Source organism: Metabacillus sp. KH_069, from assembly GCF_057838075.1.
Genome location: NZ_CM174460.1, coordinates 2,401,175 through 2,458,845, shown reverse-complemented (window position 1 = coordinate 2,458,845; position 57,671 = coordinate 2,401,175). Strand labels below are relative to the sequence as shown.

Here is a 57,671-nt window from a genome sequence, read left to right as displayed (position 1 = left end):
GTATGGGATTTGGATCAACAAACGGAACAATACCATATTCAAGTATCATGTAATGGGATACGATCCTGGGGTGAGCTTCCATTCAGCGGTATATCCTGAGTCCGGGATTAAACTTGCAATCCCTTCAAACAGAAGTACAGGACCATTTAAAATTATGAAAGCGATAGAGGAATATTTTGAGGTTTAACTCCCTTGGTGGTATTCCATCTCGCATGGGAACAACAGTGTCCATGATGGCAATTGGTTCACTTGACTCCAACTGTTTTCGGAATTATGTAAGCCTGGTGTTATAGGTTTTGAGGGATACTGAAGGCAGCGATTAATGAAGATATTCTTTGGCTTGAGTTCGCTGGATTATCCGAATGTATTTTTTGTAAAAACTATTAAGCTTTGTTCTTATATTTTTGTTTCAGTTAGCATAAGATGGATCGCTCTATCTTTATTATAGACTTGGGCAGTTAAATGGAATAATGATGTTTGTTCACATATTGGTAAGAATACCTTACCTAATTAAATGTTGTTTTTTAGAATTTCGCATTTACATATAATGTTAATCCGAGTATGATAGATTTAATAATAAATGCGATGAAGAGAAGAGTAGATAAGATCCATTCTTTCTAGAGAGCTCCGTTTGGTGGAAAGGAGCAAGAATGCTTTGTTGAAACAAGCCTCTGAGTGTCATATCGGAACCTCATGGGGATGGTATGACGGGAGCTCCCGTTATAGAGCTAAGGTATAGAATGATTGTACTTGATAAGATTAATATGGCGACATATTAATAAACTGGGGTGGCACCACGATTATAAAATCTCGTCCCCAAGACTTAGGTCTTGGGGGTGGGATTTTTTTGTTTTGTACATAGTTATTTTTTTCTACAAATTGAGTTTTTACGTGATTTAGAGAGGAGATAATAAAGAATGGTTTTGATTAAGAATTTTGCTTCTTGGAAATATCCATTCATTCTATTAATTGGAATCGGAGTTTCAAATGTTGGGGAATGGATTTATTTTATAGCACTTAATTTAATCGTGTTGGATATGACCGGTTCACCCCTTGCCGTATCAGTCCTTTATATTATTAAACCGTTGGCTTCTCTAGTAACGAATTTTTGGGCGGGGAGTATGATTGATCGAATAAACAAACGAAAACTTATGGTTTTTCTTGATTTATTCCGTGCTGTATTTATAGCTTTTTTACCTTTTATGTCATCCATATCCCTAATTTATTTAGTTGTATTTATCATAAATATGGCGAGTTCTATGTTTGGTCCAACTTCAATGATTTATATAACAAAATTAATTCCTCAAGAAAAAAGAAAACAATTTAATTCCCTGCATAGTCTAGTTACATCAGGTGCATTTTTAATTGGACCAGCAATTGCAGGGTTATTATTTTTTATTGGTACGCCGATATTTGCCATTTATATAAACGCAATAGCATTATTTATTTCAGGAATTATTACACTATTCATGCCTAATATAGAAAAACAAACAGTTGCTTCATCATCAAATAATAGGATATCGATAGCAGTAATAAAAAATGATTGGATTTCTGTCGTTGAATTTAGCCTGAGATATCTCGTTACATCATGCTGATTTATTTTTTGTTCAGTTGTGTAATGGTAGTAATGGCGAGTGCCGTAGATTCCCTTGAAGCAGCTTTTGCCAAAGAGGTCCTATTTTTGTCAGACAGTGAGTATGGCTTTTTGGTTACAATTGCAGGAGCTGGCATTATAGTTGGATCTATCATTAATTCCTTAATAGTTAAAAAACTGGAAACATCCATATTAATTGGTTTCGGGACTGTTTTAGTTTCAACTGGGTATATTATCTATGCTTTTTCAAATTCTTTTATCGTTGCTGCAATAGGTTTTTTTATTCTAGCCTTTTTTATTGCTTATGCTAATACCGGCTTTCTTACATTTTATCAAAACAATATACCAGTTGATATTATGGGTCGTATCGGGAGTGTCTATAGCTTAATACAAGCGGTTTTAGTCATAACAATCACTGGCATTATGGGAGTGGCAGCTCAGATTACTTCAATTGAGACAGTTGTCATTTTAGGTGTATTAATCATGATGATATTATCCATAATCTTATGTGCTTTTACTTTAATACCTGCAAATAAACAATTCTATGAAGCTGAAGCTGCTGAAGCTAGGGGTCTTTAATCCGAGACTAATGGGCTTCTCAATGATCTTCAATTAACCGATCTAATAGAAGCTGCTGGTTATTCCATTAGGAGGCTATCTAAAATAAGATGGTCCTCCTTTTTTTGTAAAAATAGTCATTGTGCAACTGAAGATTATTTGAAATAATTGGTATTAAAAATGAGGTTCAATCAAGGGGAAGATTCTAGGATTTTACATACTAATGTTGTAGGTAAAGTTCTGGTGAAAGGTTTGAAAGAGTTTAAACTTCGGCAATTTGGGGAGATTGCAAAATTGAGAAACTCTTTTTATATGGTTAGGGGCTTCTGAACTAAGGGGGATTTTATGGAGAAATTATTGAAGATAATCACAAGCATTTTTCTACTGTATTTATTAACAGGATGTATAGCGGAAGAATATGATTTTACTCCTCCTGCTGTTACACTTTCAACTTCTGATAGTATCCAATCAGAAGAGCTAAAAGAAGCGAATGTTCGTTGGACAGGTGAAAATAGCAAGCTTCTAGAGAGAAAAACAGAGGATTTTCTCTCATTTGCCAGAGAACAAAAGCAGTTGTCCTTTACTGCAGGACAACGAATAGACCTTCTATTTGACAGCGAAGATTTTGTGGTGGAAGAGTTAGCCGTTTCAGTTTGGAAAAATGATGAAAAGATTGAATTAGAATTAAATGAACAGCGTTCCTTCTACTTTCCAAAAGAAAAAGGGAAATATGCAATTGTAGTGGAACTAGAGACTGATAGAGGATCCGCACAATATGTAGGAAATATTGATATTAATTAATATCAAAAAATAGGGAAACTGCCAAGAAGGAGGAAATTTTTATGCTGTTTATGATGATTGTCAAAGCCTCGAAGAATTCGGAAGCTGGAAATCTCCCGAGCTCTGAGCTCATTGAAGCCATGACGAAGTACAATGAGGAATTAGTTAAGGCAGGCGTGCGGGTTGCGGCTAAAGGACTTCATCCAAGTTCAAATGGGATTCGCCTTTCGTATCCGAAACCAGGGGAAAAGCCGGTGGTTACGGATGGCCCATTTACGGAATCGAAAGAATTGATTGCCGGGTTCATTCTGATTGATGTGAAGTCGAGGCAAGAAGCTATCGAGTGGGCCATGAAGATGCCGGACCCGCAAGGACATGGGGAAGGTCAGATTGAATTGCGTCAAGTATTTGAATAAATGAGTCTCTGGAGCTGACCAAGAATCCGGAAATGTTGGCCAAGGAACCGGAATGACGCGAGAAATCTGAGAAGGGAAGGCGATCGTGATCCCCTCTAGAACCAAGCGTACCATTGAAGGAATTTGGACGGTCGAATCGGCTAAATTCATTGCAAGTGTTGCTAGTATCGTTCAAGATGACAGTCTTGCGGAGGATTTGGCTCAAGATGCAATGGTAAACGCGCTTGAACATGGCCGGAGTCAGGTATTCCGGAGAACCTGGGAGTCTGGCTCACGACTGTTGCCAAACGTCGGGCCATTGATTTTCTGCGTCTAAACAATTTACGTGATCAAAAATATGAGGAAATTGATCGCAACATGGAATTCAAAAAAAAACGGATTATGATCCAATTGACGAGGAGATCAATGACAATCTCCTGCGTCTCATCGGTGGCGTTTATCCAAGAAGGGATTGACGCTCTTTTTATTGAATTCTATTTACAACTTCTAATTATGGTTATAAATAACAGCAGAAATTTGTTGAGGTGATATAAGTTGAGGTGATATAAGTGGTAAAGTTACGAAAAAATACCTCCTGCAGAAAGTGAAATTGAAGGAGAAGTTAGTAAGTATGACAATCACATTTAAAGAAACTGCCAAACTAGAAGTTCAAGCAGTCAAAGCATTGTATGATAATGTAAAATGGTCAGCCTACACTAGTGATATGCCTAGGTTGATGGAAGGAATTAAAAGTTCTCTGATGGTTATCACTGCCTGGGATCATGGAAAGTTAGTAGGGTTAATTAGAGTGGTGGGAGATGGAAAGACAATCATATATATACAAGATATATTGGTGTTAAAGGCATATCATAATAAAGGGATTGGCTCTCAACTTCTTAAATTAATGTTATCAAAGTATACTGACGTTAGACAAAAAGTATTATTGACTAATGATGCAGCAGATGTAAGAGCTTTTTATGAAAAACACGGATTTTCCTCCTGTGATAAAGGAGATTTAGTATCATTTTCAAAAATTGATTAAATTACGCTTATTCCACCATCGGGGGCGTTTGTTTGCAATAAAGTGTGAGCATTCTTAACATATTAAGGACTTGGGCAGGATTGCGGAAAAAAGGAGGTGCATATATGCCTAATCGTACAAATGAGGAATTGTTAGCTGGAGGCAACGTCACAAAAGTATATAGGTCAGGTAATACAGTTAGACGGGAAGTAAAGTCAAATAGCAAACAAATTCATGCACTGTTAAACCATCTTGAAAACAAAAGGTACGATTATGCTCCTAGACACCTTGGTATCGATAAAAATGGAAGAGAGATACTATTATTTATTGAAGGAGAAGCTGGTAATTATCCTTTAAAAGAATACATGTGGTCCGATGATGTCTTAATAGAAATAGCGAAAATGCTCCGTTTCTATCATGATTCTGTAAGCGACTTTCCATTTGATGATAGTTGGCAATCATTAGATAATACCCCGCAACATGCAGAGGTATTATGCCATAACGACTTTGCAGTATACAACATTATTTTTCGTAATGAAAGACCAATAGGTATTATTGATTTTGATGTAGCTGACCTGGTCCACGAATTTGGGACATAGCTTATAGTCTTTACACTTGTGTTCCATTAAGTAGATTTTATCTTTCTGAAAAAGGCGGGAAAGTTTATTATGATTCATTTCAAGATGCCAACCGTATTAAAAACAGAGTTAAATTGTTTTTTGATTCTTACGGTGAAGGTTTTGCAGATAATTATATAGAAATGGTACTGCTGCGTTTAGAAGGATTATGTAAAACAATTACAAGAAGAGCGGGTGAAGGTGACCTTGCTTTTCAAAAGATGATAGATGAAGGTCATCTTAAACATTATCAAAATGATATTAAATTCATTTCTGAGCATAGGAATGACTGGACTTAAATCTTTCTTTCGTTAAAGGTTGCTATTATTGAAGAACTGAGGGAACTCCAAATCAAGCTGGAGTTCCTTTTTTTACTTTGTTGTAATACCAGTGCCTCAATTAGCGGGAATTGTTGACCAGCAAAGTCTTGTTAATTCCTATTCTATAAGATAGGTTATTTACCGTGCTATTTATCAGTTTTCACCTTTCAGCCGAACCCGCTGCCAGTTAAGGTGCAGTCTTCGATTTGCCCAATACCTTCATTCGGCTTGGAGCGGAAAAAAAGCTGTGCAGCAGCATGCCAAGCATAATGAGGAAAATACCGATCAGTGTTATTCCATCCGGAAGCGGAGCCGAGAGAAGAAGCACTTCACCAAAAAGGACAAACAGCACTTGAGTGGATTGTGTGGCTTCAACTGAAGCTAATTTTCCTTCATCATTTCTTACCCGATCTGTCGCAATGAAAAATAGTGTAGTGGCAATCACACCCGAGGATACGGCGACGATAAACGACTGTGTAATTTGTTCAGCAGATGGCGGACCAACTTTTATTAATCCATAGACTGCAAGAAGCAACCAGAAGGGAAGACTAGCAAGCGTCATCCCAAGCACACGCTGAAAGGTATCGAGTCTGCCTCCGCACACTTCCATCATTTTTCGGTTTCCTAAAGGATAGGCAAAAGCTGCAATAACGACTGGAAGAACCCCTGCTAGCAGCTGATTAACGCTAATATCCGTCCCATTTTTTACTTGAATCAGGACAACACCTGCTAAAATAATCATTGAAAAGCAGAGAGCCTGCACTGGAATCCGTCTTCTCGTTTTAATCGAATGACTCTTTTCATAGAAAAAGGGAGTCAGCAGGATTCCGGCAACAATCGTCAGCTGCCATGTACCGGCGACAAGCCATCCTGGACCATAGGCGGCAGCGTATGTAATTGGCCCGTAAAACAGGACGAATCCTGAAAAGCTCCAAATAAGCCATTGAAGCGGATGGGTACGCATTTCTGCAAGCAGCAGTTTGATGTTTTTGCGGTAAATGACGATCACCAGTAAAAAGGGGACCATAAAAAAGAATCGGAGAGATGAGCTCCATAACCAGCTCCCCCCTGAAAGTTCCATTGACCGGTTTAAAATAAAGGTGACGGCAAAAAACATGGAAGCAATAATTCCAATTGCGATTTCTCTCATAAAAAACCTCTCCTTACGCAGCAGACGTGCAATATGTTATACATGCGGTACTGTTTATTATACGTAATTTTTGAAAAATTGAAATAAATAATTGGAAACATTTATTCAATATGGTAAGATGGCATAAATTTTTCAAAAGGAGAATCCGTATGATCAATTACCATAACCGCCGCTTTGTCTCAGTAGAAAATACTTCAAATGGGGAGGTCTCCTCAAAAACTGTTTTCACGTATGAACAAAATGGACAAATTCTTTCAGCTGCCTATGGCGGCGGAGAAATCGTTAAAGGAACTTTAATTGGACTTGTAAATGATGATGGAACTTTAGAATTTAAGTATAATCATGTCAATGTAAACAATGAAATCAGGGGAGGGCATTGCTTTTCGAAACCAGAGGTGTTGCCTGACGGCAGAATCAGACTGCATGAAAAATGGCAGTGGTTTGACCGGGACCAGACAGAGGGTGAGTCCATTATAGAGGAAATCGATTAGCAGGTTCCGTCTCTCTTTGTACACACAATTTTTCAAAATACCAGTCTGCCTTTCTACTTTTTTTCTTGTTATGATCATTAAAGAATTGAACAAGAAAGGCTGATGAAAATGTTTATTACATTTACAAAAGAAGAAAAAATGATGATGATTGAAGATATTCAGCGCTATTACTACCGGGAAAATGGCGATGAAATTGGCGAGCTTGCGGCTGAAAATCTATTAGAGTTTATTAAAGAATCCATCGGACCACACTTTTATAATCAGGCGATCAAAGATGCAAAAAGTTTAGTAGAACAAAGAATGCAGACGATGGAAGAAGATCTTTATGCTCTTGAAAGATCGATCAAAAGATAATTTATTCTTAAGCTTACAGCTGCTGTAAGCTTTTTTTGAACAAAAAAATTGCGAATTCCCTGCTGTAATGCTATCTTTTATAAGATTATAGAAAAAAGGTGGATTCGTATGACAAAATTATTTCCTTCAAACAAGCTGAGTGCCATGCTGATGATGATGGCATTTGCATTAGTTATGGCCGGATGCAGCAGTTCTTCTGAGAAAAAAGAAGAAAAAACGGCATGGGATACAATAAAAGAAGAAGGCAAGCTGACGGTTGCGACTTCTGGCACACTTTATCCAACGTCTTACCACGATTCAGAAACAAATGATTTGACTGGATATGAGGTAGAGGTCGTCCGTGAAATGGCGAAACGCATGGATCTGGAAGTGGAATTTTCAGAGATGGCATTTGACGGCATGCTGACGTCTATTCAAAGCGGAAAAGTGGATATCGCCGCAAACGATATTATGATTAATGATGAACGAAAAGAAAAATTCGATTTTGCAGATCCTTATAAATTCTCATACGGAACTGCGATGGTCCGAAAAGATGATCTTTCAGGCATCAAATCATTGGAAGATTTAAAAGGGAAGAAAGCAGCTGGAGAAGCAACGACTACATACATGGCGGTTGCACGTAAGTACGGAGCAGAAGAAGTCATTTATGACAATGCTACAAATGATCAGTACTTAAGAGATGTTTCAACCGGAAGAACAGATGTTATTTTAAATGACTACTACCTTCAGCGCCTTGCAGTTGCAGCGTTTCCTGACCTGAACATTACGATTCATCCTGACATCAAGTTCAACCCAAACAGTCAGGGCATCATTATGAAAAAAGGGAATACCGAGCTGAAAAAGAATATTGATGCTACAATTAAAGAAATGCTTGAAGATGGAACAATTTCCGAGATTTCAAAGAAATTCTTTGATGGAGCGGATGTATCTAAAAAACCGGATGTTGAGTTTGAGTAACTGGTAACTGAAGAAGGTGAGTGCGATGGGAGATATTCAGTGGGAATACGTTTTTAATTATGAACTTGCTGTGGAATCTTTTCCATATGTGATCCAGGGTATCTGGAACACACTGCTTATTTCCTTAGTCAGCATGGCAATCGGTTTAGTGCTCGGTTTTTTTCTTGCACTCGGCCGAACTTCTAGATACTCTTTCCTCAGGTGGCCTGCGAGAATTTATATTTCGTTTATGCGGGGTGTTCCAATTCTTGTTATTCTTTTCATTCTGTATTTCGGGTTTCCGATCATCGGCATTGAATTTACAGCCATCACAGCTGCTTTAATTGGCTTCAGCCTAAACAGTGCAGCTTACATGGCAGAAATTAACCGTTCCGCCTTGGCATCTGTCGACCGGGGACAATGGGAGGCGTCCAAATCACTTGGACTTTCCTACTGGCAGACAATGAGAGGGATTATTTTGCCGCAGGCATTCAGAATTGCGCTGCCTCCGCTCTCAAACGTGCTGCTTGATCTGACGAAAGCATCCTCACTCGCTGCCATGATCACGGTGCCTGAACTTTTTCAGCAGGCTAAAATTGTCGGCGGCAGGGAGCTTGACTACATGACAATGTATATTCTCGTAGCCCTCATTTATTGGGGAATATGTTCTCTTTTGACCGTTGTCCAAAATTACCTTGAAAATAGGTATAAATACCTTTTATAAAAATAATGACATGTTTGAAGAGGCTGGGACAAATGGTTTTCAGCCAAAGAAAAATCCGAACTATTATGTGAAATTCCAACTTGAATTTCGTTTTAGTTCGGATTTTTTTCTTTGGCTCTTGTCATAAATATTGTTGCTACAGGACTAAATGTTAGAAACCTTAAGTGGATTGCAGCGGAAGGAACTTGACTCCTGCCGGAAATAGAGCAAAATGGGAGACCCCGCAGGCAAAGTGCACTGCCCCCTATAAATTGGACACTTTATTTACTAAGCAGCTTGCTCAAAACTAGTTCGATAAGACACTGGACTTTTACGTTGTAATCGTGATTTGATTCTCAAATGATTGTAGTAGTGTATATACTCTTCGAGTTCTTTCTTGAAGTGGTCTATACTCTCGAATTGTTGTAAGTACAGAAATTCTGATTTCAATATCCCGAAAAAGTTTTCTATAACGGCGTTGTCGTAACAGTTTCCTTTTCGAGACATGCTTTGAGTAATGTGATTTTCTTTTAATATGTGCTGGTATCGAGGCATTTGATAATGCCAGCCCTGGTCAGAATGAAGTAAGAGTTCGTCGTTTTCGTTCACGCGCTGTAGGCCTTCTATCAACATCGTCTCTACTAAATCAAACGTAGGCCTTGTATTGAGCGTATACGTGATAATCTCGCCATTAAACAGGTCCAGAATAGGGGACAGGTATAATTTCTGTCCAAACAATTTAAATTCCGTGATGTCTGTCACCCACTTCTGATTTGGTTTTTCGGCCTTGAATTTACGATTTAAGATGTTTGGAGCTGTTTTTCCGACCCCGCCCTTATAGGATTTGTACTTCTTCATTCGTACGATGCATTGAAGCCCTATCTCTTTCATAATACGAAGGACTTTCTTCTTGTTAATCATATACCCTTTGGCTTGAAGGACATCTGTGATACGGCGATGGCCAAGGCGTCCTTTGTGCTTACGGTAAATGAAGCGAATTCTCCTTTTCCACTTGCGGTCAGGATCCGGCTGTTTCCATAATTGAACGCGGTGATAGTAGGTGCTTTTCGGCAAATCAGCAATCTTCACCAGTTGGTTAACAGGGAATTCGTGCCTTAGTTCATAGATTACTTGCGTTTTGAGTGTTTTACTGATTCTTTCTGAACTAAGGCTCGCAGCTTTTTTAAATACGCATTCTCCATACGAAGAAGTTCGTTTTCTTTTTTCAGTTCTTCTATAGATGGGTCAGAGGAATTTTCTTTCTTATTCTTTTTCTTTTGATTATGAGATGACATGGCAGATGGCCCCTTTTCCTTTATTTTAAGGGCATCTTCACCACCAATCTCCCACTTTTTCTTCCACCTACGGAGCATACAAGGATCTGGTAGGTGGAAAATGGCCGATGCCTCTCGAATCGAGTAATTCGTTTCATTTGTAAATTGAATTACCCTCAGTTTAAAGGCTGGCGAATAGTTTGTATAGGGAAAGGAGAATGCTTGGTCACCATGATGTTTGAACAGCATCACCCAGTTTCGGAGAACGGAGTGATCGACTCCAACCTCTTTAGCTAATTCTCGATAACTTACTAAACCATTCAAATAACGTTGTACGGCTTGAATTTTTTCTTCTAATGTAAAATTACGCAATTGAAGTACACCTCCTGTTGTTAGATGTGTGTCCAACAATAGGGGTGCACTTCAAAGCCGAGGAGGCTCCCATGCTCCCCGCGGAAAGCAAGTTCCTGGAGCTGCAAGGAACGGACATTATTTATCATGGAAAACAACAATTCATGTGAAAATAGCCCTTTCTTTTAATGGTTTTCGCACTATTCAATGTTCGGCTTTCATTCAGGAGATGATCGTTACGTCCCAGTCTCTTTTTTTTATGCATGCATTTCTTTTTTTCTAAAGTTGAATTTCATACGAGATTACCTAATTATAGGCAGGACATAAAACATATGGAACTTTATAACTGGGAAATTGGATATTCCGTACATAGCACCTTAACAAATGATATAATTTGAACATGCTATTTTAATATATGGCTTTCTATTTTTAGGAGGAATAATGTGAATAATGAGTATACAAATAAGATTCCTGCCTTTTATTCTCTGAGGTCAGTGTCCTTAAAACTTTTTGGCTTAATAAGCGACCGGCTAAATGTGAGCACTGCTTACGTAACAAGAAGAGGGGAAACGGCCATGACGGTTCTCAGCTCCTATAATAGAGAAGAAGAAATCATCCCTGAAGGATACAGTGTTGAATACGGCGGAACGTATTGCCGTCTGATTATTATGAAAGACGAAGGCATGATGCATACTGCAGATTTAACTAAGGATCTAATCACAAGAGAATTAGAAGTGACAAGCCAGTTAAATGTGAAAGGTTTCTTAGGTGTAACTTTAAAAGATCTGGAAGGGAATGTGTTCGGGACTCTCTGTGTAATGGACAGAGAAGAAAAACAGTTTTCGGAAGATGATATAAACTATTTAAAGTCCATGGCAGACCTTTTGTCTCACATTATTGACCTTGATAAAACAAAGTATTATATGGGTTTTTTAAGTGTACCGATTATTCCAATTACAAGCGGGGTTTCTATTCTGTCTCTGCAGGGCATTGTCGACGAAAACCGTTCAGAACAAATTATGGGAGACGTCCTTCAAACTGCTGCTGATCAGGACATACGATATTTTATCGTTGATTTGTCAAAGCTGATTGTTCAAGATGATGTTTTTCCCAATGTACTCATCAATATGATTCAGGCTCTTCAGCTTATGGGGGTTGATGCAATCATCACGGGCGTCACGCCGGCTTTTGCTATGAGTCAATTCATTCATATTAATCATGAAAACAGCAGGACGAAATTTGTGACGAATATTAAAATGGCCCTTGATTATATTGGGTATTCTTTAGTTGAAAAATAATAACTTAATTAAGAGTATAAGTTAGAGGTATTGCTTTATGCTGAAAAAAAGAAACATCATTTCAATTATAGTAGTTATTTCATTTATTATTTTTATATTCTCTTCATATCATTTAATGAATTCGAGAACCTTTCAATTATTTGGAGGGTTAACCAGCAATGTTGAAACTCCTCAAAAGGCAGTGGCTCTGACCTTCGATGACGGACCAGCCGGCAATACGGACGAAATATTGTCCATTCTGGAGAAATATCGTGCAAAGGCAACCTTCTTTTTGATCGGGAATGAACTTAATAAGCATCCGGAAGAAGGGCAGATGATAGCTGAAGCAGGACATCAGATCGGAAACCATACATATTCTCACAGCAGAATGATTTTTAAGTCTCCCTCCGTTATAAAGGAGGAAATCGAAAAGACTAACAAACTAATCCGGCTTACAGGCTATAATGGTGAAATTGATTTTCGGCCTCCAAATGGAAAAAAACTAGTCTTGCTGCCCTATTATTTGAGCAACCGGCAGATGGATACAATCACTTGGAATATTGAACCAGACACATTTTACACATCCGTATCTGATAAAGTCAGATATGTGAACGAAAACATTGAACCGGGTTCCATCATATTGCTGCATCCAATGTACGATAAGTCGGGAAAAGAACTAAAAGCATTGGAAGAAATCATAAAATCATTAACTGAAGATGGTTATGAATTCGTCACGGTGAATGAATTGCAGAAATATTAGAACTAGTATGGGCAGTCACCCTGTCATGTAATAATTGAATTAAAAAGCAGCACGATAAATAAATCGGGCTGCTTTTTTGATGAAACGACCATGCAATTAGTTTTCTTCTATGATATCTAAAATCCACATTTTTAAATCAACAATCCTTAAATGATCGATGTGATGATCCGTTCCTGTCACGATTAAAGGAGCATATGAATCGACTTTGTGCATAGATCCGTGAGCACCTCCGCCAGTATGTTCAGGAGAGCTTTCTCCTATAAATTCATAGCCGGGTTCAGCATCAGCTATGAGAAAATCTCCTTTTTGTGAATGAATGGCTCCATATAATCTTGCTAGACCATCAGGGTAATTCCCATAGATAAGCTGTTTGCGTCTATCAGCTTTCACATCTAAAATATCCAAGTTCCCTTTTAAGGTCCAATTTTGATGATAACGATCTTTATAAGAACCTCCAGATTTAAATTGGAGAATTCCTTTGCGGCCTTCTGAAATTACGTTCACCATGTCGTTTTCTTTCCAGGCAATCCAGGCAATTCGAGGATCTGTCTGCAATTTATCGGCTATATTTTTTATAGAAATACCCTTATTTAATTTATAAATATATGCCATTCGTTCATTTGCAGTAATAGCAATTTCATTGTTTTTTTGAACAGAATCACCAAGCTTTACCTGCTTGTATTCTGATAGGGCATCTCTTAAATCAATCAAAGTCTTCTTTTTGTCCTTTTTTACATCAGATTGATTACCGTCTCCCATAATAAGCCAGACTGTATTTTCAAGAGCATCATCCCACTCCGGATAAGTATTTAATATTTCCTGAAGGTGTTTATCCAGCTTTTCAATCCCATCAATTGTTTTAGTTCCTTTCGTATGAACAGCATGATCATTTTCAGGCAAATACAAAATTGTAAATTCAGGAAGCAGGTTGTTTTTTAAAAGATAAGTTAATTCTTGAGCAGCAAAAGCATCATTTAGCCCTAATCGATTGATCACATGTTTATTTTTCGGATCCTGATTAATGAAATCCCCTAAAGTTAATATCTTTGGTCCTTTTGTTTTGTATTTATCAGGCAGAGAAGTCGTTTTTGCTAAAATTTTTGGAACGATCAGGGTATGCTGATCATTTCCCCTGTAAATCACAGCATTAATAGATGCAGTTTGTTTACCTCTATCATCCAGCTCTTCATGAATGGTTTTCACATCTTTACTTAAGTGCTTGTTATTAAATTGATAGAGGCTGTTGTCTGCTACATCCGTTACTCCATATTTTAAGGTTTCTAAGAACCCATTCCCATAGCTGATCACCCGCTGTTCATCTTCCTTATACCAAACCAGGCCAGGAATTTTATGTTTATCAGGGTATGTACCTGTAAGTAAAGTGCTGTCGATGGTAACGGACATAGTCGGATAGGCGCTTACCATCTCTTTACTGTACTGGCCATTTTTCAGAAAAAATTCGAGGGCAGGGGCTTTATGCTGCTTAATGGCTTTTTTTAATGGTTTGTCCATTAATGAATCCACGACAAGAAGAATCACTTTGGGCGAAGAGGCGGTTTTTGTCTGCAGTATATTTGGCGAGCTTTTCTCATGATTCGTTGTGCAGCCGGTAATAAGGATGATTGAGAGGGTTAATAGAGCTAGTGCTCGATTCTTCATACAGACTTCACCTTCTATGTACAAGTTTTCTTTATTATTTACATAATCTTTGCTTTCATGTTGGAAAATGAAATGTTTAATATAAAACTGAATAAAGATTTTTTTATAAGGGGAAGGTAAGGATGCTAAAAGGAAAGTAGACGTTTAGGATCATATGGAGTGAAAAACAATTATGCCCTCAATTAAGATAGGTAGCTGCCCTTCTTTACACTACGAAGATAATGGTCAAGGAGTGCCGATCATATTTATTCATCCTCCTGGAATGGGAAGAAAAGTGTTTTTTTATCAGCATGCTTTGTCAAAGCATATGAGAGTTATTTTCCCGGACTTAAGCGGACACGGGGAAAGTGAGACCGCTTCACAAGAGATTTCGATTCCGTATTACGCGAGTGAGATTCTACATTTGATGGATGCTTTAAACCTCAAAAAGGCTGTCTTATGCGGTTATTCAGCCGGATGTTTAATTGCGCAGCATCTTGCCATCTATCACTCTGAAAGAATTGAATTGCTTATTTTATCTGGGGCCTATCCAAGCGTTGAAGATGCATCAGGACAATTATTGCATCATTCAGGAATATACTTGGCAGAAAATCATTTGAATTTGTTAATAAATATTATTTCCAAGACTCATACAAAAGATAAAAAGCTGAGAAAGCTGCTTAGTGATCATATGAAAAGAGCAGATATAGAAGTTTGGAAGCAGTATTATATCCAGTCTTTGCAATACAGCTGTCTCGACAAACTTCATCTCATCAAGATTCCTATGCTGTTTATGTATGGAGAAGCAGGGGACTGGACGAATCATTATTTAAACCTTTACAGAAATAAATGCAAACACGCAGAGTTTTTCCTGTTTACGAATCAAAACCATCAGCTTCCAACGAGAAAGTGGAATATATTTAATGAAATTGTTACAGGATTTGTGCTGAATAGAGTAAACCTCCGGCAAGAGGAGAATAAATTTGGTTTAGGAATACGTCTCTTTTAGTAGGGGCGTATTTTTACTGTTTTTTGCAGGAATATCAAAGGGGAAGAAGAAATACAAAGAATATTGATAAAGAAGGAGAGGAAATCATGACACAGCCGTTATTAAAGGGCATAGAAGGAGTATTTATCCCTGTCAGTGATGTTAAGCGGTCTGTACAATGGTATGAGAGTAAGCTTGTTTTAAACCAATATATATTGAGAAAGAAGCTGCTGTAATGAGGATTTCCGATGAGACTGTTATTTGCCTGGTTTATACACCAAATCATCAGCCTATGATTTTCCCGGAAAATCACTTTGGTGTAGGTAAATACTTTAACTTTATTCCATCAAATATTGAAAAGACCCACAGGGAATTAATTGATAGAGGAGTTGAAGTAAATCCTATGGATGGAGAAGGACAGACAAATTTCTTCACTTTTTTCGATCCTGATGGGAATCCTTTAGGGGTATGTCAATAAGGAGATTCCATTAACGGATAGAGATTTTAATACATAAATTTGCTATGCTTTAGTAAAGTTTTTTTAGGAGATGGTGCAAATGGACAAGGTAATCCAAACCTATTTTGAGCAGCTGGAATCAAAAGACAGAGACGTTCAATATGAAGCTTATCAAAACATACTCTCAGCAGCAGAGGGAAAAGTGGACTGGGCTTATGAAGTGTGGGACGAATTGCTTGAAGGGTTAAGCTCCAAAGATAATCACCAAAGATCACGTTCAGCTCAATTCCTGTCGAGCCTTGCAATCAGCGATCCAGATCAGCGGATGCTGAATGATTTTTCAGCTGTCTGGGAAGTGACGAAGGATCCTAAATTCGTTACCGCCCGGCACAGTCTGCAGTCCATTTGGAAGATCGGGCTCGCTGGTCCTGAGCAAAAAAAGCTAGTTTTGGATCATCTGATCAATCGTTTTCAAACCTGTTTCAATGAGAAAAATTACACTCTTATTCGATTTGATATTATTCAGGATTTAAAAAACTTATATGATCATTTAAATGAGGAAGAAATTAAAGAGAAAGCATTGGAATTAATTGAAATGGAGGAAGAAAACAAATATCGAAAGAAATACATTGCTGTATGGAAAAATTAATATCTTACATATAAAGAAATGAAAGGCGTAATTGAAAAAAATAAATATGCTTAAAGAGGAGAAAATGATGATATTAGAAGCTGTATTGCTCCAGGTCAAACAAGGGATGGAGAAAGAATACGAAGATGCTTTTCGCAGCGCTTCCCAAATCATTTCATCTATGAAAGGCTATATTTCTCATGACTTACAGCGGTGTTTAGAGGTTAAAGGGAAGTATTTGCTTCTGGTCAAATGGGAGAGCTTAGAAGATCATACAATTGGATTTAGACAATCACCTGAGTATCAAGAATGGAAAGAGCTGCTTCACCATTTTTATGATCCGTTTCCAACAGTTGAGCATTTTGAAAGCGCAGACCTACTATAAAGAAAATAACTAATTTCAAATTCTTTTAAATTATGGAGCTGTTAATACAGCTCTTTTATTTTGTAAAAGACACTGCAATCTTCATCCGCTTTTTATGGATAATGATACATATATTCAACTACGATACCGCAATCAGCTCACTGTACCATTTTGCAGATTTTTTGAGATCTTTTACATGAATAAAGACAGTATTCACCATGCTGTTAATGGGAGAAACTGCAGAACGCATTTTATAAACGCCTATCATTTTTCTGTATCATTACTTCATCATGGACAAAAGGAAATCCTCTTTAATAAATTGTAAGAACGGCATTAAAAAGTAAGAAATTAGCCGGTAAAGCCAAAGGGAATATTCCCTTTAATATAGATCATTGTGCATGATGAAAAAACATGTTACTATTATGTCACACATTATATGTGACTACTTAGTCACTTATGATCAGGAACGAAAGGGCTGTTGAAATGGAAGACAAGCTTTCCACGTTGTTTAAAGCGCTGGGTCACCCGATCAGGAGACGGATTCTGGATATTCTTAAAGATTCTGCTAAAACAACCGGTGAATTAAATGATCTATTTCCGGAAGTATCCAGATATGCAATCATGAAACATCTGACCGCACTAGAGGAAGGAAACTTGGTTGTTGTAAGGCGGGAAGGAAAATACAGACTTAATTACTTAAACGCTGTTCCTCTGCAGGAAATGCATAACCGGTGGGTGGGAAAATACATGCAGACAGCGGGTAGTTCTTTACTTAATTTAAGAGCTGCAGCTGAACAAAAAGGAGAAGAAGAAATGAAATCAGCACAACAATCAAAAGTATTTCGAATCGAACAAGAGGTTTTCATAGATGCACCAAGAGAAAAAGTATTTAAGGCATTAACGGAAAAGGCTGAAGATTGGTGGGAGTTTCGGTTAGCTCCAAAGGGAGTATCATCGAAGTTTACGTTTGATCCTGTGCCGGGCGGTCAGTTTATTGAAAGATGGGGTGAAACAGAAGGCGCAGTGTGGGGGAATGTTTATTATGTCAATGCTCCAGAAGAAATTCGTCTTCATGGGCACTTGGGAATGCAGGGAGCAGTCAATAGTTCCTATACGTACCGTCTAGTTAAAAAAGAAAATGCAACCATTCTCCAGCTTTCCCATACAGCTTCAGGGCTGATTGAAGGAAACTGGGAGAAGGATCATACAGAAGGCTGGAATCATCTGCTTGGAACATTATTAAAAGAATATGCAGAACAAAATAATGAATAATTCCCTGTTGGAGGTATGAAGAGAATGGTCGACGTAATCACAGAAATAGAAATTCAGTGCACAGCAGACAGGGTTTCGCAGTATGCTTCAGACCCTGAAAATGCACCTGAATGGTATGTAAATATTCATTCAGCAGAATGGCTGAACGAAAAATCATTAAAAATTGGCTCTCGAATTGCATTTAAAGCAAAATTCCTTGGCCGGGAGCTCTCGTATGTTTACGAAATTGCAGAATTCATTCCAGGTGCAAGAATGGTCATGAGAACGGCTGACGGACCTTTTCCAATGGAAACCATTTATACATGGCAGGCGTCGGATCTGCATACTACCAGAATGACACTGCAAAATAAAGGGAATCCGGCAGGCTTTTCAAAGGGGATCGCACCTTTTATGTCTATCATGATGAAAAGAGCAAATAACAAAGATTTAAAAAAACTGAAGAGTATTCTTGAAAAAAGATAAGTGCTGAATCTTTTAGATGATCAAAGCTATAAAATCTTACTCTTCCTCCAGATTATTTAATAGAGTTAAACCATGTATAATAACTGGAGGAAACCCCTGTCAGATGTTTATAAATAACTTAATACAGCACAAATGACAAATCATAGAGCGAGGGTAAACCGTGGATTTAAATACATATGCAAAATACGATGGCACTGGACTTGCCGAATTAGTGAAAAAGAAAGAAGTAACACCGAAAGAACTGGCTGATGCAGCTTTTAAGCAGATCGAACATGTGAATCCGCTTTTAAATGGGGTGGTTCGCACGCGTCAGGAAAAAGTTTTAAAAGAGCTAACCCAGCTGGATCTTCAAAAGCAGCCGTTTGCGGGAGTTCCCATTCTGCTGAAGGATATTTCACAGGCGATAGAAGGTGAGCCTTTAACAGCAGGCTCAAAGCTTCTTAAAAATAACATTGCAGGAAGAGACTCAAATTTTGTTGCACGTTTAAGACAGGCGGGATTTTCATTTTTAGGTCATACGAACACCCCTGAATTTGGTTTGAAAAATATTACAGAGCCTGAGGTTCATGGTCAGACCAAGAATCCATGGAATACAAAGTACTCAGCCGGCGGATCAAGCGGAGGATCAGCTGCAAGCGTGGCATCAGGGATTGTACCGATTGCCGGTGCAAGTGACGGGGGAGGCTCAATCCGAATTCCAGCTTCTTTTACTAGTCTGTTCGGATTAAAGCCTACTAGAGGCAGAACGCCTGTTGGTCCAAGTGTCGGCAGGCAATGGCAGGGGGCTTCAATTGATTTTGTTTTGACAAAAACAGTCCGTGACAGTGCAGCTATGCTTGATCTTCTGCAAATCATTCAGCCGGAAGCAGCTTTTCATACACCATTGTTTGAAGGCAACTATACAGATGTTCTCAGAAAAGGGATAAAACGGCCTTTAAGGATCGCTTTTCAAACTCAGTCTCCTGTAGGAACTCCTGTCAGTGAAGAAGCGATGGATGCCGTTCATCGCATGGTGAAGTGGCTTGAAGAACAGGGGCATGAAGTTGAGGAGCGGGGAAACGGCATCGACGGTGTCAGGCTGATGGAAAATTACTATATTATGAACAATGGTGAAATGGCCGCAACGATTCTTAACCTTGAAAAAATGCTCGGCAGACCAATTGCAGCAAATGATGTAGAAATAGTGACTTGGGTGTTAAGTGTGGCAGGACATTCCGTAACCGCTGCCGAATTTACTCAGAGTCTGGCTGAATGGGATATGGCAGCTGCTAAAATGGCTGCTTTTCATGAAACCTTCGACTTGTATTTAACCCCGGCAACCGCTTTTCCGGCTCCTAAAGCCGGAGAACTCACTCAGACTGAAGAAGAAATTCAGTCGCTTCTGAAGGTCAGTGAGCTGAAGAAAGAGGAACATTTATCATTCGTTTATGACATGTTCTTAAAAAGCTTAACCGTTACACCTTTTACGCAGCTTGCAAATCTGACAGGACAGCCTGCAATGAGTGTGCCTACTCATATCACGGCTGAAGGATTGCCGCTTGGGGTTCAGTTTGTGGCACCTAAAGGGAAAGAAGACATGCTGCTTGCCCTTGCAGGACAGCTTGAGCAATCTGACCTGTGGATTGGCATGGAAGGAAATCCATTTTTCTAAGTCATAAAACGCTTTATTCATGAAATGCAGGGTCCGTGTTAAAGTTTTTGAAAATTGGCCGATATAGAAGGAAAGTATTTATTCAGGCTGGAGGATGACTGATGGAAGAAGAAGTAAAGAATTGCCCTAAATGCAGAATGCTTCAAGTGCATACAGACAGCAAGTGCCAGGTGTGCGGACATACAGTCATGGATTCCATATTGGCTTTGTATCCTTCAAGGACCCCCGGGAAACGCTTAGTTAAAAAGAAGTAACGAACACGGACTCATGGTCAGAAAATGAAGAGGCTGGGACAAAAATGTTTTCAGCCAAAGTATAATCCGAACTATTATGTGAAATTCCAACTCGAATTTCGTTTTAGTTCGGATTTTTTTCTTTGGCTCTTTTCATAAATATTGTTGCTACAGGACTAAATGTTAGAAACCTTAAGTGGATTGCAGCGGAAGGAGCTTGACTCCTGCGGGAAATAGAGCAAATTGGGAGACCCCACAGGCAACGCCGAGGAGGCTCCCATGCTCCCCGCGGAAAGCAAGTTCCTCTCGCTGCAAGGAACGGACATTATTTATCATGAAAAACAACAATCTATGCGAAAATAGCCCTTTCTTTTAATGGTTTTCGCACTATTCAATGTTCGGCTTTCATTCAGGAGATGATCGTTACGTTCCATCCTTTTCATTTTTAGGTAATAAAACACCCATTAAACAGGAAAACTATAAAAAGCGGATTCCTTTTCAAAGGTTATTATTTGATTTATATATATCTTACTTGTAAGATATATATATAATATTTCATTATCTTAGGCTGGTTTCGTAAACTTTGCTGCTTTTAGACTAGATGTTAAAACCTTAAGTGGAGCGGAAAGAAACGGACAACATTTATACTCGAAAACAACAATCTATGTGAAAACAGTCTTATCTTAAATTCACGAACCATTGAATAGTAAATCATTCATTAAAGGAGAGGAATTCATAAATGGCCATTACTATGTTTACGTCTTGCAGCTGCACATCTTGCAGAAAGTCTAAAATGTGGATGGAAGAGCATGATATTTCCTATACAGAAAGAAACATTCTTACTCAGCCTTTAACAATGAAAGAACTAAAACAGATTCTTCGCATGACAGAAGAGGGGACAGATGAAATTCTATCGACCCGGTCAAAGCAATTTCAGGAACTGGATCTGAATGTCGATGCTCTGCATCTGCAGGAATTACTGGCGATCATTCAAGAGAAGCCGGGCATCATGCGCTGTCCGATCATATTGGATGAAAAACGATTTTTAGTTGGATTTAACGAAGATGAGATCCGAAAATTTCTTCCGCGCAACATTCGGGCCTATCTATTAAAGCTTCTTGAAGCGAAAACAATGCTGCCTAATTAACGGCTGTACGGATAAAGGAGTAGTAGAAGTGGAAGAATTGCCGATACCCAACATGAATTATGACCAGCTTAAGAAAATAAAAAAAGAATTAACGCGGTTTATGATGTCTTATAAATTTGCGTTAGAAGAAATGAACACGAAAATTAATATCCTTGAACAGGAATTTCAATATATTCATGAGTATAATCCGATTGAACATGTCAGTTCGCGGCTGAAGTCTCCTGAGAGCATCGTAAACAAAATTTACAGGAAGAACTACGACCTTTCACTGAGCGATATTAAAAAGAATATTAAAGACATAGCAGGTATTCGCATCACCTGTTCTTTTTTGTCGGACATTTATCAAATCAGCGAGATGATTCAAAATCAAAAGGATATTAACGTCGTTGAATGCAAGGATTATATAAAAAATCCAAAACCGAACGGCTATCAAAGTCTGCATTTAATCGTGAGTATTCCTGTGTTTATGTCAGACCGTCAGGAAGACATCCTTGTTGAGATTCAAATTAGAACAATTGCGATGGATTTTTGGGCAAGCCTTGAACACAAGATTTATTATAAATATAATAAAGAAATTCCTGAGCGGCTCACAAAGGAACTTAAAGAAGCCGCAGTCTCTGCTGCGGAACTGGACCTCAAAATGGAAAAGCTCCATAATGAAATGACAGACTTAAAAGAAGCAGAAGAACCTGCCGGAGAGCTGTCTCAGCTTCTGCTCAACAAGGAACAATTTAAGCTTCCCATTGATTTATTAAACTCATTAAAATAAGGAACAGTTTGTGGAGATGAATGCGGATGAATAAAAAAAGAAGTGAAAATATCGTCTCCTTATTTGAGATTTTTGTTTCACTTGAACGTAAATGGATGAATGACTGGAATCATCTGAATGAGGTCGGCCTTTCGAAAACGCATATTTTGATCCTGCAAATTCTTGAAACAGAAGGGCTGAAGCGTCCGTCCATCCTTGCAGAGCAATTGCAGATTACAACCGGCGGTGTGACTGTTCTTACAAGCAAGCTGATCAAAGACGGGTTCGTCCAGAAATGTCAAAATGAGCGTGACAGGAGAGCATACAACCTTGAAATCACGGATTCTGGAAAAAATCTTCTTCATTCTGCCAGAAGCCAAATCAATCAGCAGATCCAGAAGATGTTCGGCATGCTGTCTGATGATGAAATTCAAAACCTGCGTGATATCTTTTATAAATGCTTAATGGGGCAATAACCTAAATATACATAACAAAAGAAAGCCAGTGACCTGGCTTTCTTTTGTTTAACTTTCTTCATTTGAACAAGTATCGCATAACCATAAACTTTCCGCTTCAGAGAATGTCAATTTCTTATGAAAAGAACATTCGTCGCACAGATCTTCTTTTTCTTCAAATTCTCTCATTTTCGCAGCCTCCTTTTATCGGTGTTCGTTCCTCATCCATAAGAAGCTCTCAATATTATATGTATGATTATGATTCTAGATATACCCCTTTAGAAATAAAAGGAAACATTTCCTTTTATTGCGTGAGAAAGAATGTATTTAATCTTCGTTTTAAATTCGCTTGTGTATCTTTGTTAAATATTAAACCCCTCATATATTAAGAAATTATTAAATTCATATGGGCAGAGAAACATGACTTTTTTCACTTACAAATAGCAGGATTTATTTTCTATACTAGTAAAGAACTTCTAGAAATTCAGGGAATTTGTTCTACTAAATCAAATTTTTCACTAGAAAGGTGAACATCAAATGAAAAAAAGAACGTATAGTCCTGCAAAGATCGCAGTCTCCGCTTCATTGGCATTCGCACTCCTATCCTCACCTATTTTATCGGCGCAGGTTTCTGCCGAACACCTTGGAAAAAATGCAGCAGCTTCAGTTATGAATGAACACAAACCAGAGAAAAAAGAGAAGAGCAAAAAAGATCACACGGTCAAGCTTCGCATCATGGAAACAACGGATATTCATACAAATCTAATAAACTATGATTATTACAAAAATGCCTCTTATGAAAAGGTGGGGCTTGCGAAGACCGCCTCACTCGTAAAACAGGCACGCAAAGAAGCAAAGAATAATATTCTCGTAGATAATGGAGACCTCATTCAAGGAACTCCCCTTGGTACATATAAAGCGAAAATAAAGCCTTTAAAAGAAGGGGAAGTTCATCCGGTCTTTTCCGCCATGAACCAAATGGACTATGACATTGCAACTCTAGGAAACCATGAGTTCAATTACGGACTTGATTTCCTTGATGAAGCATATGACGATGCAAACTTTCCTTTCGTTAATGCAAACGTCTATGTTGATGATCATGATGATAACCCTGACAATGACAAAAATAAGTACGCTCCATATAAAATACTGAAGAAATCGGTGCTTGATGAAAATGGAAAGCCTCATGTTATTAAAGTAGGTGTAATCGGCTTCGCTCCGCCTCAAATTAATGAGTGGGATAAAGCGCACTTAGACGGGAAAGTCATTACAAAGAATATCATTGAAACGGCAGAGAAATTTGTTCCTGAAATGAAGAAGGATGGAGCAGATCTTGTCATCGCTATGGCTCACTCCGGGTTCAGCAGCAACAAAGGAAATACAGAAGACGTCATATACTCTCTAAGTGAAGTTCCAGGAATTGACGCCATTACGTTTTCACATACGCATAAGGTGTTCCCTGCCAAATCAGAAGCTGCATTAGACGGCTTATTTTTAGGGCCTGATAAAAAGCCTTTGCCTGGTGTTGATAATGCCAAAGGAACAATCAACGGTGTTCCAGCTGTACAAGCAGGATACGGCGGAGGTTCACTAGGAATTATAGATTTAGATTTAAAGAAAACAAAAGGGAAATGGTCAATTGCAAACTCTCAATCTTCTACTCGTGAAATCTGGCGTGATGTAAAAGATCCTGTTACAGGAAAAACAGTGACTGAAAGCACTGTAGCTCCGGACAGTGCGATTGAAAAGGCGGTTAAAGGGGATCATGAGGCAACCATTCAGTATGTAAATACGCCTATTGGAAAAACAACGGATGACATTCACAGTTATTTTTCTCTCGTTCAGGATGATCCTTCCATCCAAACGGTGACAAATGCGCAAAAATGGTTTGTTGAGAAGTATGTCACAGAGAAAAAGCCAGAATACAAAGACCTTCCAATTCTGTCAGTAGGCGCTCCATTTAAAGCAGGACGCAATGGCCCTGCTGAGTACACAGAAATTAAAAAGGGCGACTTAACCATTCGCAGTGCAGGAGATCTTTACTTGTACGACAACACATTAAAGGCAATCAAAGTGAAAGGCTCTGTCGTGCGGGAATGGATTGAAATGTCTGCCGGGAAATTCAATACAATCGATCCAGGCAAAACGGAAGCTCAAGCCTTATTAAACCCTTCCTTCCAAGTTTATAATTTTGATGTCATTGACGGTGTGCAGTATCAAATTGATGTAACAAAGCCGGCAAAATATGATCCGAACGGCAATGTGATCAATCCAGAATCAAGCCGTGTGAAAGATCTGACTTATAATGGACAGCCTGTTGATCCTGATCAGGATTTTATCGTTGTAACCAATAATTATCGTGCCGGAGGAGGCGGAAACTTCCCTGGAGTAAAAGGAAGCGAGCTGGTTGTTGACTCTGCAGATGAAAACCGTCAAATTCTGATGGATTACATTTCTGAAATGAAAGAAATTACTCCAACAGCCGACAACAATTGGTCAATTGCACCGATAGAAGGAAATGTAAACGTCACGTTTACGTCATCTCCGCTTGCTGAAGGCTATATTAAAGCGGGAAGTAATATATCCTTTACAAATCAAACAGACAGTCAGGGCTTTGGGATTTTTAAATTAGAACTGGGGCCAAAAGAAAACATCAAAGTCCAGCTTCTCGGATTAAATGATTTACATGGCCAGCTGGACACGGATACAAAGGTTGGAACAGAGCTTGCTGGCAGCATGGAATATACAGCCGCAGCCATCAGACAGCATGAAGCAGAAAATCCTAACACCCTTTTAGTTCATTCAGGTGACATGATTGGCGGAAGTCCGCTCATATCAGCGCTTTTTCAAGACGAACCGACTATAGAGGTCATGGAATCCCTAGGAATGGATGTAGGAACCCTGGGCAACCACGAATTTGACGAAGGCATTGATGAACTTCGCAGAATGATGAATGGCGGAGATCATCCGAATGGCACAAAAAATTATGACGGGATGAACTTTCCGCTCGTTGCAGCCAATGCATTTGACTCAGGTGAATTAATCACAGAGCCATACGTTGTCAAAGAAGCAGGAGGCAAAAAGATTGGGTTCATCGGTGTTGTCACACAGGAAACACCAAACATGATCGTCAGAAAAGGAAATGAGACTCTGCAGATTACAGACGAAGCAGCAGCAGTTAACAAATACTCAGAAGAGCTGAAAAAACAAGGAATAGAAGCAATCGTCGTTCTGGCTCATAATCCTGCCATTCAAAACGGATATACAGATACGTTCGATGCAACAGAACTTGCAGAGAAAGTGGATGACGAAGTAGATGTTATTTTTGCGGCACATAACCATGTTAATGTCGATAAACTCACAGACAATAAATTAATCGTTCAAGCTTATTCATATGGGTCAGCCTTTTCCGATTTAGACCTTGAACTCGACCAGATTTCAGGAGAAATTGTAAAAAAAGAAGCAGAAGTTGTGACGGTTTTCCAAAAGGATTTCACCCCTGATGCGGAAGTTTCATCCATCATGAAAAAGTACGAAGATTTAGTTGCTCCAATAAAAGCGGAAGTGATGGGTGAATCTCTGACAACACTGCCAAAAGGATATCCATCGCATACAACGGAGTTTGGGGATTTCGCGCTTGGGAATTTAATCGCTGATGGAATGAAGGCCGCCATGAACACAGACTTCGCCTTAATGAACGGCGGGGGAGTAAGAGCACAGCTTGATGCAGGCGAAGTGAATTTTGGAGATTTATTCTCGATTCAGCCGTTTGGAAACGTTCTGAACAAAGTGACATTAAGCGGTGCAGATTTAGAAACGGTGTTAAATAATCAAATTACAGCGGGCGGCCTCGATTTCCATATAGCCGGTTTCAAGTACACTTATACTTATGACAGCACAGCATTAACAGGCAAAGTCGCTGATATTTTCTTACCGGACGGAAGCAAGATTGATCCGGCAAAAGAATACACAGTAGTTGTAAACAACTATATGTATGGCAATGTGAAATACGGTATTGGAGCACTATCAGCAGATATGGAAGTTGGTCAGGAGGATTTACAGGCAACAGCAGATTATGTTAAAACACTTTCAAAGCCTTTTGAATATAAAGCAGAAGGACGCATTCAGAAAGTAACAGGACAATAAATAAAGAAAAGCGGCTGATCAAAAGGTAACATCCTTTGATAAGCCGCTTTTTTTTGCAGAATCTTTTCGTGTGTTTTTTAGCATTTCCAGTTTCTCATTCACTGCTTTTCGTTCAAACAGGATCACCCAAAGCCCTGCTGCGAGAAAAATCGAAGAAATGACATCATAGATGACGTGCTGTTTAACAAATAATGTAGAGAGAATGATGAGAATTCCTGTCATTTGTGTGAAAAAGTTCAGCAGTTTACGTGAATCCTTCAATTGATTAAAAGAAAGCATAATAATCATGGTCGTCAATACGTGTATACTTGGAAAACAGTTTAATGGCGCATCTGCCTTGTAAATCATGGAAACAAGCTGCAAGAGAAAACCGTCACCGGTAATCTGCGGCCGCGGAACGGTCGTTTGAAAGAAAAAATAAGTGACAAAGCAGATGATTTCACCGATCACGATGGCGATGATTGTTTTCCAATAGATGCCAGGATTTTTCCACCAAAAATAAAGCAGCAATCCAAACATAAAAACATACCAGAAGATGTATGGAAGAATGAAGACTGGCACGAATGGGATGAAGGAATCAAATACCGTTCCAATATTCTCAGCTCCCTGCTTGCTGGCATTTAATAATTCATAGATCATCCCGAGAACAGGGAAGATCAGCAGTCCTGATAAATCTCTTATTTTAGTTATTGCTTCCTTTGACATAAATAACGCCTCTTTTGCTGGATTTTAATCTATGCTGATGCTGATAAAATTCTGTTGTATATATACCCGTTATAGGTGAACTTAATCATTTATTAATGATAAATAATAGGATTCTTGCAATCTTACAATTATTGAAAAAATTGGTATAATCAACTTAGAGTAAGAGCTTGCAAAATCTACTATACCTTCTCTCGAATGAAATTGGAATATTTCAAACCGAGAAGTAAAAAAAATTAAATAAAAAGGTGATGAATATGATTGGATTAAAGAAAACAGAAATATTTGAAGCACTTGAAAAAAAGAATTTGGCCAGATTCAATGAATTGTTGAATGAAGATGCCAGTTTAGCAGATTCAGAAAATGACAAAGGACTTACGCTGCTCGGGTTAGCCTGTCATTACGGTGAAACTGAATTTGTAAAAATGCTTTTGAACAAGGGTGCTGACATCAATGCCGCTTCACATTCTAAACTTTCATTTATTCCATCAAATACCGCTTTGCATGCAGCCATTGCCGGAAAACAGTCTCCAAAGCTTATTCAGCTGCTTCTTCAGAACGGTGCAGACGTAAACGCAATCGACAGTGATGGGCATGCTCCGATTCAAACCGCAGCATTTGAGGGGAATCCAGAGATTGCAAGTCTATTAATTCATAACGGAGCAGACATTTCCTTAAATGGAGGACAAGGAAGTGCTGCAGAAATTGCAGAACTCAAAAATCACTCCGATTTTATCAATGTACTCAAAACACCATAAAGAGAGCGTGATAAACATGAGAATGGAGCCATTAGAAGCAGCAAAAAGAATCATCGGAAAACACTACTCAACATGCAGCGCTGCTGTTTTATCCGGCAGTGTAGTCAGAGGCGAAGGCACAAATACGTCGGATCTTGATCTTGTTATTTTTGATGAATCCCTTCCATCATCTTACAGGGAATCATTTGTTGACTTTGGATGGCCAGTTGAAGCATTCGTCCATAATTTCGAGTCCTATCGCCAGTTTTTCCAAAGCGACTGCAAAAGCGGGACTCCTTCCATGCCAAGAATGGTCTTTGAAGGCCTTATTTTAAAAGGGGAAGAACGGCTGCAGCCAATTAAAAGGGAAGCACAAGAGCTCTTAGAAAAAGGTCCGGATCTCCTTTCAAATAAAGAAATAGAAACGAGGCGCTATTTCATAACAGATGCACTTGATGATTTTATTGGCAGCAGTAAACGCTCTGAAGAAATTTTTATTGCCGGCTTACTCGCTGAGCTGATCCATGAATTTGTCCTGCTTACAAATGGAAGATACATAGGAAAATCAAAATGGATTCCGCGGGCGCTCATGCAATTTGATCCTGAATTTGCTGATGAATTCACTTCCGTTTTTGACGAGTATTACCGTACGGGCCGCAAAGATAAAGTCGTTGTTTTGACGGATTCAATCTTAAAACCGCACGGCGGCAGATTTTTTGCAGGGTTTTCACTGGGGAAAAAAGAATAGAATAGGAGAGATGAATTTGTCTTTTATCATACGTCACCCGAACGAATTGGATCTTGAATCTCTGACAGAACTTATGTATGAATACATTGTTGATTTTTATCAGTGTCCAAAACCTCCAGAACAAAAAATTCATCAGCTGATTAAGACACTTCAGCAAAAAGAAAAAGGCATTCAATTTTTGGCTGAAGAGAACGGCAAGGCTGCAGGATTTGCGACTCTTTATTTCACGTTCAGTACAACAAGAGCCGAGCCTATAACGATTATGAATGATCTTTATGTACGTGGACCATACAGAGGAACTGGAGCAGCTGAAAAACTTTTCAAAAGCTGCCACACGTACAGCAAGGAGCACCAATACGCCGCCATGACCTGGGAAACAGCGAACGATAATGCAAGAGCACAGCGATTTTATAAAAAAATGGGGGGCAAAAAGGGAGATTTTCTTACCTATTCCATTTAAACTCTTGGAAAAGAGCACGAAGGAGAGCTTAAAGCAAAAGGAAGAAAGACTATCATTTCTAACACAGCAAAGAGCAAAAATAAACGCTTGGAAGGCTTCCAAGCGTTTATTTATAGAAATTTCTTGAAAAAGAATGATACACAAATCCAAGAAAACTTGCCGTCATAATAACAAAAAATGCTGTGACAATCCGTTCATCCAAAGTTCCATCTGAAAACAGCACAGGACCGATTCCAAAGAAAGCAAGCAGCATGAATAAAAGCAGGAAGACCCCATTTACAATACACTTCAAAGAATATCACCTTTTACCTTTTTCATACATCCTATGTTTCAAGACTAACTGGCGGTACAGATGTCCTCAATAAAAATGATAGCGCTTTCAAATTGTGTGGATCATCTAATTTCATGCTTCCTTCATCTATAGAAATAACCTGTTTATCCTTCACATAGAATGAAAGAAGCACGATATTCTGATTGCAAGTGAGGTGTGGGTTTCCGCATGGAGAGGGAGTACTTAATCAAACCGATGCTTGATGAAAGCTATAAAAAAGTCAGTCATGGACAAGGTGTTTATTTATATGATACAGCTGGCAAGAAATACTTGGATGGATCATCTGGTGCTGTAACCTGTTCGATCGGACATGGGGTTGGTGAGATAGTAGAGGCCATGATGGAGCAGGCGCGGGAGGTATCGTTTGTCTACCGGTCTCAATTTTCAAGCTATGCTGCAGAGGGACTGGCAAAAAAGCTTGCAGAGATGACGCCGGGTGACCTTAACTGGACTTTTCTGGTCAACAGCGGATCTGAAGCCATTGAAACGGCCATGAAGACCGCGATTCAGTATTTTCAGGAAAAAAACATGCCGAAGAAAACAAAAATCATTTCCAGGTGGATGAGCTACCACGGAATTACAATCGGTGCGCTTTCTCTATCGGGCTATCCAGAGCGCCGTTTCCGGTTTCAGCAGCTGCTGGAAGCAAATCCGGTTGTTTCTCCGGCATACTGTTATCGCTGCCCATACGGATTAAAACCCTCTTCTTGCAAAGCGAAATGTACAGGAGAACTCGAAACCGCGATTAGAAGGGTCGGAGTTGATCACGTTGCAGCATTTGTGGCAGAGCCGGTTGTCGGTGCAGCTGGAGCAGCGATTACCCCGCCGGAAGGATATTACGAAAAAATCCGTGATATTTGTGATCGAAACGATATTCTGTTCATCGCGGATGAAGTAATGACAGGCATAGGAAGAACAGGAAAAACACTGGCAATGGAACACTGGGGAGCCCTTCCTGACATCGTTGCACTCGGGAAAGGCTTAAGTGCGGGATATGCACCGGTAGCGGCAACCTTGATCAGCGACAGGGTGATGCGGCCCATTCAGCAGGGATCGAAATTAATCATGAGCGGGCATACATACAGCGCAAATCCTCAATCTGCAGCTGTAAGCCTTGCAGTCTTGCATTATATTGAAAAAAATCAGTTGAACGATGCTGCTTCTGAAAAAGGAAAGACGCTGATCAAACAGCTCCAGAAACTGCAGAAAAAAACAGAGATCATTGGAGATGTCAGGGGAAAAGGGTTATTAATAGGCATCGAGTTTGTCATGGACCAGACGTCCAAACAGCCTTTTCCGAAATCTTATAATCTTACGAGCCGCGTTATTAAAAAAGCACAGCAGAACGGGCTCCTTGTTTATCCGTCTGCAGCAGGAATTGAAGGCGGAGACGGCGATGCGATTCTAATTGCCCCGCCGCTGACCATAAATGACGAGGAGCTGAGCGAGCTTGTCCAGCTATTTACAAAAACGATTGCAGAAATAGAAACAGAAGTGCTGCCGATGTCATAAAAAGGAGAATCTGTATGATCGCAAATTCATTTCAGAAAATCAGGCATATTGATGAGGTTATAGGCAAAATCAATGACGGCTGCACATTAATGGCAGGAGGCTTTGGCGGTGTTGGCACGCCTCCGTCTTTAATTGACGCGATTTTGGAAAAAGGAGTGCGGGAGCTCGAAATTATCTGCAACGACACCGGTTTTCCGCATATCGGAATTGGAAAATTGATTTCTGCCGGGCGTGTCCGTAAAGTGATTGCTTCGCATATTGGCTCAAATCCGATAGCCGGCACCTTGATGTCAGAAGGCAAGATGGAGGTTGAGTTTTCACCGCAGGGAACTCTGGGCGAGAGAATCCGTGCAGGTGGAATGGGCCTTGGCGGCATTCTATCGGATGTAGGAATGGGAAGCGAGATTGCAGAAAAAGGAAAAGAGCTTGTGCAGGTGGATGGGCGGACTTATTTTATTGAAACAGCCCTGACGGCAGATGTGGCTATCATTTGCGGCAAGACCGCAGATGAATTTGGAAATATCATCTATAAAAAAAGTGCACGGAATATGAATCCGCTGATGGCTATGGCAGGAGAATACACCATTGCAGAAGTAGAGGAAATCGTAAGCTTGGGGGAGCTTGATCCGGAAGCTATTATCACCCCAGGTGTCTTTGTTCAGGCCGTCGTACAAACGAAAGGGGTGAACTGGAAGTGGGTATGGGAGCCGAAATAAGAGGGAAAATCGCAGAACGGGCAGCACTGGAAATTGAAAACGGCATGATTGTGAATCTTGGCATAGGGATTCCCTCTCTCGTGCCGAATTATTTAAAAAACAAACCACAAGTGATGATACAGGCAGAAAACGGCATTCTCGGCATTGGGCCAACACCTGTGCCAGGCGAAGAAGAGGAGACACTGTGCAATGCTGCGGGCTATCCTGTCACCCTGGAAAAAGGCGCTTCTTATTTTGACACAACAACTGCGTTTGGCATGATTCGAAGGGGATGCATCGATTTGACGATACTCGGTTCTCTCCAGGTAAGCGAAAAAGGAGATCTCGCCAATTGGATCGTACCAGGTAAGCGGGTCCCTGGAATGGGCGGAGCCATGGAACTTGCCGGAAAAGCAAAAAAAGTCATTGTCGTCATGAATCATGTAAACAAAAACGGCGATCCGAAAATTCTCACAAGCTGTACTCTGCCGCTCACATCCAAACAATGTGTCGATTTGATTATTACGGATATGGCAGTGATAGAAGTGATAGAGTCAGGACTTATTTTAAAAGAAATCATGGCTCCTTTTACCGTTCAGGATGTCATAAAAAGCACTGGTGCAAACCTTGAAATCGGCATGAATCTTTGAAAGGGTGATACGATGAAAAACTTGCAGGAGCAAGTTTGCATATGGATAGACGAAAATCGTAACCGGTCGATTAAATTACTTAAAAAGATGGTCGAACAGAGAAGTGTTCAGGGAAATGAGGCTTCAGCCCAAGCAGTCGTACTCGAAAAGTGCCGTCAGCTGAGGCTGGATATAGATCTCTGGGAGCCTGGCGGGAAACTTCTCAAACAGCACCCGCATTTTGTCGCAACGAGAACCTCCTTTAAAGACAGTCCTAATATTGTCGGTGTTCTAAAAGGGACAGGGGGCGGAAAATCTGTCATTTTTAATGGTCACATCGATGTTGTTCCAGAAGGAGATTTGAAGCAATGGGATGTCGATCCTTATCAGGCTGAAGTAACAGAAAACCGCCTTTACGGCCGGGGATCGACGGATATGAAAGGCGGGAACGTCTGTTTGCTGATGGCAATAGAGGCCATTAAGTCAGCAGGTATTTCATTAAAAGGAGACGTTATTTTTCAAAGTGTTATTGAAGAAGAAAGCGGCGGAGCTGGAACACTTGCTGCCATATTACGCGGATACAAAGCAGATGCAGCCATTATTCCGGAGCCTACTAAAATGAAAATCTTTCAAAAACAGCAGGGATCCATGTGGTTCAGGCTGAAAATAAAAGGGCGGTCTGCACACGGGGGAACAAGATATGAAGGAATCAGCGCCATAGAAAAAAGTACGCTCGTTGTCCAGCACATCCTTGAGCTTGAACAAAAGCGCAACGAAAAAATAACCGACCCTCTCTATAAAAGCATTCCGATTCCAGTCCCTATTAATATTGGAAAAATAGAGGGAGGCACGTGGCCGTCATCTGTCGCAGATCTTGTCACCCTAGAAGGAAGATGCGGGATCGCACCAAATGAAACGATAGAAGAAGTGCAGGCCGAATTTCAAGCATGGGTGGCTGAGCTTTCTTCAAAGGACGAATGGTTCAAAGAACATCCAGTTGAACTAGAGTGGTTTGGAGCAAGATGGCTTCCAAATGAAATCGGAAGCGATCATCCATTGACGGCCGCATTGATAGATTCCTTTAAAGAGATCATGAAAAAGGAGCCGATCATTGAAGCCTCTCCTTGGGGTACGGATGCAGGTCTCATATCTCATGCAGGCGATATTCCTTCCATTGTATTTGGTCCAGGGGAAACAGAGGTGGCTCATTTCCCGAATGAATATATCGAAATTGATAAAATCATCGACTGCACAAAAATTCTGGCTGTTTTCTTAATGGAATGGTGCGGAGTGTCAGAGGAGATGTTTTTACAGACTGACGGAGAGGGTAAATTCAAGGAGGAAACGACTAAATAATTGAGGTGTTCGCAAATGAAGCAGCATTTATGGATCAATGGACGGTATATGGAAGCAAGCAAGTATCAGGAATTAAAGTCTCCTTACACGGATGAACTGCTCGCAGAGGTTGCCATTGCTGATGAGGATCAAGTAAAAGCGGCAGTTGACGCTGCAAGTGAAGCAATCGGGAAGATGAATGCTTTGCCTGCACATAAGCGTGCAGAAATATTGCTGAAAACAGCCCAGCTTCTTGCTGAACGAAAAGAAGAAGCGGCAGTGATTATTGCAAAAGAGGCCGCTAAACCAATTAAAACGGCGAGAGCAGAAGTAGACCGCACCGTTATGACGTATACATTTGCAGCTGAGGAAGCAAGACGGCTGAACGGTGAGACTATTTCAATGGATGCTGCCCCAGGCGGAGAAAACCGCACAGCCTACACAGTGAGAGAGCCAATCGGTGTCATTGGAGCGATTACGCCTTTCAATTTTCCGATGAATCTCGTCGCACATAAGCTTGGACCGGCGTTTGCGGCAGGCAATACAGTTGTGTTGAAACCAGCGACTCAAACACCATTAAGCGCATACTTCATCGGAAAGCTTTTTCATGAAGCGGGTCTGCCTGAAGGTGCACTGAACATTGTGACAGGTAAAGGCAGCGTGATCGGAAAACATTTCACAAATGATGTGCGTATAAAAGCACTTACGTTTACGGGAAGTCCTGAAGTAGGGAAAAAACTTAAACAAGAAGCAGGCATGAGAAAAACGCTGCTTGAATTAGGTTCAAATTCAGCCGTCATTGTAGATGATCATACGGATGTAGCCAAAATTGCACCAAGATGCGTGACAGGAGCTTTTGCTTATGCAGGCCAGGTCTGCATCTCCGTGCAGCGTATTTATGTACATGAAAGTGTGTTTGAGGAATTTGTCCAAAAAGCAGTGGAGGAAACGAAAAAACTCAAGCTCGGAAACCCGCTTGATGAAGAAACAGATGTATCCTCTTTAATTTCAGGTGATGACGTTGACCGTGCGGTTTCCTGGATCGAGGAAGCGGAGAGAGCGGGAGCACACATCGCGTGCGGCGGCAAAAACGGTGATAATCAGACGGTTCAGCCGACGATTTTACTGAATGTCCCGTCTGACGTAAACCTCTCCTGCCAGGAAGCATTCGCTCCAATAGTCATCATCAACTCCTTCAAAACCTTTGATGAGGCAATTGATGAAGTAAATAACTCAAAATATGGACTCCAGGCCGGCGTATTTACAAATAAAGTTGACCTGGCCTTTCAAGCGGCAAAAGCCCTTCATGTGGGAGGAGTCATGATCAACGACATTCCAACCTTCCGAGTTGATCATATGCCTTATGGCGGAGTGAAGGACAGCGGATTCGGCAGAGAAGGCATTAAATATGCGATCGAAGAACTGACTGAACTTAAACTGATTTCATTTAATCATGCCAAGTTCTAAACTTAAAAATAGAGTGTGCATACCGCACTCTATTTTTTAAGGTGATTTTTCATCTAAAGGGGGACCCGTCCTTGAAAAAAACGTACTCGGAAATAAAAATGCTGTCTAAAAAGGACTATCGCGCTGAAGCCGTACTCGATTATTTTAATAAAAGGCTCAGAATCGATGATTATCGCGGAAAGACAGTTTCCTTGCTGAAAGATGCTTTCAAATTAGCAACAGATAATCGATTCACAAAAATGATAGTCAAAGGAAAAGCATGTGACATCACTACTCTGTTAAAGGAGCAATTTCAGCTAGAAGCCATCATCAGGAATTATTTTCACGGTGAAGATGCCTATTTTTTCACGAAATATTTAAGTGAAGAAAGAAGGCAGACAGACAGCTGGACAAAGCAGGACAGCATCATCACGGCTATCTATGAAAAAAAGAAAACCGTTCACTTGCAGTCAGGCGAATTTGGCTTTCGTCCAGCTGATGAACATGATGCAGAAAAGCTTGCAGAATTATACAAAACCGTATTTGAAGTGTATCCAACACCTCTTCATTCACGTGAATATATACAAAAAACGATGAGGGATGGCACCATTTATTTTCTTGCTGAAAAAGAAAACACGATCGTAAGCGCTGCTTCTGCTGAAATTAATGCGGCATACAACAATGCTGAAATTACAGACTGTGCAACGCTGCCTGAGGTCAGAAAGCATAAATTAATGAGAAGCCTGATCCTATTACTTGAGCAAAAGCTTTGTGATCAAGGTGTTTTCTGTGCTTATTCCATTGCAAGAGCAGAATCATTCGGCATGAATGCCGTTTTGCATCAGCTGGATTACGAATATACCGGCAGGCTCATAAATAATTGTATCATCAGCACAGATTTTGAAAACATGAATGTATGGTGCAAAGATCTGTCTGCCGGAAATTGAGCAATCGATGCCTAAAATCCGGCAGCTTACGTAAAAGGAGGGGTACCTTTGTCAAATCATAATCGGGAGCAAATCATTCATCATATTTTAGAAACAATTGATGAGGGGATTCATGCAGTTGACGAGAATGGAATCACCGTTTTTTACAACGAAATTGCTGCCTATCACGATGGTTTAAAAGTCGATGAGGTTGTGGGCAAGCATTTATTTGATGTTTTTCCGTCCCTTTCGGAGGAAACGAGCACGCTCTTAAAAGCCATTAAAACAAAAAAGCCGATTTATCACCATTCCCAAACGTACATAAATATAAAGGGCGAAAAAATTGAAACGGTGAACACGAGCCTGCCGATTTTATCAGAGGACAAAGTGATCGGCGCGGTTGAAATTGCAAAAGATTACTCGGCGATCAAGCGGCTGACAGAGCGTCTGGCCGATCTTCAAAAGCAAGTGCATTCGCCTCCAAAAGCGGAGAGATCCAATGGCACAAAGTATGTTCTAGATGACATTATTACAGCAAGCAAGAACCTCCTCATTATTAAAACACTTGTTAAAAAAGCCGCAAAAACATCTTCAAATGTCCTCGTTTACGGGGAAACAGGAACAGGCAAGGAATTAATTGTCCAAGCCATCCATAACGAATCACAGCGGAGAGATGCTCCTTTTATCGCCCAAAACTGTGCGGCTCTGCCAGAAGCATTGCTTGAAAGTTTATTGTTCGGGACAGCAAAAGGGAGCTACACAGGTGCGGTTGACAGAGCTGGCTTATTTGAGCTTTCACATGGAGGCACGCTTTTTCTGGATGAGCTGCAATCGATGCCTTTGAATCTGCAGGCAAAGCTGCTTAGAGTCATTGATGATGGCACGATCAGGAGAATCGGAAGCAGTCATTCAATCAACGTCGATGTCAGGGTGATTGCCGCCATGAACATCAGTCCTGCACAATGCCTCTCGCAGCAAAAAATGCGGGAAGACCTCTATTATCGTTTAAACGTTTTCGGCATCAATCTTCCGCCGCTCAGACAACGGCCGCTGGACCTTCCTTTACTGATTTCTTCTTTCATAAAGATGTATAATCACGAATTTCAGAAGCGTGTTGGAGGTTTAACAGATGAAGTGCATGCTCTTTTAAAGCGCCACCCCTGGCCGGGAAATGTCAGAGAGTTAAAGCATTGCATCGAGTATGCCATGAATATGTGTGATGGCAATCGTATTCACATGGGCCATTTACCGCCGTACTTGCTGAATGTGAAAGAGACGGCAAAAGAACCGGAATCTCTTCATGAAAAAATGTCCCTGATAGAAAAAGAAATCATCCAAGAAGCGCTTACAGAATGTGATGGCAATATTTTAAAAACAGCAAAGCTTCTCCAGATTCCAAGACAAACCCTTCAGTATAAAGTAAAAAAATATTTTCCTGACCAATTTTCGGCATCAAAACAGAACGCATAATTAACGGTTGTGAATTTAACGGCTTCCAGTCACATTGGCATGGTTTTTGCATGTAATAATGGTAAAGACCGAAATGGGGGAACTGCCATGAAATACGATCTATACAAGCCGAAGCGCGACTGGAAAGACATCGAACTCTGGAAAGATGTCACAGATGAACAGTGGAATGACTGGCTCTGGCAGCTGACAAATACCATCCGCACACTGGATGACCTTAAGAAAGTCATTAATCTGACTCCTGATGAAGAAGAAGGGGTTAAAATTTCAACGAAAACGATCCCTTTAAATATAACTCCATATTATGCATGGCTAATGAATGAAGATGATCCGAGATGTCCGATCCGCATGCAGTCAGTTCCGATTTCACAGGAGCTTTATAAAACAAAATATGACCTTGAAGATCCGCTTCACGAAGATGAAGATTCGCCTGTTCCTGGATTGACTCACCGCTATCCGGACCGCGTGCTGTTTCTAGTAACCAATCAATGCTCGATGTACTGCAGATATTGCACTAGAAGGCGTTTTTCAGGTCAAATTGGCATGGGTGTGCCTAAAAAACAGCTTGATGATGCGATCAATTATATCGCTCAAACACCTGAAGTGCGGGATGTACTGATTTCAGGCGGTGACGGATTGCTCATTAATGACACGATCCTTGAATATATCCTTAAAAATCTCCGCGCAATTGATCATGTCGAAATCATCAGGATCGGCACACGCGCGCCTGTCGTTTTCCCGCAGCGCATTACAGAAAATCTCTGCAATATCCTGAAGAAATATCATCCAGTCTGGCTGAATACTCACTTCAATACTTCGATTGAAATTACCGAAGAATCTAAGAAAGCATGTGAAATGCTTGTGAACTCCGGCGTGCCGGTTGGAAATCAGGCCGTTATCCTTGCAGGCATCAATGACAGCGTGCAAATCATGAAAAAACTGATGCATGACCTCGTTAAAATCAGAGTGCGGCCATATTACATTTATCAATGTGACCTATCAGAAGGCATCGGGCATTTCCGTGCACCTGTTTCAAAAGGTCTTGAGATTATTGAGGGCCTCCGCGGACACACAAGCGGATATTCGGTTCCGACATTTGTTGTTGACGCTCCCGGCGGCGGCGGAAAAATTGCCCTGCAGCCAAACTATTTAATTTCTCATAGCCCGGACAAAGTCGTGCTCCGTAACTTCGAAGGCGTTATCACGACGTATCCGGAGCCGGAAAACTATACACCAGGCCTTGCAGATGATTACTTTAATGAAGTATATCCTGATTCAGCATCCAAAAAATCACTGTCCGGAATCGCAGGTTTATACGAGGATGCCCAGTTCAACCTGATTCCTGAAGGTATTGGCAGAATCAATAGAAGAAAAACATTTGAAACAAACCCGGCTCACTCCACATTAAAAGATAAGCGGGGAAAACGCGACGAATTAAAAGATAAAAAATATCGTGCCCAGCTATTAAAATCTGAAGAAAAGAAGGCAGCAGAAAATGAGTGAGCGCTGCGAATGGTGTGAATCACAACATGCAAAGAACTCAACTAACCTTGTCCATTGGGAGCTGCCTGACGGATCTCGCGCCATCGAGATTTCAGACACACCTTGCATCTCTTGTCCGGACTGCGGCATCAGCTATCAAAGCGAACAGACCATCAATGAAATCGAAAATCAGCTCCTTCTAATTGCCGTAAAAGAGCTGCCAAACCGCGTAGCTTACGAAGAACTGATGAAGTGGAAGCGTCACCTGAAGCGCAACTACTTTGATTTCACCTGACCTCTAAGGTTTTCTTCTTGTCCAATAAACGTTATAATAGGGTCACTTTCCATACGTAATTGTGACAGGGGGATTTACCTTGAAATCTTTTTACCACTATTTAATGAAATACCGACATCCAAAACCAGCCGATGATATAAGCCAATTTGCAAACGACGCTTATGATGACCACAGCTTTCCAAAGGCTTCAGATGACTACCATGAAATCAGCTCCTACCTCGAATTGAACGGATCATACCTCCGCAGCCTTGTCGTTTTCGATGAAGCCTGGGACCTGTATGAAAACGAAATTCTTAAAAAAGCAACGTACTAAAGCAACTTACTTTGTAGGTTGTTTTTTTTTGCTTTTAGACTATTTGTTAAAGCCTTAAGTGGATTGCAGCGGATAAACTTGACTCCTGCGGGAAATAGAACGAAATGGGAGAAGGCTCGCCGAGGGGGCTTCCACGCTCCCCGCGGAAAGCAAGTTCCTGGAGCGGAAAGGAACGGACAAGATTTATATTGGAAAACAACAATTTATGCGAAAACAGTTTTTTTGTGAGAAAACGTACAAAGTGTAACGTTGTAACTAATTGAAAAGGACCTGGAAGAAGTGAATTAGTTCCTAAATTTTTATTTCTTGACAACACCTTCGAATCATCTTATATTTAATAAAGTTAATAGTTAAGTAGGTTAAATATTAATCCCATTAAGTGCACAGGAGGGGAAAATGGAAACAAGGCAGGAACTTACGTATGCATTTCTCTCTAATTACCGGAAATTAAATAAAATGACCCGGAGTCATTTGAATGAACTGCTGGATACTTATCTTCCGTTTAATGAATTTATGGTTCTTCGCTTGATTCATGAGCAAAAACATATAAATATCAGCCAGATTGCTGAGAAATTAAGTGTGTCTGCGAGCCATATCACTTCTGTCAGCGAGAAACTGATCAAAAAGGGCTATTTAACCCGCATACGCGCACTTGATGACAGAAGAGTGGTCTATCTGGAGCTGACTGAAACAGGTGAAAGTGTAAAGGCTGAAGTGGAAACGACCATTACAGAATACTTTCATCAGAAGCTGGAAAACGTAACCGATGAAGAAATCATTCTGTTTAATCGATTATTAACGAAATTACTAGAAGAATAATAGAGGTGGAACTATGGAACATTTAAGTCATAAAGAAAAGATCACGATTATGATTGCCATTATTGCCGCGATGTTTTTTGCGGCTGTCAATCAAACGATCGTAGGGAATGCTTTGCCGAAGATTATTTCGGATCTTGGCGGACTTGATTACTACAGCTGGGTATTTACGATTTACATGCTGACAAGTGCGATCACAACGATCCTTGTTGGTAAGCTGTCCGATATTTATGGAAGAAAGCCGTTTATTATTATCGGTATCCTAATCTTTTCAGTCGGTGCATTTTTAGCGGGAACATCAATGGACATCGTTCAGCTGATCATTTACCGGGGTATTCAAGGATTTGGAGCAGGGATGATTATGTCTACAGCTTTTACTGCTGTAGGAGATCTCTTTGCACCGCGTGAACGCGGAAAATGGCAGGGTGCCATGAGTGCCGTGTTTGGGATTTCAAGTGTGTTTGGTCCGACACTTGGAGGTTACATCGTTGATAACCTTGAGTGGAAATGGGTCTTCTGGGTGTTCTTGCCTCTTGGTATAGTAGCTCTCGTCTTAATTTGGAAGCTTTTCCCTTCAACTGTGAAAAAAGCAGGAGAGAAGGTCGATTATCTTGGATCGGTCTTTTTATCTGCAGCGATCACAGCGGCATTGCTGGCTTTTTCATGGGCAGGAACGAAATACGACTGGGATTCTGCTCAGATTTTATCTCTGTTTGGAGCCACAGCGCTGTCTCTGATCATTTTTGTCTTTGTTGAAAGAAAAGCGGTCAGTCCAATCTTGCCACTCGATTTATTTAAAAACAGCATCTTTACGATTTCAAATATTATTGGTTTTGTCATCGGTGTTTCCATGTTTGGAGGCGTCATGTACGTTCCTTACTTCATTCAGGGTGTGCTCGGCTATTCTGCTACGCATTCGAGCTTCCTGACGATGTCGATGACGCTCGGATTGGTTTTTGCAAGTGCGCTTGGCGGCCAGATCATTTCGAAAACGGGAAAATATAAGCTGCAGGCCATAATCGGTCTATGTATTTCAGCTGCAGGTCTATACTTGCTGTCTACAATGAGTGTAGAAACATCACAATATCTATTAGTGTTTTATTTAACATTAGTCGGATTTGGAATCGGAATCGGCATGACGGTCTTTACCTTAACCGTTCAAAATGCGGTCGATCAAAAGCTTCTGGGTGTAGCAACTGCTTCTTCTCAGCTTTTCAGATCTGTAGGAGGAACAGTCGGAGTTGCCATCATGGGTACATTGCTTAACTCACGGATGCAGGATAAAATGGCGTCCATGAGTAAAACTGGCGACACGAATCAAATGGCTGCTTCACCTGAACTTGCCGGCAAATTGGAATCTCTGCAAAATCCGCAGCTATTGCTGGATCACGAAAAACTTGATGGACTCAAAAACACGCTGCCTAAAGAAGCGATTCCCTTCTTTGAAAACGTCATTCATCAGCTTCAGGATTCACTGAGCTATGCATTATCTGGAGTTTTCATCTTTGTCACCATCACCATGGCCTTAGCGATTCTCTTAACATTCTTTATTAAAGAAATTCCGCTAAGAAGTGCAAAGGATCAGCCAGCTGTAAATAAAGAAAAGCAGATTAACACAAGTAAATTGCAGAGCAGCGAAAATTAATGGAAACCAAGGCGCAGTTAGTGCCTTGGTTTTTTTATATTCGAAAAAGAAAATTTTTCCATAATAAGCTATAATTGAGAGGAGAAAATTCGGCAATAAAGAAAGGGATGAGCTTCATGTCAAATGCGGTCCAACTGTATGATTTTCACAAGTGGTCGAATACTAGAGTGTTTAACCGTATTAAAGAATTGCCAAAGGAAGTGTATACAAACGAAATAGTGAGTGTTTTTCCGACACTGTCCCAAGTTATGGTTCACATTTACCTTACGGATGCCCTTTGGCTGAAAGTGATCAAACAGGATTCTTTTGAAAGCATTATGGCTTATCTCGGAAAAGCCCGGAAAGAGGCAGAGAATAGGAGTTTGGAAGAATTAGAAGGGATGTTTGAAAAACTGGCGAACCAATACGAACTATTTTTAAATGAACAGGCAGATCCAGAAAGAACATTCACAATCGAACACCCACAGTATGGCCAATTAGAAACAAATGTATTTGAATTGATCCAGCATGTAGCAAACCACGGAACCTATCACCGCGGAAACATCACAGCCATGCTTAGGCAGCAGGGAGTGCCGGGTGTGCCTTTAGATTATGTATTTTACCTTTATGAAAAGAAAGAGGGGCTTGCGCATTGAATAAATACGGTCATTGGCTGCTCGTTATTTTAGTAGGAATCTCTTTTTTTCCCGGCATTTACTATTTCGAATTCACGCTGCCTTTTATGATGGCAATCATCTTTGGAATCATTGGATTCAGTGCGGTTCTATATATGGCAATCGTTATTCAACTTAAACAAAAGAATAAAACCATCTAGTGGACATACATATAGAAATGAACATTCTATGACGTCTGCTCTGCATAAGTAGTTTTTAGGCCTTTCCTATCTTATAATAAAAGAAAAAAGTGTACTGGAGGTTCATCTATGCTTCAATCACCAATTGGCCGCTTCAGACTGATGGGTTTCATTGAAGGAGCATCTTTGCTGATTCTTCTTTTTATTGCCATGCCTCTAAAATATCTGGCAGAAATCCCTATGGCTGTAACGATCGTGGGATCGCTTCATGGCTTTTTCTTTATCACGTATTTGCTTATCATTGCTTATACAACGTATAAAATCAGATGGTCCTTCGCATGGGTTTTCAGTGCAGTCGCTGTAGCATTTATTCCGTTTGGGAATATGATTCTTGATGCGAGACTTAAAAAAGCGAATTTATAAGGATATAAAATAACCTTTTCGAGAGGTTATTTTTTTTGAGCAAATTAAATGGAAAAAGCAACATAAAAGAAAGGACCATCTTCCTGCTCGCAAATATAAAGAAATGAAAAATAGCATCCGATTATTCGGATGCATACTTAACAATTCCATGTAAAAAAACGGAGTATTCGCGCTGCACACATTCTCTTAATTTGATTTTTCCTTCTCTTTCTAATTCCGATACAAATTCATTAATTTGCCGTTCTTCTTCCTTCGATGCTTTTTGAACCTCAATCGAAAACAAATTGCCGCGGCTGGCATGATGAATTTTTTTCAACAATTTATCCTTATTCATTGGGTCAACCCCTTCATCCTATTCAAATTCGACACAAATGGAGATATTCCTCTAATTACTAATTATATTAATAATAAAAAATTTTTCATAAAATCGTATGATTTCAGTAAAGTAATCTCAATACATAATAGGTCTATCGGTTCCTTGTTCAGTTACGTCTTTTGCACCATGTCTATCATTTTCTAAAAGAGTAAACTAGAATTGTTCAGTTTACAGAAAATTCTAAATAAAGGACGTGTTTTTTTGAAAAAAGAAATGATAGCGCTTACTTTATCGGCAGCAATGCTTGCATCTGCGCTGCCAGTCCCGCAACATGCGGTCCATGCAGAAGCCTCACAGCTGCAGAATCTCATACCAGGGGCACAAAATGTTGTTGAAACTTATTTTGACGGGGTGAATGGAAATTATTTAACTACTAAAAATCCTATTCAATATCAAAACGCCACATTGTTTGGAAACTTAGGTCTTGCTCCTTACAATTGGGGAAGTGCTGCAGATGGGACTGGCTGGCATCAAATGAATAAACCAGCCGCCATCAGCGGAACTCAGATTAATGGTGCTTTTGAAGACGCTCAGTTTGTCATACGTGTCCCGGATAACTGGAATGGAAAACTAGTAGTAGCCGGCATTCCTGCTACTAGAAATGAAACATCAACAGATCTTTTGTTCAGCGATTTTGTTCTTGAAAAAGGATATGCGTTTGCAGCGATTGATAAAGGTACACAAGGAGAATTGGACCCTAACGATCCATTTGCCAAAGCGAAGAATGCTCTTGCTGAAAAAGATGATAGTGTCGCAGAATGGCATAAACGTTTCAGGCAGATCACCTTAGCCGCTCAATCATATTTAGAAGAAAATTTCCGCGAGCAGCTTATTTCTGCAAAAGAAAAATCAAATCCAGCTCATCATTTAGTGAGAAAAAATCACAGCGTGCCTACTTATGCTATAGGCATTTCAAATGGGGGATATGTCGTCAGGTATGCCCTTGAGCAAGACGGCCGGGAGAAAAAAGAGAATCGTCTTTTTGATGGAGGTGTAGATTGGGAAGGTGTTCTTTGGACAGAAAAGCAGCCAAACTTAATTTCTTCTCTTACAACAGTCGTCAATCATGCTGAGGATGCCATTTACGGCACTGGAATAGAGAAAGAAAAAGCCATAAAAGAAATGTATAAAGCAGGCCTTCCAAAAGGATCGGAGGAATTGTGGCCGTATCATGATCAGGTATATTGGTTCATTTCGGCGAACATTTACCGGGATCATTTTGACCCTGATGCTCCAAACAGCATTCCATGGAAAAACTACTTAAATTTCACTTCAAGCGGAGTCAGGGACAGAAGCTACGATTCTATTTTTGAAAATTACAAGTATCAAAGCCGTCCGAAAAGCGTGAAAGAGAACATAAAAGAAATTGCCAATACGGGGGATATAGACGTTCCGCTTATCAGTTTTACCGGAACGCTGGATGCGCTGATTTTCCCGGATATTCATGCAAAAGGCTATGAAAAACTTGTTAAAAAAGCAGGCAAGGAAAAGCTTCACCGCATGTATTCGATTGAAAATGGAAATCATGTGGACAGTCTAGTATGGAATACCCAGGCAGACTCAAAGAAAAAGCTGCAGCCTCTGCTTCCATACGCCCATCAGTCATTTGACCTGCTGGTAGATTGGGTTGAAAACGGAAGAAAAGCGCCTGAAAGCAAATCCATTCCTGTTCCAAAGAATGCAACTAAGGTCATTGACATCAAAACAGGGAGAGAGATTGATCCAAAATGAAGCAAGCCAGAATGTTACCACTTTTAAAGTATTAAGGTGCAACAAGTGGCATCATTCGCCATAGTGCTACCACTTTTAACGGTTCAAAGCATCAATAGTGGCATTATTCGCGATAGTGCCACCACGTTTAACGGTTCAAAGCATTAATAGTGGCATCATTCGCGATAGTGCCACCACTTTTAACGGTTCAAAGCATTGATAGTGGCGTCATTCGCCATAGTGCTACCACTTTTAACGGTTCAAATCATCAATAGTGGCATCATTCGCGATAGTGCCACCACTTTTAACGGTTCAAAGCGTAAATAGTGGCGTCATTCGCCATAGAGCTATCACGTTTAACGATTAAAAACATAAATATTGGCATCATTCGCCATAGAGCTACCACGTTTAACGGTTTAAAACATAAAAAGTGGCGTCAGTCCAAATGTGTTACCACTTTCCCAAAAGAAGGAGCTGTCCAAAAAGTAAGTGAAAAATAACTTTCTGGACAGCTCCTTTTATATAGGAGGAGGATTTTAAGTTTTGCAGAATACTAAATAGGTATCACTAACAAAGGAGAATAATATGACCGTACATTTAGTAAAAGCCACAGAATCAGATGCAGCAGCTATTTTAGATGGTCAAGTGCGTGCCTTCACCCCGCTTCTTGAAAAGTATATGGATGCTGATACAAATCCTGCAAATGAGACACTTGAAAAAATCCTATCGAGGATCCATGAGCCAAATGGCGGCTTCTACAAAATCAATTTTGAAGAAACATTAGCAGGAGCAATACGGGTGTATTCAAAAAGCGAGGCATCGAAATTTTGGATAAGTCCAATCTTCATTTTTCCTGAATTCCAGGGACGCGGGATTGCCCAAAAAGCTATGATCGCAGCAGAAACACTGTTTCCGCAGGCCTCAAGCTTTGAGCTTGCAACCATTCTTGAGGAAGAAGGAAATTGTTATTTGTACAAAAAATTAGGCTACAAAGAAACGGGAGTCATGAAAAAGCTGAATGACCGCACATCACTGATTTATTTTAGAAAAGTTTTTAAAGAGTAGTGTCTACCGAGAAAAGATTTGAACAAAAACAAGATTCCGAAAAAGGATCTTGTTTTTTATTTGATTTTTTCTCATAAAAATCCCCACTAAATCCCACTATTCAGATCATATCTTCCAGGAGTATGATTACTTTTATATGTTAAAAGATAACAGAAGGAAGATGAAGCAGTGCGAAAGGTTATTAGCAGTTTACTAGTATTATTCCTGATTTTAAATCAGATGCCTGTTACAGGCAAAGCTGAGTCCAATATTCAGCAAATCGGATCTGTAAAAGGGAACAGTGTCAATGTTTATTCTTCTCCAAAATTGAGCTCGAAAGTGACAGCTGTTCTGCAAAAAGGGGATGAATATCCACTTATTCAATCTGCAGCAGGTGACTCGGCCGATGCGATTACACATAAAGTTGTCAGCGGAAATACGTTATGGAAAATAGCCAATCAATATGGAACGACCGTTCATGAACTGAAACAATTGAATGGTTTAAAAAATGATGCGATCTCCCTTGGACAACTATTGAAGATTCCTCAGACCGTTCAAGTTCACCAAGTGATCTCAGGCGATACACTGTGGAAAATTTCGAACAAATATAAAACAACAGTCAATGATATTACCAAGCTTAATGGTTTAAAGACAACTCAGCTTAAAATTGGCCAAAAATTAAAAATCCCCGTGTATTATTATGAAGTGCAGCTGCTCGGCGGAAAAAAAGGCTGGATTAAAAAATCGCAGCTTCAAGTTAAAAACAGCAAACGTGTTGTGATGGGCTGGAGTTTTAATGGAACAGCCAATACGTATATCCAGCAGATGAAAAACAAACCCAATCTAAATGTTGTCTCACCGCGATGGTTTACGTTAAACCAGTCGGAAACGGGTGTTTCTGTAAAGATGGATTCTGCTTATTCAGATGCAGCACATGCTGCCGGGAAAAAAGTCTGGCCGCTCCTTGGCAACAGCTTTGACCCCATTCTGACAGATTCCATCATAGGGAATCCTCGAAAAAGACAAAAACTAGTTTCTGCGCTTCAAACTGCATTAATCAAAAGCAAAAGTGATGGAATTAATGTTGATTTCGAAAACATTGATATAAAAAACAAACAGGATTACGTATCGTTTATCCGGGAATTAAAAACAGCCCTTAAGCCTCATGGAATCATTGTTTCTGTCGATGTGACAAGAACGAGCGATGATCCATTCTGGTCTGGAAGCTTAGACCGAAAAGAACTCGGAAAAATAGCCGATTATGTTGTGATGATGGGGTATGATGAGCATTGGGGTGGGGGGCCAAAAGCAGGTTCAGTTGCCTCCCTTCCATGGGTAGAAGAAGGCATTAAGCTCCTAATGAAAGATGTTCCCTCACATAAAATCATTCTCGCTGTACCGTTTTATACTAGAGAATGGGTGACAGACTTATCTTCTAACAAATTGAGAAGCATCGACCGCACGATGTCAGAAGTCAACCGGATCATTTCTTCTAAAGGACTTAAAAAAGTATGGGACCCAAAGGCTTCACAATACTATGTCCATTTCACTGAAAAAGGCGAAAAACATCAACTGTGGATAGAAGATAAGAAATCAATTGAGCTTAGAATGAAGATGATGAAAGAAAATCACTTAGGCGGAGCAGCTGCCTGGTATATAGGCTCAGAAACACCGGATATATGGGATGTTTATCATTTTAATGAATGATGGATAGTGAGATGAAAACAAAATACAGAGGGAAACGGATACCAAATGGCACAGCATTTGGTATCCGTTTTTAGTGAATTTAAAGAATTATTCCTTAGTAATTATTCATTGGAACAATGCAAAAATAAATTTGACTTTCTTTATCAATTTCCGGGGTAACCTCTGGTCCATAATCTGTTGAAATGGACATGTCAGCTGAATCAGCGCTTCCAAAATAGGCTTTATAAGCTTTGTCTGAATGAGTTCTTAATTCAAATGAGACATGGGGTGCTTTTTTTCTATTTTTATACTTGACCTGTACCTCAGCATTGGTTTTATACCACGCGTAATTCCCTTTAGATTCTCTTAAGTGGACAACGCCTGCTGCTTCTCCATCATTCATTTCTCTTTTGAAAAAAACAAACAGTTCCCCGTCTGATTGTATTTCCCCTAAAAGATTGCCTGCTGATAAGTCTTCTTCTTTTAGACCATTTTGAATGGCTTCTTCTTTCGTAGCAAACCATTTCAAGTGATCTTCATTAGCAGAACATCCAATAAGCATTGATAGAAAAAATAATAGAACAAGACTCTTCAATCTCAATTTCATCTTCTCCTGTGAAAACTATATTTTATTAAATTATTTCTTTCTCAAAGGTCAAAATCCTTTTAATTGGTATTAATATCCAGACAAACAGTTAAAACTTTTTAATTTCCCAGCTTCATTGTTTGTGATATTATTTAGTGATCCGAAATAAATTTATATGGTATTCAGTTAACTTAGGAGAGATACAATGAATCAATTAACGAAAGCACCTCTTTGGACGAAGTCGTTTGTTATGCTTATGCTTGGAAACTTATTTATTTTTATGTCGTTTCAAATGCTGATTCCCACACTTCCGCCTTATATTAAATCTTTGGGAGCAACGGGTCTGGAGATTGGATTAGTGACGGCTTTATTTTCAATAGGGGCGGTTCTCAGCCGTCCGTTTATCGGGTACATGCTTGAATATAAAGCACGTAAGCCGCTTGTTTTGATTGGAGCTGCCGCGCTTCTTGTGATCACCATTTTTTACCCGATTTCAAATGTGATTCTTATTTTCCTGATGTTCAGGTTCATCCATGGTCTTGCCTGGGGTTTTTCAACCACAGTAAACGGGACGGCAGCCGTGGATGTGATACCAAAATCCCGTCTTGGAGAAGGGATGGGGTATTTTGGTCTTTCTGTAACACTCGGCATGATTATTGCGCCAAGTCTCGGCATCTTTTTATTCGGTGTTACAACGTTTAACAATTTAATCTATATTTCCTGTGCTCTTGGGATCGTTGCGATTATTCTTTTAGCAGCTGTTCGTTACTATACGCCGGAATCGGTCAGACTGACCAAAAAAGAAGATTTGAAATTCTCTTATCTTGGGTCGCTCGTTGAAAAAACAAGCTGGTATCCTGCTTTTATTACAATGATTGCAACGTTCGGATATGGTTCTGTTGTGACATTTATTGTGATTTTTGGTGAAGAGCGGGGCATTGACCAGATTTTCATTTTCTATCTGTTTAATGCGGTCATGGCTTCGATTTCAAGACCAATTGCAGGGAAGTGGTTTGATGAAAGAGGACCTAAAGGGCTGATCGTCATCTGCAGCGCTTTGACCTTTGCAGGTATGTGGGCTCTTTCTTTCTCTCACACCAATGTAGGAATTGCCATTGCTGGTATCTTATTTGGAATTGGATTCGGTTCCCTGCTTCCGACTCTGCAGTCATGGACACTATCAAAAACGCCTGATAACCGCAGAGGTGTGGCGAATGGAATGTTTTTCTCTGCAATTGATTTCGGGATAGGTTTAAGCGGAATTGTTTTCGGCTTGCTGGCTCAATTTCTTGAAACTGCCGTTCTTTTTCAGATTTCAAGCATTTTTCTGATCGTACCTATGATTCTTACTCTTTTAGAAGGAAAGGGAAGAAGGGTGCAAAAAAAACAGACTGCCGCCTCTACTTATTAAACTAGAAGAAGGAGGCTGGGACAAAAGGTTTTCAGCCAAAGAATAATCCGAACTAAAACGAAATTCCAACTTGAATTTCGTTTTAGTTCGGATTTTTTTCTTTGGCTCTTTTCATAAATATTGTTGCTACAGTACTAAATGTTAGAAACCTTAAGTGGATTGCAGCGGAAGGAACTTGACTCCTGCGGGAAATAGAGCAAAATGGGAGACCCCACAGGCAACGCCGAGGAGGCTCCCATGCTCCCCGCGGAAAGCAAGTTCCTGGAGCGGAAAGGAACGGACATTATTTATCATGAAAAACAACAATTTATGGCGAAAATAGCTCTTTCTTTAATGGTTTTCGCACTATTCAATGTTCTGCTTCCATTCTTCAGCAAGCATGCCATAAACGGCATGATCGACAAAATGATCATAGAGCCATTCAGCTTGTCTGATGGTTCCTTCATGCACAAAGCCAAGCCGTTCAGGGATGCTTCTGCTTTTACTGTTCAAAACAGCGGCCCGGATTTCAACTTTGTTCAAATGGTATTCCTGAAAGGCTAGAGCAGTCAATGCTCCGGCAACTTTTGTCATAATGCCATTGCCCTGAAACTCTGATCCGAGCCAATAGCCGATATAAGCCGTTTTGTTCGACCAGTTGATTTGGTTGAAGCCTGCTGTTCCGGCGAGTTCGTCTTTATATAAAATAACTGCATTCAGACTTTTATTTTCTGCATAAGCACGCAGACAGCTTTCAATAAAGGATTTTGTATCCTCCTGTTTTGTTGTGAAATCCAGCCACGGGAGCCATTCACGCAGGTGCTGTCTTGATTGATCGGTGAGGCTGAACAGCTTTTCTGCATCGTTTACATTCATTAATTTTAATGAAACTTCCTCATCTATTTTATGTACGAACAAAGTAGATCCCCCAATCTGATTTTCTATTCTTTTACTATACTATGAAACAAAAAGGCTGCCAATAATAGGCAGCCTTGTCAATTATCCTTTTCTTCTTTTCGCACGGAGCTTATCAACTACTATATATAAAGCAGGAACGATCAGCAGCGTCAGAATCGTTGAGAAGAGGACTCCGGATACGATGCTGATTGCAAGCGGCTTAAATAATGGATCGTTGCTGAACGCTACAGGCAGAAGAGCCACTAACGCAGTAAATGCCGTCAGAAGGATAGGACGTATTCTTGCTCTTCCGGCTTCCATTACAGCTTCTGTACGGTCATAGCCCGCTTTGATCCGCTGTTCAATAAATTCAAACAGGACGACAGAGTTTCGGACTACAATTCCTGCAAGCGATACGATGCCCATTGTTGCCATGAAACTGAATGGAGTCTGTGTCACAAACAGTCCCGCGACAGCTCCGGCTACCGCTAAGTAAACCGTTCCAAGAACAAGCAGCGGCAGGGAAAGGGAATTAAACTGGAACGCAATCGTAATGTAAATCAGGACAAGTACGACTAGGAAGAGGAGACTGATTTCAATAAAGAACTGAGTCTGATCGTCATTTTCTCCGCCAAGTGTCAGGCTGTAGCCTTCATCTGTATATCGATCTTTAAACTCATCCACAATCGCAGCAACGTCTTCTTTAAACGTTTCCGATTCACCCGGATATGCTTTTAGTGTAATGGTCCGTTCGCCATTTTCATGGGGAATCGTTTGATATTGTTCAATTGTATCTGCATCCACAAAGTCACTGAGCGGCGCTGTTTGCGGAACAGGACCTTCTGTTTGTAGAGGAACCTCGATTTCATCAAGCTTTATGCCTTGCTGATGAATTTCTGTATCCTGCTTTATTACTAAATCAATGTTTTCATTATCGGACTTGAAGGTGCCCATAGGGAGGCCTTCTGTTACTAAACGTATTTGATCACTGATGAATTTTGGATCTAAACCATTTTCAGTTAAAGCATCGCGGTCAAGATTATATTGGATTGATGACAGGGGTGCTTTTACATTATCAATAATCAAGCCGTTGTCAGCTTTCTGGATTTCACCCGCAAGCTCATTTTTAATATTATTCAGCTTGTCGAAGTCCTCACCGCTTAATTTTACGGTAACAGGTGCGCCTGTAGGAGGACCCTGTACGATTGTGGTTAAGAAAATTTCTGCATCAGGATATTTTTCCCTGAGGCCGTTTGTGTTTTCTTCTATATATTGATCAGCCGTCACGGCTTCATTATCAATCCGTGCAACAATTTGACCTGTGTTTGGACCTGCGTTTTCAACCGTTTCACTAAAGAGGCCAGGTACGCCGGAACCGGTGAAAATCGCTGTTTCTTCGGTTTCTTTAATCTCAATCAAATCTTTTTCCAGCTCTTTTAGAACACTGTTTGTTTCTTCAAGCGTGTAATCTGTGGGCATTGTGACAGTAACCGTTATTTCTTTTTTATTAGCTGATGGGAAAAACTCAAACGGAACGTAGAACGCCAGCAAAAAGATCAAAGATGTGGCGACAATTCCGCCCACGCCTATAATGACTGGACGCTTTACAATTTTCGCAAGGAGAGTATCCGCGTAAAAGTCCGACAGTTTTTTGAGCGGCTTTCCTAAAAAGCCCGGCTCTTTCTCGCTTGAGCGTATTCTCTTCTTATTTACCGCATATTGATAAACCGGAACAAGCGTCAAAGAGATAATCATAGATGCCACAACCGTTAAGATAAGAACGGATGGAAGCGACCGGATAAAGGAACCATTCGAACCTGACAGCAAGGTAAGCGGCAAGAAGGCAAAAACGACTGCAAGCGTTGACGTGACAATCGATCCCCACACTTCTTTCACGCCATCTTTCGTGGCCTGCAGGGCATTTCCATTTTTCTGAAGCTTATATTGCCGCAAAATATTATCATTGACAACAATGGCATCATCTACCAAAATACCAAGTGCGATGATCAGACCAATCACAGAGATTTGGTTCAAATCAACATCAAGAAACGGCAGCGGTATTGTCCCCAAGGTAATGGATAAGGGGATGGCGAGAGAAACGATAAACGCTCCGCTTAATGTTAATCCAAGAGTTGTAATCAAAATAACGGCAAGCACCGCAATTACTGCCTCTTTGATCAGATCATCAAAAATCGTATCAACATCTGCTTTTTGCGAATAATACGTTTCGAGCTCTACTCCTTCAGGCAAATTCAGTTCATCCTTGATTTCTTTGTCTACTTTAGTAAAAGCAGCGGGAATATCAAGTCCTGAGTCAATCGTAACTGTAAACGAGTAGGCAGGTTTACCGTTGTAAGAAACGATATCTTCCTGGTCTTTTTCCTCAAAAGCCAATTCTGCGACATCACCGACCTCTATTAGCTCTTTCGTAATCGGAGATTGAACGGCCAGCTCCTTAATTTGTTCAATATCTTTATACTGATTCAGCGAAAGGCGGACATTTTCTCCGTCTTGTTTCGTTTCACCGAGTGGGGTTGTTTTATACTCATTATTGATGGCCTCAATAATCGCTGAGACGTTCAGTCCGTTTTCAGCTAACTTATCACTGTCAAGCTTTAAGATGGCTTCTTTTTCTTTAAAACCCTTAATCGTCACGCCTGATACACCATCAAGACCCTGAACTTTTTCTCTTAATGTGAGGATTTCCTCTTGGCTCTCTTTTAATGAGTCCGCATTATCTGCAGTAAACATATAGGAACCGACCGGCAGACCGGTGGCAGCCTTTTTTACTTCAGGATCAAACGCATCCTCTGGAAGTTTTGAGACATTGTCTGAGACTTTTTGTTTAATCTCGTCTGATATTTTTTCAAAATCCCCGCTGTCATCCACTTCAATGATGACATTTGAAAATTCTTGTGCGGAAACGGAGTTCATGCTTTCAATGCCTTCTGAATTTTTGAGAGCGTCTTCTAAAACCTCTGTCACATCACTTTCAACAGCCTCGGCATCCGCACCCGGATAAACCGTTGAAATGGATACAATATTGGCTGAAAACTCCGGCAGTTCGCGTTTTGGAAGCTGATAAAATAAATATCCTCCAACTAAAATAATGACGAAAAATAAAATAATGATTAATTTTCCCCGTTTGAGAAAACTTTCGAACATAAATGGTGTCCTCCTTATTCTTTGGTCAAATTTGACTAAGAAAACTATATCATAAATTTTATTCAATTTTCATTTCTGAATGTGTTAAAGTTTTGTGAAGTTTTTGTATAAGCATAAATCCCTATACAATTAAGGGGTTTACCCCGATGTAAATAATAGATTTCACATACTTTAACTCTTTGTAAAGGAATGTTAAGTTTTTGTTAAATTTGTCTTTATAAAGCTACCTTGTTTTGCTATGATTAACTGAATATAAAGATCTATTTTTTTATTAATCTACGCAAAGGTGTGAATATAGATTGTCATTGATAAACAGAAAGAATATGGTGCTTTTTCTTGTGACCATAGGGGTTGTTACGATTTTTTGGATGTTCAAAACCCTGTACTTTGTAAACGAACTGGAATTATCACCTCATAAGAAATATATCCTGCTTGCCTCTGCCGGTTTTGCTTTATGTTTAACGAGCCTCTTAGTAACTGGAAGATCAAAATTTAAATTCATCACAGCTTTCATCATCTATTTCATTCTATCTTTTCTCCTATATGCGGACGCTGTGTATGAACGGTATTATGATGCTATTTTAAACGTAAAGCTGCTTGGACAGGCTGATCAGTTAGGGCATGTGAAAGATTCGATTATCTCCCTTGTCTATCCGGCCGATTATTATTACTGGATTGATGTCGTACTTTTTGCTGTTTTATTAATCGTCTATTATGTGATCAAACAGGATGAACCCAGAAAAGCTTTCAGCAGAATTGCTTTTGCAGCAGGGGCTGCAGCACTATTGTTCACGTCTTTTTATCCTTTGAAAGACACATTTTCCGATCAATATAAAGTTTCCCTGACAGGCATTCTGCCAGCGCACATTTACGATTTAAAACAAAATATGCTGAAACAGGCTTTTGCCAAGGAAACCTTCCTGAATGACAAAAAACAAGTAAAAGAACTGCAGGCGTACTTTAATGAAAATCAGGAACTGCAGAAAGAGTCACCTTATTACGGTAAATTCAAAGGGAAAAACGTTGTCGTTGTTCAAGCGGAATCTTTAAACACGTTCCCGGTCGGAATGAAAGTGAACGGGGAAGAGATTACGCCAAATCTGAATAAATTGATTGGAGAAAGTCATTATTATCCGAACGCCTATCTGCAAATAGGCCGCGGAAACACGTCTGATGCTGAATTTGTTTCCAATAATTCTTTGTATCCGATGGCGCCTAAAGGTATATATAATGCTTATCCTTTTAACGAATACATGTCACTCGCTAATGTTTTAAAGCGTGAAGGCTATTCAACAAGTGCGACACATGGCAATGATCCCGATTTCTGGAATCGTCATCAGGCTTATCCGGAACAGGGATATCAAACGTTTTATCATAAGAATCATCCGAAAATGAAAGCTGATGAAATGATTGGGCTTGGTATTTCAGATGAAAGCATCTTTAATCAAATGGCTGAGATTTACACGGAAGAGAAAAAGCCTTTCTATAACTTCATTGTCTCGCTGACTAACCATCGTCCGTTTGTTATGCCGAAAGATTATCAATATTTAAATCTTCCAAAAAGATTTGAAGGTACAAATACAGGGCATTATTTGCAGGCTACAAAATACTTCGATGAGACAATCGGTCTATTTATTGAAGATTTGAAAGAGAAAAACTTGTGGGATGATACAATCTTTGTTGTGTATGGCGATCACTATGGACCGCTCCCAATGGATAAAGAGGAAATTGGTAAGCTGCTTGGTGTTGATTTTAATGAAAAAGAACAATTCAACATCCCGCTGATCATTCATCATCCAAAGCAGACAGAGGGAATCGTCAATGAAGTAACGGCGAGCCAGATGGATATCTTTCCAACGATTACGTCATTGCTTGGAATTGATCAGAAGCTGATTCAGTTCGGGAAACCGCTTGATGCTGAACATGAGGGCTTTGCGGGCTTTGCATATGAGACGACCCGCTATTCTTTCTACTCGGATGACTATGATTACATTGCTTCACATGATGGGGTCTTTTCATCTGGTACATGCATTGATAATCAAACTCAAAAAGAAACAGACATTGAGGCATGCAGAGAAAGCTATAACAAGTTGTATAAAGACATCGAATTATCTACGATGTTTTTGGAAAATGATTTAATTCACAAGCTATATTAACCTATTGAATCAGCTGCTTTATTCTAACGGATAGAGCGGCTTTTTTCTTGTAGCGGGATGGGAATTAGCCGATAATTATCTAAAAGAGGAATTTGATGGAGAGGAGTCTGGTTCTTGAATCCATATGTTAAAAATGCCTTGCACCAAATTGAAGTGGCGATTGATACGATTATTAAAATCATTGATACGCTAGAAGAAAGTGATTTGATGAAAAGGCCGACAGCTGACAAGCATTCAATCGGAGAACTGCTCGAACACTTGGCAATGATCTGTCAAGCAGATCTGCTCATATCTGAAGGAGCAAGCGGGGAAGAGATGACAGCCTTTTATTCTGCATCTGCATTAAAGAATCTTCAAGATTTAAAAGGCGAGCTAATTAAGAATTACGGTATTTTAGCAAGACGGTTCAGTCAATATAAGGAATCTGATCTTCACCAGGAAGTGACTTCCTATTGGGGAACAGCCTATACCCGGTTTGAATGGCTGCTGGAAATTTCAGCTCATCTGTATCATCACCGCGGTCAGCTGCACGCGATGCTCGTGCATTGTTATAAGAGTGATCCCGGGGTTATGTTATTTGAATAGAACGGGAAGTACTTATATTCAAGGAATAGGAGAGACAAAAGCAAATGCTGTACCATTTTAGTGAAGATCCCTCTATAGATCTATTTAAACCGCGGCAATCAGCCATTTTTCCAAACCTTCGTCCAGTTGTCTGGGCCATTGATAAGGAGCACGCGCTTCATTATTATTTTCCGCGTGATTGCCCAAGGGTTATTTATTGGAAGGGCGAGGACACGAACGAAGAGGATTCAGCCAGATTCTTTGCAGAGAGCCGTGCAGATAAGATTATTGTTATTGAAAACTCATGGCTTGAACGGATTCGCAGGACAAATTTATAAGGATACTTTGTATCATTTGAAGAAGAAGTGCCGATTAATGTTGAGCCGGCAGGAGATTTAATAGAGAAGATTTTGAAGGAAAACGCCGAGCTCAGGTTTACTCCAAACTTATATCCAATCCGCAATCATATTCTTTCATCTTCCTTGGATTTTTCCATTAATCGCTTTCGCAATGCCGCTAAATTGAAAGAAGGGTGAACCCCGCGGTTCACCCTTCGCCTTATTAGCCTTTGA

The 57,671-nt window shown here is 40.1% G+C and carries 55 protein-coding genes, 4 pseudogenes and 1 other annotated feature (2 of these 60 running past the window's edge); of the genes and pseudogenes, 49 read left to right on the top strand and 10 right to left on the bottom strand.

The window, feature by feature from the left end:
* From AC3ISE_RS12190 to AC3ISE_RS12165, 6 genes and pseudogenes are all read left to right on the top strand, one after another.
* Positions 1–187: the 3' end of a serine hydrolase domain-containing protein gene (locus AC3ISE_RS12190; protein WP_489221168.1), read on the top strand. It extends 842 nt beyond the left edge of the window; the window shows 187 of its 1,029 coding nt (coding positions 843–1,029); the start codon falls outside the window, past its left edge; it ends in the stop codon at positions 185–187.
* A 389-nt stretch (positions 188–576) separates the two neighbouring features.
* Positions 577–821, top strand: a binding site (T-box leader).
* A 102-nt stretch (positions 822–923) separates the two neighbouring features.
* Positions 924–2,173 (top strand): annotated as a pseudogene (locus tag AC3ISE_RS12185) (MFS transporter).
* 324 nt (positions 2,174–2,497) lie between these two features.
* Positions 2,498–2,953, top strand: a complete 456-nt coding sequence (locus AC3ISE_RS12180) for a hypothetical protein (RefSeq protein WP_489221167.1) — start codon at positions 2,498–2,500, stop codon at positions 2,951–2,953.
* 41 nt (positions 2,954–2,994) lie between these two features.
* Positions 2,995–3,348 (top strand): YciI family protein, encoded by a 354-nt coding sequence (locus tag AC3ISE_RS12175; protein ID WP_489221166.1) that lies wholly within the window; start codon positions 2,995–2,997, stop codon positions 3,346–3,348.
* A 610-nt stretch (positions 3,349–3,958) separates the two neighbouring features.
* The gene (locus AC3ISE_RS12170) at positions 3,959–4,369 is read left to right on the top strand and encodes a GNAT family N-acetyltransferase (protein ID WP_489221165.1); all 411 of its coding nucleotides are present in this window, start codon (positions 3,959–3,961) and stop codon (positions 4,367–4,369) included.
* 104 nt (positions 4,370–4,473) lie between these two features.
* Positions 4,474–5,264, top strand: a pseudogene (locus AC3ISE_RS12165) (phosphotransferase).
* 208 nt (positions 5,265–5,472) lie between these two features.
* Here AC3ISE_RS12165 and AC3ISE_RS12160 read toward each other — a convergent pair.
* The gene (locus tag AC3ISE_RS12160; RefSeq protein ID WP_489221164.1) at positions 5,473–6,435 is read right to left on the bottom strand and encodes a DMT family transporter; all 963 of its coding nucleotides are present in this window, start codon (positions 6,433–6,435) and stop codon (positions 5,473–5,475) included.
* A gap of 149 nt (positions 6,436–6,584) precedes the next feature.
* Here AC3ISE_RS12160 and AC3ISE_RS12155 point away from each other — a divergent pair, with 149 nt between their 5' ends.
* The 4 genes from AC3ISE_RS12155 (at position 6,585) to AC3ISE_RS12140 (ending at position 8,940) form a co-directional block, all read left to right on the top strand.
* Positions 6,585–6,926, top strand: a complete 342-nt coding sequence (locus AC3ISE_RS12155) for an avidin-fold protein (protein ID WP_489221163.1) — start codon at positions 6,585–6,587, stop codon at positions 6,924–6,926.
* 108 nt (positions 6,927–7,034) lie between these two features.
* A complete protein-coding gene (locus AC3ISE_RS12150) occupies positions 7,035–7,280 on the top strand; it encodes a DUF2164 domain-containing protein (RefSeq protein ID WP_133310670.1) in 246 nt (81 codons plus the stop codon).
* A 108-nt stretch (positions 7,281–7,388) separates the two neighbouring features.
* Entirely contained in the window at positions 7,389–8,237 is an 849-nt protein-coding gene (locus AC3ISE_RS12145; protein ID WP_489221162.1) for a transporter substrate-binding domain-containing protein, read from the top strand.
* Between the two features lie 25 nt (positions 8,238–8,262).
* Positions 8,263–8,940 carry an amino acid ABC transporter permease gene (locus AC3ISE_RS12140; protein WP_489221161.1) on the top strand — a complete coding sequence of 226 codons (678 nt, stop codon included), beginning with the start codon at positions 8,263–8,265 and terminating at the stop codon, positions 8,938–8,940.
* A 267-nt stretch (positions 8,941–9,207) separates the two neighbouring features.
* Here AC3ISE_RS12140 and AC3ISE_RS12135 read toward each other — a convergent pair.
* A protein-coding gene (locus AC3ISE_RS12135) for an IS3 family transposase (protein WP_489221085.1) occupies positions 9,208–10,565 on the bottom strand; the annotation gives its coding sequence in 2 pieces (ribosomal slippage) (positions 9,208–10,094 and positions 10,094–10,565; 1,359 coding nt in all).
* Between the two features lie 422 nt (positions 10,566–10,987).
* On the opposite strand from AC3ISE_RS12135, the gene AC3ISE_RS12130 reads away from it, so the two are divergent.
* Positions 10,988–11,842 carry an STAS domain-containing protein gene (locus AC3ISE_RS12130; RefSeq protein ID WP_489221160.1) on the top strand — a complete coding sequence of 285 codons (855 nt, stop codon included), beginning with the start codon at positions 10,988–10,990 and terminating at the stop codon, positions 11,840–11,842.
* Between the two features lie 40 nt (positions 11,843–11,882).
* Positions 11,883–12,581 (top strand): polysaccharide deacetylase family protein, encoded by a 699-nt coding sequence (locus AC3ISE_RS12125; protein ID WP_489224330.1) that lies wholly within the window; start codon positions 11,883–11,885, stop codon positions 12,579–12,581.
* 96 nt (positions 12,582–12,677) lie between these two features.
* On the opposite strand, the gene AC3ISE_RS12120 is transcribed toward AC3ISE_RS12125, so the two are convergent.
* On the bottom strand, positions 12,678–14,240 hold the full coding sequence (locus tag AC3ISE_RS12120) for an alkaline phosphatase family protein (RefSeq protein WP_489221159.1): 1,563 nt from the start codon (positions 14,238–14,240) through the stop codon (positions 12,678–12,680).
* Positions 14,241–14,412: 172 nt separating this feature from the next.
* On the opposite strand from AC3ISE_RS12120, the gene AC3ISE_RS12115 reads away from it, so the two are divergent.
* The 12 genes and pseudogenes from AC3ISE_RS12115 to AC3ISE_RS12060 all read left to right on the top strand — a co-directional run bounded on the left by AC3ISE_RS12115 (position 14,413) and on the right by AC3ISE_RS12060 (position 26,770).
* Positions 14,413–15,228, top strand: a complete 816-nt coding sequence (locus AC3ISE_RS12115; RefSeq protein ID WP_489221158.1) for an alpha/beta fold hydrolase — start codon at positions 14,413–14,415, stop codon at positions 15,226–15,228.
* An 86-nt stretch (positions 15,229–15,314) separates the two neighbouring features.
* A pseudogene (locus AC3ISE_RS12110) lies at positions 15,315–15,685 on the top strand (VOC family protein).
* Between the two features lie 79 nt (positions 15,686–15,764).
* Positions 15,765–16,313, top strand: a complete 549-nt coding sequence (locus tag AC3ISE_RS12105; protein WP_489221157.1) for a hypothetical protein — start codon at positions 15,765–15,767, stop codon at positions 16,311–16,313.
* A 67-nt stretch (positions 16,314–16,380) separates the two neighbouring features.
* Positions 16,381–16,677, top strand: a complete 297-nt coding sequence (locus AC3ISE_RS12100; protein WP_489224329.1) for an antibiotic biosynthesis monooxygenase family protein — start codon at positions 16,381–16,383, stop codon at positions 16,675–16,677.
* Between the two features lie 462 nt (positions 16,678–17,139).
* Positions 17,140–17,928, top strand: coding sequence for an SRPBCC domain-containing protein (locus tag AC3ISE_RS12095; RefSeq protein ID WP_489221156.1), 789 nt, complete (start codon positions 17,140–17,142; stop codon positions 17,926–17,928).
* Between the two features lie 24 nt (positions 17,929–17,952).
* The gene (locus AC3ISE_RS12090; RefSeq protein WP_489221155.1) at positions 17,953–18,390 is read left to right on the top strand and encodes an SRPBCC family protein; all 438 of its coding nucleotides are present in this window, start codon (positions 17,953–17,955) and stop codon (positions 18,388–18,390) included.
* Positions 18,391–18,550: 160 nt separating this feature from the next.
* Positions 18,551–20,041, top strand: a complete 1,491-nt coding sequence (locus AC3ISE_RS12085; RefSeq protein WP_489221154.1) for an amidase — start codon at positions 18,551–18,553, stop codon at positions 20,039–20,041.
* A 101-nt stretch (positions 20,042–20,142) separates the two neighbouring features.
* Positions 20,143–20,295 (top strand): hypothetical protein, encoded by a 153-nt coding sequence (locus AC3ISE_RS12080; protein ID WP_489221153.1) that lies wholly within the window; start codon positions 20,143–20,145, stop codon positions 20,293–20,295.
* A gap of 718 nt (positions 20,296–21,013) precedes the next feature.
* Positions 21,014–21,421 (top strand): transcriptional regulator SpxA, encoded by a 408-nt coding sequence (gene spxA, locus AC3ISE_RS12075; RefSeq protein ID WP_309192078.1) that lies wholly within the window; start codon positions 21,014–21,016, stop codon positions 21,419–21,421.
* Positions 21,422–21,473: 52 nt separating this feature from the next.
* A complete protein-coding gene (locus tag AC3ISE_RS12070; RefSeq protein WP_489224328.1) occupies positions 21,474–22,190 on the top strand; it encodes a GTP pyrophosphokinase in 717 nt (238 codons plus the stop codon).
* A 26-nt stretch (positions 22,191–22,216) separates the two neighbouring features.
* The gene (locus tag AC3ISE_RS12065; protein WP_489221152.1) at positions 22,217–22,645 is read left to right on the top strand and encodes a MarR family winged helix-turn-helix transcriptional regulator; all 429 of its coding nucleotides are present in this window, start codon (positions 22,217–22,219) and stop codon (positions 22,643–22,645) included.
* Between the two features lie 516 nt (positions 22,646–23,161).
* On the top strand, positions 23,162–26,770 hold the full coding sequence (locus tag AC3ISE_RS12060) for a bifunctional 2',3'-cyclic-nucleotide 2'-phosphodiesterase/3'-nucleotidase (RefSeq protein WP_489221151.1): 3,609 nt from the start codon (positions 23,162–23,164) through the stop codon (positions 26,768–26,770).
* Between the two features lie 18 nt (positions 26,771–26,788).
* Here the strand turns inward: AC3ISE_RS12060 and AC3ISE_RS12055 are convergent, their stop codons facing one another.
* Positions 26,789–27,475, bottom strand: coding sequence for a phosphatase PAP2 family protein (locus AC3ISE_RS12055; protein ID WP_489221150.1), 687 nt, complete (start codon positions 27,473–27,475; stop codon positions 26,789–26,791).
* Between the two features lie 254 nt (positions 27,476–27,729).
* Here AC3ISE_RS12055 and AC3ISE_RS12050 point away from each other — a divergent pair, with 254 nt between their 5' ends.
* Genes AC3ISE_RS12050 through AC3ISE_RS12040 form a run of 3 tightly spaced genes read left to right on the top strand, consistent with a single transcriptional unit; the run spans position 27,730 to position 29,417 of the window.
* On the top strand, positions 27,730–28,230 hold the full coding sequence (locus AC3ISE_RS12050; RefSeq protein WP_489221149.1) for an ankyrin repeat domain-containing protein: 501 nt from the start codon (positions 27,730–27,732) through the stop codon (positions 28,228–28,230).
* A gap of 22 nt (positions 28,231–28,252) precedes the next feature.
* Positions 28,253–28,957: a nucleotidyltransferase domain-containing protein gene (locus AC3ISE_RS12045; RefSeq protein WP_489224327.1), complete on the top strand. Its 705-nt coding sequence runs from the start codon at positions 28,253–28,255 to the stop codon at positions 28,955–28,957.
* A 10-nt stretch (positions 28,958–28,967) separates the two neighbouring features.
* Entirely contained in the window at positions 28,968–29,417 is a 450-nt protein-coding gene (locus AC3ISE_RS12040; protein WP_489221148.1) for a GNAT family N-acetyltransferase, read from the top strand.
* A 106-nt stretch (positions 29,418–29,523) separates the two neighbouring features.
* Here AC3ISE_RS12040 and AC3ISE_RS12035 read toward each other — a convergent pair whose 3' ends face one another.
* Positions 29,524–29,709, bottom strand: coding sequence for a DUF6954 family protein (locus tag AC3ISE_RS12035; RefSeq protein WP_489221147.1), 186 nt, complete (start codon positions 29,707–29,709; stop codon positions 29,524–29,526).
* A gap of 207 nt (positions 29,710–29,916) precedes the next feature.
* Between AC3ISE_RS12035 and AC3ISE_RS12030 the strand changes: the two genes are divergently transcribed.
* The 15 genes from AC3ISE_RS12030 (at position 29,917) to AC3ISE_RS11960 (ending at position 43,525) form a co-directional block, all read left to right on the top strand.
* On the top strand, positions 29,917–31,260 hold the full coding sequence (locus tag AC3ISE_RS12030; RefSeq protein WP_489221146.1) for an aspartate aminotransferase family protein: 1,344 nt from the start codon (positions 29,917–29,919) through the stop codon (positions 31,258–31,260).
* A 14-nt stretch (positions 31,261–31,274) separates the two neighbouring features.
* Positions 31,275–31,976 carry a CoA transferase subunit A gene (locus AC3ISE_RS12025; RefSeq protein ID WP_489221145.1) on the top strand — a complete coding sequence of 234 codons (702 nt, stop codon included), beginning with the start codon at positions 31,275–31,277 and terminating at the stop codon, positions 31,974–31,976.
* Complete coding sequence (locus AC3ISE_RS12020) at positions 31,955–32,605, top strand: 3-oxoacid CoA-transferase subunit B (RefSeq protein ID WP_489221144.1); 651 nt, start codon at positions 31,955–31,957, stop codon at positions 32,603–32,605. The genes AC3ISE_RS12025 and AC3ISE_RS12020 overlap by 22 nt, the downstream gene beginning before the upstream one ends.
* A gap of 12 nt (positions 32,606–32,617) precedes the next feature.
* The gene (locus AC3ISE_RS12015) at positions 32,618–33,940 is read left to right on the top strand and encodes a peptidase (protein WP_489221143.1); all 1,323 of its coding nucleotides are present in this window, start codon (positions 32,618–32,620) and stop codon (positions 33,938–33,940) included.
* A gap of 15 nt (positions 33,941–33,955) precedes the next feature.
* The gene (locus AC3ISE_RS12010; RefSeq protein WP_489221142.1) at positions 33,956–35,386 is read left to right on the top strand and encodes an aldehyde dehydrogenase family protein; all 1,431 of its coding nucleotides are present in this window, start codon (positions 33,956–33,958) and stop codon (positions 35,384–35,386) included.
* 98 nt (positions 35,387–35,484) lie between these two features.
* Complete coding sequence (ablB, locus tag AC3ISE_RS12005; protein WP_489224326.1) at positions 35,485–36,312, top strand: putative beta-lysine N-acetyltransferase; 828 nt, start codon at positions 35,485–35,487, stop codon at positions 36,310–36,312.
* A 48-nt stretch (positions 36,313–36,360) separates the two neighbouring features.
* Positions 36,361–37,761 (top strand): sigma-54 interaction domain-containing protein, encoded by a 1,401-nt coding sequence (locus tag AC3ISE_RS12000; RefSeq protein WP_489221141.1) that lies wholly within the window; start codon positions 36,361–36,363, stop codon positions 37,759–37,761.
* 87 nt (positions 37,762–37,848) lie between these two features.
* Entirely contained in the window at positions 37,849–39,261 is a 1,413-nt protein-coding gene (kamA, locus tag AC3ISE_RS11995) for a lysine 2,3-aminomutase (RefSeq protein WP_489221140.1), read from the top strand.
* Complete coding sequence (locus tag AC3ISE_RS11990; RefSeq protein ID WP_489221139.1) at positions 39,254–39,535, top strand: YokU family protein; 282 nt, start codon at positions 39,254–39,256, stop codon at positions 39,533–39,535. The genes kamA and AC3ISE_RS11990 overlap by 8 nt, the downstream gene beginning before the upstream one ends.
* 79 nt (positions 39,536–39,614) lie before the next feature.
* The gene (locus AC3ISE_RS11985) at positions 39,615–39,848 is read left to right on the top strand and encodes a YozE family protein (protein ID WP_133310695.1); all 234 of its coding nucleotides are present in this window, start codon (positions 39,615–39,617) and stop codon (positions 39,846–39,848) included.
* Between the two features lie 396 nt (positions 39,849–40,244).
* On the top strand, positions 40,245–40,667 hold the full coding sequence (locus tag AC3ISE_RS11980; RefSeq protein ID WP_489221138.1) for a MarR family winged helix-turn-helix transcriptional regulator: 423 nt from the start codon (positions 40,245–40,247) through the stop codon (positions 40,665–40,667).
* A 13-nt stretch (positions 40,668–40,680) separates the two neighbouring features.
* Complete coding sequence (locus tag AC3ISE_RS11975) at positions 40,681–42,309, top strand: MDR family MFS transporter (protein WP_489221137.1); 1,629 nt, start codon at positions 40,681–40,683, stop codon at positions 42,307–42,309.
* Positions 42,310–42,425: 116 nt separating this feature from the next.
* Positions 42,426–42,944, top strand: a complete 519-nt coding sequence (locus AC3ISE_RS11970; RefSeq protein ID WP_489221136.1) for a DinB family protein — start codon at positions 42,426–42,428, stop codon at positions 42,942–42,944.
* The gene (locus AC3ISE_RS11965; RefSeq protein ID WP_489221135.1) at positions 42,941–43,123 is read left to right on the top strand and encodes a hypothetical protein; all 183 of its coding nucleotides are present in this window, start codon (positions 42,941–42,943) and stop codon (positions 43,121–43,123) included. Before AC3ISE_RS11970 ends, AC3ISE_RS11965 begins: the two co-directional genes overlap by 4 nt.
* Before the next feature lie 108 nt (positions 43,124–43,231).
* The gene (locus AC3ISE_RS11960; RefSeq protein WP_070875978.1) at positions 43,232–43,525 is read left to right on the top strand and encodes a DUF3817 domain-containing protein; all 294 of its coding nucleotides are present in this window, start codon (positions 43,232–43,234) and stop codon (positions 43,523–43,525) included.
* A gap of 121 nt (positions 43,526–43,646) precedes the next feature.
* On the opposite strand, the gene AC3ISE_RS11955 is transcribed toward AC3ISE_RS11960, so the two are convergent.
* Positions 43,647–43,859 carry a hypothetical protein gene (locus AC3ISE_RS11955; RefSeq protein ID WP_133310700.1) on the bottom strand — a complete coding sequence of 71 codons (213 nt, stop codon included), beginning with the start codon at positions 43,857–43,859 and terminating at the stop codon, positions 43,647–43,649.
* Between the two features lie 243 nt (positions 43,860–44,102).
* On the opposite strand from AC3ISE_RS11955, the gene AC3ISE_RS11950 reads away from it, so the two are divergent.
* The 3 genes from AC3ISE_RS11950 to AC3ISE_RS11940 all read left to right on the top strand — a co-directional run bounded on the left by AC3ISE_RS11950 (position 44,103) and on the right by AC3ISE_RS11940 (position 48,362).
* Positions 44,103–45,632 carry an alpha/beta hydrolase gene (locus AC3ISE_RS11950; protein WP_489221134.1) on the top strand — a complete coding sequence of 510 codons (1,530 nt, stop codon included), beginning with the start codon at positions 44,103–44,105 and terminating at the stop codon, positions 45,630–45,632.
* Between the two features lie 564 nt (positions 45,633–46,196).
* Positions 46,197–46,676: a GNAT family N-acetyltransferase gene (locus AC3ISE_RS11945; protein WP_489221133.1), complete on the top strand. Its 480-nt coding sequence runs from the start codon at positions 46,197–46,199 to the stop codon at positions 46,674–46,676.
* A 168-nt stretch (positions 46,677–46,844) separates the two neighbouring features.
* Positions 46,845–48,362 (top strand): LysM peptidoglycan-binding domain-containing protein, encoded by a 1,518-nt coding sequence (locus AC3ISE_RS11940; RefSeq protein ID WP_489221132.1) that lies wholly within the window; start codon positions 46,845–46,847, stop codon positions 48,360–48,362.
* 94 nt (positions 48,363–48,456) lie between these two features.
* Here AC3ISE_RS11940 and AC3ISE_RS11935 read toward each other — a convergent pair whose 3' ends face one another.
* Positions 48,457–48,942, bottom strand: a complete 486-nt coding sequence (locus tag AC3ISE_RS11935) for a hypothetical protein (RefSeq protein WP_489221131.1) — start codon at positions 48,940–48,942, stop codon at positions 48,457–48,459.
* Positions 48,943–49,132: 190 nt separating this feature from the next.
* Here AC3ISE_RS11935 and AC3ISE_RS11930 point away from each other — a divergent pair, with 190 nt between their 5' ends.
* Positions 49,133–50,338 (top strand): MFS transporter, encoded by a 1,206-nt coding sequence (locus tag AC3ISE_RS11930; protein WP_489221130.1) that lies wholly within the window; start codon positions 49,133–49,135, stop codon positions 50,336–50,338.
* 345 nt (positions 50,339–50,683) lie between these two features.
* Here the strand turns inward: AC3ISE_RS11930 and AC3ISE_RS11925 are convergent, their stop codons facing one another.
* Positions 50,684–51,235 (bottom strand): GNAT family N-acetyltransferase, encoded by a 552-nt coding sequence (locus AC3ISE_RS11925; protein WP_489221129.1) that lies wholly within the window; start codon positions 51,233–51,235, stop codon positions 50,684–50,686.
* Positions 51,236–51,316: 81 nt separating this feature from the next.
* The gene (locus AC3ISE_RS11920; RefSeq protein ID WP_489221128.1) at positions 51,317–54,379 is read right to left on the bottom strand and encodes an efflux RND transporter permease subunit; all 3,063 of its coding nucleotides are present in this window, start codon (positions 54,377–54,379) and stop codon (positions 51,317–51,319) included.
* Between the two features lie 299 nt (positions 54,380–54,678).
* On the opposite strand from AC3ISE_RS11920, the gene AC3ISE_RS11915 reads away from it, so the two are divergent.
* The 3 genes and pseudogenes from AC3ISE_RS11915 to AC3ISE_RS11905 all read left to right on the top strand — a co-directional run bounded on the left by AC3ISE_RS11915 (position 54,679) and on the right by AC3ISE_RS11905 (position 57,635).
* Positions 54,679–56,535, top strand: coding sequence for an LTA synthase family protein (locus tag AC3ISE_RS11915; RefSeq protein WP_489221127.1), 1,857 nt, complete (start codon positions 54,679–54,681; stop codon positions 56,533–56,535).
* Between the two features lie 114 nt (positions 56,536–56,649).
* The gene (locus AC3ISE_RS11910; RefSeq protein ID WP_489221126.1) at positions 56,650–57,120 is read left to right on the top strand and encodes a DinB family protein; all 471 of its coding nucleotides are present in this window, start codon (positions 56,650–56,652) and stop codon (positions 57,118–57,120) included.
* Positions 57,121–57,164: 44 nt separating this feature from the next.
* A pseudogene (locus AC3ISE_RS11905) lies at positions 57,165–57,635 on the top strand (DUF6886 family protein).
* A gap of 25 nt (positions 57,636–57,660) precedes the next feature.
* Here the strand turns inward: AC3ISE_RS11905 and AC3ISE_RS11900 are convergent.
* A protein-coding gene (locus AC3ISE_RS11900) for a styrene monooxygenase/indole monooxygenase family protein (RefSeq protein ID WP_489221125.1) crosses the window boundary here: on the bottom strand, positions 57,661–57,671 show its end. It continues 1,174 nt past the right edge of the window; the window shows 11 of its 1,185 coding nt (coding positions 1,175–1,185); its start codon lies beyond the right edge, outside the window; the stop codon is at positions 57,661–57,663.

Bases quoted from the DNA above. Each gene is read 5' to 3' on its own strand.
- AC3ISE_RS12180 (WP_489221167.1), top strand. From the start codon at position 2,498: ATGGAGAAATTATTGAAGATAATCACAAGCATTTTTCTACTGTATTTA.
- AC3ISE_RS12175 (WP_489221166.1), top strand. From the start codon at position 2,995: ATGCTGTTTATGATGATTGTCAAAGCCTCGAAGAATTCGGAAGCTGGA.
- AC3ISE_RS12170 (WP_489221165.1), top strand. From the start codon at position 3,959: ATGACAATCACATTTAAAGAAACTGCCAAACTAGAAGTTCAAGCAGTC.
- AC3ISE_RS12160 (WP_489221164.1), bottom strand. From the start codon at position 6,435: ATGAGAGAAATCGCAATTGGAATTATTGCTTCCATGTTTTTTGCCGTC.
- AC3ISE_RS12155 (WP_489221163.1), top strand. From the start codon at position 6,585: ATGATCAATTACCATAACCGCCGCTTTGTCTCAGTAGAAAATACTTCA.
- AC3ISE_RS12150 (WP_133310670.1), top strand. From the start codon at position 7,035: ATGTTTATTACATTTACAAAAGAAGAAAAAATGATGATGATTGAAGAT.
- AC3ISE_RS12145 (WP_489221162.1), top strand. From the start codon at position 7,389: ATGACAAAATTATTTCCTTCAAACAAGCTGAGTGCCATGCTGATGATG.
- AC3ISE_RS12140 (WP_489221161.1), top strand. From the start codon at position 8,263: ATGGGAGATATTCAGTGGGAATACGTTTTTAATTATGAACTTGCTGTG.
- AC3ISE_RS12120 (WP_489221159.1), bottom strand. From the start codon at position 14,240: ATGAAGAATCGAGCACTAGCTCTATTAACCCTCTCAATCATCCTTATT.
- AC3ISE_RS12115 (WP_489221158.1), top strand. From the start codon at position 14,413: ATGCCCTCAATTAAGATAGGTAGCTGCCCTTCTTTACACTACGAAGAT.
- AC3ISE_RS12105 (WP_489221157.1), top strand. From the start codon at position 15,765: ATGGACAAGGTAATCCAAACCTATTTTGAGCAGCTGGAATCAAAAGAC.
- AC3ISE_RS12100 (WP_489224329.1), top strand. From the start codon at position 16,381: ATGATATTAGAAGCTGTATTGCTCCAGGTCAAACAAGGGATGGAGAAA.
- AC3ISE_RS12095 (WP_489221156.1), top strand. From the start codon at position 17,140: ATGGAAGACAAGCTTTCCACGTTGTTTAAAGCGCTGGGTCACCCGATC.
- AC3ISE_RS12090 (WP_489221155.1), top strand. From the start codon at position 17,953: ATGGTCGACGTAATCACAGAAATAGAAATTCAGTGCACAGCAGACAGG.
- AC3ISE_RS12080 (WP_489221153.1), top strand. From the start codon at position 20,143: ATGGAAGAAGAAGTAAAGAATTGCCCTAAATGCAGAATGCTTCAAGTG.
- spxA (WP_309192078.1), top strand. From the start codon at position 21,014: ATGGCCATTACTATGTTTACGTCTTGCAGCTGCACATCTTGCAGAAAG.
- AC3ISE_RS12070 (WP_489224328.1), top strand. From the start codon at position 21,474: ATGAATTATGACCAGCTTAAGAAAATAAAAAAAGAATTAACGCGGTTT.
- AC3ISE_RS12065 (WP_489221152.1), top strand. From the start codon at position 22,217: ATGAATAAAAAAAGAAGTGAAAATATCGTCTCCTTATTTGAGATTTTT.
- AC3ISE_RS12060 (WP_489221151.1), top strand. From the start codon at position 23,162: ATGAAAAAAAGAACGTATAGTCCTGCAAAGATCGCAGTCTCCGCTTCA.
- AC3ISE_RS12055 (WP_489221150.1), bottom strand. From the start codon at position 27,475: ATGTCAAAGGAAGCAATAACTAAAATAAGAGATTTATCAGGACTGCTG.
- AC3ISE_RS12050 (WP_489221149.1), top strand. From the start codon at position 27,730: ATGATTGGATTAAAGAAAACAGAAATATTTGAAGCACTTGAAAAAAAG.
- AC3ISE_RS12045 (WP_489224327.1), top strand. From the start codon at position 28,253: ATGGAGCCATTAGAAGCAGCAAAAAGAATCATCGGAAAACACTACTCA.
- AC3ISE_RS12040 (WP_489221148.1), top strand. From the start codon at position 28,968: ATGAATTTGTCTTTTATCATACGTCACCCGAACGAATTGGATCTTGAA.
- AC3ISE_RS12030 (WP_489221146.1), top strand. From the start codon at position 29,917: ATGGAGAGGGAGTACTTAATCAAACCGATGCTTGATGAAAGCTATAAA.
- AC3ISE_RS12025 (WP_489221145.1), top strand. From the start codon at position 31,275: ATGATCGCAAATTCATTTCAGAAAATCAGGCATATTGATGAGGTTATA.
- AC3ISE_RS12015 (WP_489221143.1), top strand. From the start codon at position 32,618: ATGAAAAACTTGCAGGAGCAAGTTTGCATATGGATAGACGAAAATCGT.
- AC3ISE_RS12010 (WP_489221142.1), top strand. From the start codon at position 33,956: ATGAAGCAGCATTTATGGATCAATGGACGGTATATGGAAGCAAGCAAG.
- ablB (WP_489224326.1), top strand. From the start codon at position 35,485: ATGCTGTCTAAAAAGGACTATCGCGCTGAAGCCGTACTCGATTATTTT.
- kamA (WP_489221140.1), top strand. From the start codon at position 37,849: ATGAAATACGATCTATACAAGCCGAAGCGCGACTGGAAAGACATCGAA.
- AC3ISE_RS11990 (WP_489221139.1), top strand. From the start codon at position 39,254: ATGAGTGAGCGCTGCGAATGGTGTGAATCACAACATGCAAAGAACTCA.
- AC3ISE_RS11980 (WP_489221138.1), top strand. From the start codon at position 40,245: ATGGAAACAAGGCAGGAACTTACGTATGCATTTCTCTCTAATTACCGG.
- AC3ISE_RS11975 (WP_489221137.1), top strand. From the start codon at position 40,681: ATGGAACATTTAAGTCATAAAGAAAAGATCACGATTATGATTGCCATT.
- AC3ISE_RS11970 (WP_489221136.1), top strand. From the start codon at position 42,426: ATGTCAAATGCGGTCCAACTGTATGATTTTCACAAGTGGTCGAATACT.
- AC3ISE_RS11960 (WP_070875978.1), top strand. From the start codon at position 43,232: ATGCTTCAATCACCAATTGGCCGCTTCAGACTGATGGGTTTCATTGAA.
- AC3ISE_RS11955 (WP_133310700.1), bottom strand. From the start codon at position 43,859: ATGAATAAGGATAAATTGTTGAAAAAAATTCATCATGCCAGCCGCGGC.
- AC3ISE_RS11945 (WP_489221133.1), top strand. From the start codon at position 46,197: ATGACCGTACATTTAGTAAAAGCCACAGAATCAGATGCAGCAGCTATT.
- AC3ISE_RS11930 (WP_489221130.1), top strand. From the start codon at position 49,133: ATGAATCAATTAACGAAAGCACCTCTTTGGACGAAGTCGTTTGTTATG.
- AC3ISE_RS11920 (WP_489221128.1), bottom strand. From the start codon at position 54,379: ATGTTCGAAAGTTTTCTCAAACGGGGAAAATTAATCATTATTTTATTT.